Raw genomic sequence first — 55,871 nt, 5'->3', positions numbered from 1 at the left:
GTCATTACGTGTTACTTCCCGGAGTCCTACTTGCCGAAGCCGAAGCCGCCCGAACCCTCGACCTTGGCGCGCAGCCGTTTGCCCTTCTCGGTGGCCTGGTCGTTGAGGTCCTGCTGGAAGTCACGCATCCGGCCCAGCAGGTCCTCGTCGTGGACGGCCAGGATGCGGGCGGCCAGCAGGCCCGCGTTGCGGGCCCCGGCGACCGAGACCGTGGCGACCGGCACGCCGGCTGGCATCTGCACGATGGAGAGCAGGGAGTCCATGCCGTCGAGGTACTTCAGCGGGACCGGGACGCCGATGACCGGCAGCGGCGTGACCGAGGCCAGCATGCCCGGGAGGTGGGCCGCGCCCCCGGCGCCCGCGATGATCACCTTCAGGCCGCGCTCGGCCGCCTGCTCGCCGTACGTGACCATCTCGCGCGGCATCCGGTGCGCCGAGACGACATCGACCTCATACTCGATCTCGAACTCGTCCAGGGCCTCGGCGGCGGCCTCCATGACGGGCCAGTCGGAGTCGGAACCCATGACGATGCCTACAACGGGGCTCATTCGGTGATCGTGCCTCTCAGGTAGCCGGCAGCGTGACGTGCGCGCTCGAGAACGTCGTCCAGGTCGTCGCCGTAGGTGTTGACGTGGCCGACCTTGCGGCCGGGCTTCACGTCCTTGCCGTACATGTGGATCTTCAGTCTGGGGTCGCGGGCCATGCAGTGCAGGTAGGCGGAGTACATGTCGGGGTAGTCGCCGCCCAGGACGTTGACCATGACCGTCCACCTGGCGCGCGGGCGCGGGTCGCCGAGGGGCAGGTCGAGGACCGCGCGGACGTGGTTGGCGAACTGGCTGGTGATCGCGCCGTCCTGGCTCCAGTGGCCGGAGTTGTGCGGCCGCATCGCCAGCTCGTTGACGAGGATGCGGCCGTCGCGGGTCTGGAACAGCTCGACGGCCAGGTGGCCGACCACGCCCAGTTCCTTGGCGATCCGCAGGGCCATCTCCTCGGCCTGCAGCGCGAGCGTCTCGTCCAGGTCGGGTGCGGGCGCGATGACGGTGTCACAGACGCCGTTGACCTGCTGGGACTCGACCACCGGGTAGGCGACGGCCTGGCCGTGCGGGGAGCGGACGACGTTGGCGGCGAGCTCGCGGACGTAGTCGACCTTCTCCTCGGCGAGAACCGGCACGCCGGCCCGGAACGGGTCGGTGGCCTCCTCGGCGGTCTCCACGACCCACACGCCCTTGCCGTCGTAGCCGCCGCGCACGGTCTTCAGGACGACGGGGAAACCGTCGCCCTCCGCCGCGAACCGGACCACGTCCTCCGGGTCGGTCACGATGCGGTGGCGCGGGCAGGGGATGCCGATCGCGTCGAGCTTCGCCCGCATCACGCCCTTGTCCTGTGCGTGCACCAGAGCGTCGGGGCCGGGGCGCACGGGGATGCCGTCCGCCTCCAGGGCCCGCAGGTGCTCGGTCGGCACGTGCTCGTGATCGAAGGTGATCACATCGCAGCCGCGCGCGAACGCGCGCAGCGTCTCCAGGTCGCGGTAGTCGCCGACGACGACATCGCTCACCACCTGGGCCGCGGAATCCTGAGGGGTGTCGCTGAGAAGCTTGAACCTGATGCCCAGCGGGATGCCCGCCTCGTGCGTCATACGCGCGAGCTGCCCCCCGCCGATCATGCCGACTACCGGGAATGTCACGCCCCTAGGGTATCGGCCGCGCCAGGGTGGCCGGTTTCCGCGTCCCGGAGCAGGGCTCTTACCCGGCGCTTCGCCGCCTCTTGCCCCGCTTTTCCCGCGGCTTTCCGGTGTTCTTTCCAAGCCGTTCCCGACCTGTGTCGCCATCCACAGGCGCCGGAGATACTGGGTCGTTAGAGTGGCTGGGTCGCAATACCTACGGACGGGAGCCCGCACAACCATGGAACGTCGTTCCTCGGGGCTGCAACGGCTCGTACGCGAGGTCGCCAAATTCGGCGCGGTCGGCGGTGCCGGCATTCTCGTCAATCTGGGCGTCTTCAACCTGGTCCGGCACGTCACGGACCTGCCGGTGGTGCGGGCGAGCGTCATAGCGACGGTCGTCGCCATCGTCTTCAACTACCTGGGCTTCCGTTACTGGACGTACCGGGACCGCGACAAGCACGGCCGCACCAAGGAACTCACCCTGTTCCTGCTGTTCAGCGCCGTCGGCCTGGTGATCGAGAACGGTCTGCTGTACCTGGCCACCTACGGCTTCGGCTGGGACAGCCCGCTGCAGAGCAACGTCTTCAAGTTCGTCGGCATCGGCGTGGCGACACTGTTCCGCTTCTGGTCGTACCGCACGTGGGTGTTCAAGACGCTGCCGGCCCGTGAGACGGTCGCGGACGCGGAGGCCCTCCTGGAGCGGGCCGTCGACACCGAGAAGCCCAGGCAGCGGGTGCTTTAGGGCGCGCCGGGTCCCAGGGCCTGCCGCGAAAGTGCCGTCTGCCGCGCGACGCGCGGCACGCCCTCTCGCCGCACCGCGCGAAAGCCCGAGTCCGCCCAGTACGAGGGCCTCCGGACGGCACTCCCCCAGCCTTCGGCCGGGGACCCCCAGAGCGCGCACCGGACGCCGCGCGGCCGCGCTTCGGGCGACGACGCCACTTTCGCAACAGGTCCTAGCGGACCGTGGGCCGGTCGTCGTCCGGCTTGTGCGGTGGCGGGGTGCGGGACAGGAACAGGCCGAACACCGGCGGCTGGGCCTGGAGCAGCTCCAGGCGGCCCCCGTCGGCCTCCGCGAGATCACGCGCGACGGCCAGCCCGATCCCGGTGGAGTTACGGCCGCTGATGGTCCGCTCGAAGATGCGGTTGCCCAGGTCGGCGGGGACCCCGGCGCCCTCGTCGGTCACCTCGACCACCGCCTGGTTGCCGGTCACCCTGGTGCGCAGAGCGACCGTGCCGCCCCCGTGCATCAGGGAGTTCTCGATCAGCGCGGCCAGCACCTGCGCCACCGCGCCCGGCGTGCCGACCGCCCGCAGATGCCGTTTGCCGGAGCTGACGATCGCCCGGCCCGCACTGCGGTAGGCGGGCCGCCACTCGGCGAGCTGCTGCTGGATGACCTCGTCCAGGTCGAAGGAGACGGCGGAGCCGGTGCGCGGGTCCCTGGAGTTCGTCAGCAGCCGCTCGACGACGTCCGTCAGCCGCTCCACCTGCGTCAGCGCCACGTTCGCCTCCTCCTTCACGATGTCCGGATCGTCGGTGAGGGTGATCTCCTCAAGCCGCATGGACAGCGCGGTCAGGGGCGTGCGCAGCTGGTGGGAGGCGTCGGCGGCCAGCCGCCGCTCGGCGGTGAGCATCCGCCCGATCCGCTCGGCGGAGGAGTCCAGCACATCGGCGACCCGGTCCAGCTCCGGGACGCCGTACCGCTTGTGCCGGGGCCGCGGGTCGCCCGAGCCGAGCCGCTCCGCGGTCTCCGCGAGGTCGGTCAGCGGGGAGGCCAGCCGGTTGGCCTGCCGGATGGCGAGCAGCACGGCGGCGATCACGGCGAGCAGCGCGACGGCACCGATGATCAGCAGCGTACGGCCGACCTCCCGGGTCACGGTCGACCGCGGCTCCTGAACGGTGACCGTCTCGCCTTCCTCACCGTCGGCCGTGTAGTGGATGACATCGCCCTCGGGCTTCACACCCAGCTCGATCGGCACCTTGCCCGGCATCCGGATGACGGCGTACTGGTCCTTGCCGACCTGGCTGCGCAGTATCTCGGCGGTGATGTCCTCGTCCCCGAGGATCCGGCTGTCCACGATGCTGGCGAGGCGGAGCGCCTCGGAGTCGACGCGTTCCTGGGCGCTGTTGCTGATGGTCCGTGATTCGACGATGACGAGAGAGACGCCGAAGACGGCGATGACGACCAGTACGACGGCGAGGGTGGACTGGATCAGACGACGACGCACGTCAGCGCCCCTTCGGAGGCGCGGGGCGCGGACATGTGCGGCGCCGCCGCGCGGGCGCGATCAGCCCACCACGACGGTCAGTCGCGCACTTGCCCGTACCACCCACGGCGAATCGCACTCAGCTCTTCTCGAACCGGAACCCGACACCACGCACGGTAGCGATGTACCGGGGGTTCGCCGCGTCGTCGCCGAGCTTCTTGCGCAGCCACGAGATGTGCATGTCGAGCGTCTTGGTCGACGACCACCAGGTCGTGTCCCAGACCTCCCGCATCAGCTGGTCCCGCGTGACGACCCGCCCGGCGTCCCGCACCAGCACCCGCAGCAGATCGAATTCCTTCGCCGTGAGCTGGAGTTCCTCGTCGCCCATCCACGCCCGGTGCGACTCGACGTCGATCCGTACCCCGTGCGTGGCCGGCGGCTGCGCCGGCTCGGCGGCACCGCGCCGCAGCAGCGCCCGCACCCGGGCGAGCAGTTCGGCGAGGCGGAACGGCTTGGTCACGTAGTCGTCGGCGCCCGCGTCCAGGCCGACGACGGTGTCCACCTCGTCGGCCCGCGCGGTCAGGATGAGGATCGGCACGGCGTGGCCCTCGGCACGCAGCCGACGAGCCACCTCCAGGCCGTCCATGCCGGGCAGCCCGAGGTCCAGCACGACCAGATCGACGCCGCCCTGCATTCCGGCGTCGAGCGCGGTGGGTCCGTCCTCGCGCACCTCGACCTCGTAACCTTCCCGGCGCAGTGCGCGGGCCAGCGGCTCCGAGATGGACGCGTCGTCCTCGGCGAGCAGTACACGGGTCATGAGGTGATGGTAGTCCGATTACGCGCAGTGCTGGGGTGTGATCGGCACGCCGGATTCTTACCTTGGGGCACAGTGGTGCGAACCTGCGAGCGAAGGGTGAGACCGGAGGACAGACCTTCGAATCCAGCGTGCGGTTCCCCCGACACCTGTGATCCGTGTCTCAAGTCCTTCCATATCAGGCAGTGTCATGACGTAGAGTGATGTGCACGCCTGTAGTACACCCGGGGACCTTTGGTGGGCATCGCGACACTGAAGGTCTCTTTTGTGTGCGGGCTGGCCTGCCAGCTTTGAAAGGAACGACCTCTGGCCGGGCTCCGGACGCGACGCAGCGTCACGGGGCGTGGATCCCGGTGGTCGCCCTCCACCGCTCCGCGATCCGGAGCGGAATCCCCGTGGGCGTGGGGTGGATGGGTGGACGCGCCGGTGCCGGCCGCTCCCCCCACGGGCGCGCAAAGCCCCACCGCGCGCTCCGACAGCAAGGAACGACCATGGCGTCCAGCCTGACGAAGGACTCGGTCCGACCGGGCACCCCCGGTACCGGGAAGACCTTCTTCGGCCACCCCCGCGGACTGGCCACCCTCTTCATGACCGAGATGTGGGAGCGATTCTCCTACTACGGCATGAAGGCCCTGCTCCCGCTGTACCTGGTCGCTCCCGGCGGCCTGCACATGAGCGCGGCCGCGGCGACGGCGATCTACTCGGTGTACCTGTCGCTCGTGTACCTGCTCGCCCTGCCGGGCGGCTGGTTCGCCGACCGGGTCCTCGGCCCCCGCAGGACGGTCGCCGTCGCGGGCACGGTCATCATGCTCGGCCACCTGACGCTGGCGCTGCCCAGCGCCGGCACCTTCTTCGCCGGCCTCGGCCTGGTCGCGGTCGGTTCCGGTCTGCTGAAGGCCAACATCTCCACGATGGTCGGCCACCTGTACGACGGCCCGGACGACCCGCGCCGTGACGGTGGCTTCACGCTCTTCTACATCGGCATCAACCTGGGCGCGTTCGCCGCGCCGCTGGTCATCGGCACGGTCGGCGAGAACTACAACTGGCACCTGGGCTTCGCGCTGGCCGCGGTCGGCATGGCGCTGGGTCTCGCCCAGTTCCTGCTCGGCACCCGCCACCTGAGCTCGCGCTCGGACATCGTCCCGACCCCGCTGTCCGCCGCGGAGAAGAAGGCGACGCTGACGAAGGCCGGCTTCTGGGCCGCCGTCGCCGCGGTCTTCTACGTCGTCGTCGGTGTCTCCGGCGTCTACACGCTGAACTGGCTGCTGGTGCCGATCACCGTCGCCGGTCTGCTGATCCCGGTCGTCGTCATCGCCCGCATCAAGCGGGACAAGGACCTGGACCGCGCGGAGCAGTCCAAGATGAGCGCGTACATCTGGTTCTTCGTGGCCGCCGCGGTCTTCTGGATGATCTACGACCAGGGTGGCTCGACCGTCTCCCTGTTCGCCGACGCGTCCGCCAGGAACACCGTCTTCGGCTGGAACTTCCCGGTCTCCTGGTACCAGTCCGTCAACCCGGTCATGATCATGGCGTTCGCGCCGGTCTTCGCCTGGGCGTGGCTGGCGATGGCCCGGCGCGGCAAGGAGCCGAGCACGGCCGTGAAGTTCGCCGGCGGCCTGGTGCTGATCGGCGCGTCGTTCTTCCTGTTCCTCGCGCCGCTGTCGATCGCCGAGGGTGGGCACAAGGCCGCGGCGATGTGGCTGGTCGGGATCTACTTCGTGCAGACCGTGGGTGAGCTGATGCTGTCCCCGGTCGGTCTGTCCGTGACGACCAAGATGGCGCCGGCGAAGTACGCGTCCCAGATGATGGGTGTGTGGTTCCTGGCGGTCACCGCGGGTGACGCGACGACCGGTCTGCTGTCCATCGCGGGCGTCGACCTGAACAAGACGGGGATCGTGGCGTTCCAGGCGGCGCTGGCGGTGCTCGCCGGTGCGGCTGTGTGGGTGTACCGGAAGAAGGTCCGGGAGCTCATGGGAGACGTTCACTGACGTCTTCGACGGAGGGCCACCGCATTCTGGTGAATGGGGTGGCCCTCCTGCGTCTTCGGCTGTCCGCCGGATGCGGCCGGTCGCGCCCACGCGGCGGAGCCGCACCTCAGATACGGCCCCGCGCCCCTGAAAGCAGGGACGTCACCTCGTCCTCCTCCGAGGCATGAAGGTGAACACGGCGCCGCCCAGGAGGATCGCGGTGCCCGCCACCAGGCCCAGCGCCTTCAGCGCGCCGTTGCTGTTGTCACCGGTCTGCGCCAGGCCACCGCTGCCGCTGCCCGAACCGCTCGGCGAACCGCCCGAGGTCGACGAACCCGACGCCCCGCTCGCCTGCTCGGTCGTGTCCAGCGTCAGGGAGACCTCGCTCTTCGTCGGTGTGCACGTGGTCGTCGTACCGAGCGCCTTGACCGTCAGGACGCCCGGGGACAGGGTCGACGTACCGCTCGCCCCCGGCTTGTAGGTACCGGTCAGGTCGGGAATCTCGATCGGGTCACCGGACTTGATCGCGGAGGAGTTGGTCGGGCCCTCCACATGGACCGTGCCCTTGTCGGAGCCGCCCAGGACCACCTCCATCGACGGTTTCACCGAGTCGGCCGGGATGTCGGCGGGGCTGTCCATCACCGACTTCTTGAACTGCACGGTGAGATCGAAACTCCCGCCGTCCTTCTTGGCGTTGATCTGCACCGGCGAGGTGGCGTTCTTGTCGCCGATGGGGGTCTTGCAGGCGTAGGGGACCTCGACCTCCTTGCCCGTGAAGTCGGTCTGGCCGCTGCCCGTGCCGTCGGAGGGGGAAGCCGAGGCGGACGCGGAGGCCGACGCCGACGTGGAGCCGGAGGGCGACGGCGAGGCCGATGTGCTGTCCGACGGGCTCGCCGACGCGCTCGAACCGCTGCCGGTGACTTCGATCGTCGCCGCCTTCGGGACCGTCCCCTTCGGCGTGCACACGGTGTCCGTCGAGAAGGCGTTGACCGTGTACGCGTCCGGCGTGAGCGTCACCTCGCCGGGCGACGTCAGCTTCAGCGTGCCCGTCATGTCGGACAGCACCATGTCGCCGCCCTTGGGGATCGCCGGGTTCTCGCGCGGCCCCTGCATGGCGATGCCGGCGGTCTGGGCGCCGGCCGCCTTCAGCGTGCCGGACGGCTGGACCGTGTTCGCGGGCAGGTCGATGATGTCCGGGTTCTTGGAAGCCGCCTGCACGAACTTCCAGGTGATGTCGACGGTGTCGCCGACCTTCGCCGTGGCGGGCGCGGTGATCGCGACCTTGGTGGTCCCGTCGATCGGGTCGGCGACCCCGGCGGGCGGTACGCAGTGGGTGGCGTACGACACCTCGGCCGCCTGGGCGGTCCCCGCCGCCGCGCCGAGCAGGGCGCCCGCCGCGGCGAGGACCAGCGCGGCCGCCGCCGCGCCCGCTCTGGCCGGTACCGGTGTCACTCTCCTTCGCATGATCACGTCGGTCCTTTCGTGGTCGGAGTCGGAGGACTCGTGGAGCTGTCGTCGTGCGGTGCGGAGAGCCGGCCGGCCGTCGCGCCCGGATCTGAGCCCGGGGTGAACCACGGCAGGGTCGAGGTGGTGGCGGTCGTCGAGGGCGCGGGCTCCGCGGCGCGCAGACGCGGCACCCGGAGGACCGGGCGGGGCATTCCCCGGTGGCGGATGCCGCCGGCGCGGGGCGGCCGTACCCGGTCCACCACCGCCATGCCGATGCGGAAGACGGCCGCCGGTACGACCACGCCGAGCAGGATCCAGAAGAGGGTCACCCCCCAGGGACGGCCGACGCCCCAGGGCTCCTCGGCCAGGACCTTGCCGTCGTACTTGAGAGAGACGGTGTAGTCGCCGTGCGCCCCGGCGGAGAGTTCGACGGGCAGTTGGACCTGGGCCTTCTTGCCGGGCGCGAGGGTGCCCTGCCACTGCTGCTCGTCCCACTGGGGTGCGAACACGCCGTGTGCGGTGCCGACTTGGAAGACCGGATCCTTGAGGGTGCTCGATCCCGCGTTGCCGATGGTGAAGACGAGGGTGCGGGTGGGGGGCGCGCCGAACCAGGTCAGCAGGCCGGAGGAGCCGTCGAGGCGGGTGTCGGTGAGCATCGACAGCGTGCCGCCGGTGGACTCGGCGGGCAGCGCCTTGACGGGGTGTCCGGCGACCTGGAAGGCGGCGTCCGCGTCGGCGCTGGTGCCGGTCACGGTGGCCACGTGCACCACGCAGGGGCAGGGGACCGGCGGTTCGGCGACCGGGAGCTGCTTGCTGAAGGCGCCGTCCGCGTCGGTGGTGACGGCCCGCCCGTCGGCGTTGGCACAGGAGTTGGTACCGCCGATCACGCCCCGGGACGGGCTGGCCTGGCCGCAGATCAGCATCATCAGCAGGGTGTGCGGGCGCCAGCCGGTGCCGCTGACGGTGACCGAACCACCGGTGCCCGCCTGGGACTTGGCCACCTTGACGGCCGGCCCGTCGGCGGCCGCCGCCATGGGCACGAGGAGCAGCGAGAACAACGCCGCCAGCGACGTCAGTACCGCCAGTACCGGGACCGGACGCACTCTCACCTCGCTGCTCCTGTCAACTCGACTTCCTCGGCCAGGGGTTCGGCCGGGCGATCGCCACGGCTCCGGCGCCCGCGCAGTCGTACGGCCGTCACGGCGGCCCCCGCCGCCAGCGCGCCCCCGGCCCCCGCGACCGCGCCCCAGGGCACGAACCGGGCCGCGGTGTCCGCCGTGTCGTGGGCGCCGCCCGCCGCCGTCGCCGTCAGCCGGACGTCGACCGCGTCCAGGGCGGGGCGGCCGGGCCAGGGCTCGCTGAGTTCGGTGCGGGTGCCCGGGGCGAGGCGGACCGGGAGGGTGCGCGGTGCCCGGTCCAGCAGGACGCGGCCGAAGAGGCCGTGGGCGCGCACCGCCAGCCTCGGCGCGAGTACGGTCGTACCCCGGTTGACCAGCTCGTACGTGATGCGGTCACCGTGGACGGCGAGGTGTTCGACGGTCAGTGCGGACAGGGCGGGGCCGCCGACGCGCAGGTGGATGCGGGCGGTGGCGGTACGGCCGTCGGTGTCCTTCGCGACAAGGGCGGCGGGGCGGTCGCCGGGGGTCGCGCCGGCCGGGACGGTCATGGTGAAGGGGACGTCGGCGCGGGTGCGGGCGGGGACCCGGACCGTCGGCTCGGCGAGGACGACGGGGACGCCGGCGCCGGCCAGCCGTACCGTGACCGGGTGCCCGCCGGGGTTGGTCACCGACACGGTGTCCTGGAGGACCGCCCCGGGGGCGCCCTCGGCGTAGAAGGAGGGGCGGCCGCCGCCCGCGGGCGCGAGGGACCAGCCCTCGGCGGCCGACGCGCGCGGGGCGGTGGCGAGCAGGACCAGCGCGGTGAGGCCGATGCCCCGGGCGGCGGACCGGGTTGCGCGGGCGGCGGACTGGGCGGACGGCATGGGCGGCTCCAGCGGTCGGACCCGGAGGTCAGCGGCGTACGGTCTGGTTCCGCCGGGTCAGCCAGAGCGTGCCGGCCGCGCCCGCGAGCAGCACGGTGCCGCCGAGGGTGCCGAGGGCGACGAACGAGTCCTCGGGCCCGGTCTTCGGGAGGGTGCCTCCGGAGTCGGTGCTGGTGCTGCCGGACGACGACGAGCCGGAACCGCCCGACCCGCCGCCGGCCGCGGTCACGTCCAAGGTCAGGGACGGCCCGGGGTTGTTGGCGGGGGTGCAGGTGGTCGTCGTACCGAGCGCCTTGATGGTGAGCGTGCCCGCGGTGAACGTCACCTTGCCGGACTTCTCCGGGGTGTAGGTGCCGCTCAAGTCGTTGATCTTGATGGGGGTGTTGGCGGGAATCGCGGCCTGGTTGGCGGCGCCGGTGACGTTCAGGGTGCCGCTGTCGGCGCCGCCCACCTTGATGACGGCGCTCGGGTTCACGGCGCCCTTGCCGAGTTCGACGGGGCTGGAGGAGACGCCCTTCTGCCAGGACATCGTGATCTTGTAGCCGCTGCCGCTCTTGACGCCCTTGATGTCGATCGGGGAGACAGCGCTCTTCGGGCCGATCGGCGTCTGGCACTTGTAGTTGACGTTGACCACGGTGGCGTGCGCCGCGGGGGCGGCGAGCAGCACCGCCGATCCGGCCAGGGCGGCGGCGGACGCGAGCACGGCGGTACGTTTCGGGTACGACGACACGGTCGGCCACCCCATTCGTTACTGACGAGGTATCAGATTCGGCCGTCAAGGTACGCCGGGGCCCATGAGGAGGGAAGAGAAAGGGCGTGGCGGAAGTGTGGGGATGCCAAAGCGGCCCGTAGGCCGAGGCGACCCATCAGGGGCGCGGGACTGTCTTTGATGTGCGGCTGCCGCCGCGAGGGCGCGACCAGCCCACTCGCCGCAAGCCGCAAAACAACCCAAGACGGCGCCCCCTTTACGCGGGTGCCCCCAGCTCCGCCCAGACCGTCTTCCCGGCCGCCCCCGCCGTCCGGACAACTCCCCAGTCCAGACAGAGCCGTTGGACGATGAACATCCCGTGGCCCCCGGGCCGTCCCGCCCGGTGCGGGGTCCGCGGCGCCGGCTGCCCGGTCCCCCGGTCCGACACCTCCACCCGGATCACCTTCTTGTCGCAGGCCAGGAACAGCTCGTCCGGACCCTCCGCATGCAGGCACGCGTTCGTCACGAGTTCGGAGACGACGAGCAGCACGTCCTCGGCGGCGGCCCGGTGGTCGGCGGTCGCGGCCGGCAGCCACCCCCACGCGTGCAGCGCCTGGCGGGTGAAATCGCGCGCGAGCGGTACGACCCCGCTCTCGCCGTCAAGGCGCAGCCTGCGGACCTGACGACCCCCCGTCGAGGCGGACTGCGCATCGGACGCCGCCTCCTCGGACACCCCCGAAGCGCCGCTGGGCTCCGGGCCGCGGTCGCCCGGCGGGTAAGGCCGGGTGGTGCTCATCAGCGCTTCACCTCACCGATTCACCGGTTCACATGGAAAATTTCGCGTTGCTGCAGTTCGTACGGGCCTGGGGGGCGACCGGGTCGGACGGGGCCGGACCGGGCGGCGACAGATCCAGAATCTCTCCTGCCCGAGCGATCCACGGGAACACCCCCCGGTTCCGGACGCCGGACCGGGGGTCAGCCCTCGCCACCGGCCGTGTCGGCACCGCCGCCCCCGCCGTCGGCGCCCTCGTCGGCCAGCGCCGCCTCGACGGAGTCGTGGACGGTGAAGACGGCCTCGGCGCCCGTGATCTCGAAGACCCGGGCGACGACGGGCAGCATGCCGGCGAGGTGCACCCCGCCCCCGGCGGCCTCGGCCCGCAGGCGGGCGCCGAGCAGCACGTTCAGTCCGGTGGAGTCACAGAACTCAAGGCGTGAGCAGTCCACGACAAGGCGGGAGAAGCCCTTGTCGAGGAGATCGTCCAGCGGCTCGCGCAGCAGGTCGGCGGTGTGGTGATCGAGCTCACCCGCCGGAACCACCACGGCGCTGGAGCCTTCTTCCCGCACCTCCACCAGCAGCCGGCCCGACTGTGCGCTGCCGACCGTCCCGTGGTCCATTGCCGTCTCTCTCCCGAGGTCGTGACCGCTTTCGCCACCGTCTGACCGATGTCTGACGATGCCCACCGATGTCTGCCGAACGCCATGCCGACGCCCTCGAACATTACGCCTTCTGCACGCAACCCGACACCCGAACAACCGCGCAGAACGGGACAAACGATAATAGAACGGACTTGCGAGTGGCTCGACGGAGCGGGTAGGGCTAGTAGGGACACGTACAGGTAAGGACACGTCAACCGACACGGCCGGCTTTGGAGGCGCCGCACACCGCAGTGCACGCACGGCTCCGGCAGCCTTATTGCCGAGAACGATGGAGGACACCATGTCACCCCGGCTCGACGCCTCGCGCCCCCTGACGGCGACGTCGACTCCCCCACCGGAAACACTGGATGCCATCGAGGGATTCTTCGCCGGACTCGGCCTCCCGGAGATCCCCCCGTACGACGAGGTCGACGCGGTCGACGCGCGCGCGTTGTCCAAGACCCTCTTCGAGCGGCTGGAGTCGCTGGAGGAAGGCACGCGCGAGTATTCGTACGTCCGCAACACCCTCGTCGAACTGAACCTCGCTCTGGTCAAGTTCGCCGCCTCCCGCTTCCGCTCGCGCAGCGAGCCGATGGAGGACATCATCCAGGTCGGCACCATCGGCCTGATCAAGGCGATCGACCGCTTCGAGCTCTCCCGGGGCGTCGAGTTCCCCACCTTCGCGATGCCGACCATCGTCGGCGAGATCAAGCGTTTCTTCCGCGACACGTCGTGGTCGGTACGGGTCCCGCGCCGCCTCCAGGAGCTCCGCCTGGACCTCGCCAAGGCGGGCGACGAACTGGCCCAGAAACTGGACCGTGCCCCCACGGTCGCGGAGCTCGCGGAACGTCTCGGCCTCTCCAACGAGGAGGTCGTCGAGGGCATGGCGGCCTCCAACGCGTATACGGCCTCCTCCCTGGACGCGCAACCCGAGGAGGACGAGTCCGAGGGCGCCCTGGCGGACCGCATCGGCTACGAGGACCACGGCCTGGAGGGCATCGAGTACATCGAGTCCCTCAAGCCCCTCATCGCGGAACTCCCGTCCAGGGACCGCACCATCCTCTCCCTCCGCTTCGTCGCGGGCATGACCCAGTCGGAGATCGGCGACGAACTCGGGATCTCCCAGATGCACGTGTCCCGCCTGTTGTCCCGCACCCTCGTGCGGCTGCGCAGGGCACTCACCCTGGACGAATAGCCCCGGCGGGCGGGGGCGAGCCGGCTCAGCCGGCGACCCGTACGCCCCGCCGCCACACCTCGCTGACCAGCGGCACCCCCGGCCGGTAGGCCAGGTGGACGTGGCTCGGGGCGTCCAGCAGGAGCAGGTCGGCGTAGGCGCCCGGGGTCAGGCGGCCGATGTCGTCCCGGCGCAGGGCTGCCGCGCCGCCCGCCGTGGCCGACCAGACCGCCTCGTCGGGGGTCATCCCCATGTCGCGGACGGCCAGGGCGACGCAGAAGGGGACGGAGGACGTGAAGGACGAGCCGGGGTTGCAGTCGGTGGAGAGGGCGACCGTCGCGCCGGCGTCGAGGAGGCGGCGGGCGTCGGGCCACTGGGCGCGGGTGGAGAACTCGGCGCCGGGCAGGAGGGTGGCCACCGTCCGGCTGTTGGCGAGGGCGTCCACGTCCTCGGGCGTCAGGTGGGTGCAGTGGTCGGCGCTGGCCGCGTCGAGTTCCACGGCGAGCTGGACACCGGGGCCGTAGGAGAGCTGGTTGGCGTGGATGCGCGGGGTCAGGCCCCTGGCCCTGCCCGCGGTGAGGATCGTCCGGGCCTGGTCGCCGTCGAAGGCGCCCTTCTCGCAGAAGACGTCGATCCAACGGGCGTACGGCGCGCAGGCGTCCAGCATCTCGCCGGTGACGAGGGCGACGTACGCGGCCGGGTCGTCGGCGTGGTCGGGCGAGACGATGTGGGCGCCCAGGTACGTCACCTCGTCGGTGTGCCGGGCCGCGATGCGCAGGGCGCGGGACTCGTCGGCGACCGTCAGGCCGTAGCCCGACTTCGTCTCGAAGGTGGTGGTGCCCTGGCGGAGAGCCTCGGTGAGGTAACGGGTGAGGTTCTGCTCCAGTTCCTCGTCCGACGCGGCCCGGGTCGCGGCCACCGTCGTGCGGATGCCGCCCGCCGTGTACGAACGGCCGGACATGCGGGCGTTGAACTCCTCGGTGCGGTCGCCCGCGAAGAGCAGGTGGGAGTGGGAGTCCACGAAGCCCGGCAGCACCGCCCGGCCGGCCGCGTCGACCCGGTTGTCAGTGGCGGGTGCTTTGCTGGATTCACCGGTCCACACGACACGGTCGCCGTCGATGACGACGGCCGCGTCCTGGATCAGACCGAGAGGGGAGTTGTCACCGAGGGAGGGGTCGTTGGTGACCAGCGTGGCGATGTTGGTGATGACGGTGCTGCTGCTCATGGTGACCTCGTCGGAGTCCTTGAGTGGGTCGGTCGTCAGGCGCGAAGGGCTTCGACGGCCCGCGCGAGGGCCTGCGGCACATCGGGTACGAGGGTGTGCGCGCCGTCTCGTACGACGTGCCGGCCCCCGACGACCGTGTGCCGTACGTCCGCCGCGGTCGCGGCGAATACGGCCGTCTCGGCGCCGAGGCGTGGCAGCGGCCCTGCCGTTCTGACCGAGTCCAGCGCGATCGTGGTGAGGTCGGCGAACATGCCGGTCCCGATGGTGCCGGCGTCGTCCCAGCCGAGGGCGGCGTGGCCGTCGGCACTGGCGGCGCGCAGCAGGGCGGCGGCCGTCCAGTGGCCCCGGGTGCGGGTGCGCAGCCGCTCGTCGAGCTCCATCGCGCGCGCCTCTTCGAGCAGGTCGATGACGGCGTGGCTGTCGGAGCCGAGGGAGAGCGGCGAGCCCTGCTTCTGGAGTGCGACGGCGGGGCCGATGCCGTCGGCCAGGTCGCGCTCGGTGGTCGGGCACATGCAGGTGCCGGTGCCGGAGCCGCCGATCAGCGCGATGTCCTCGTCGGTGAGATGGGTGTTGTGGACGCCGGTGGTGCGCGGGCCGAGGACGCCGTGGTCGGCGAGCAGGCGGGCGGGGGTGCAGCCGTGGGCGGCCCGGCAGGCGTCGTTCTCCGCCGTCTGCTCGGACAGGTGCACATGGAGCGGGGCCCGCCGCTCGTCGGCCCACTGCGCCACGGTCGCCAACTGCCCGGCGGGCACCGCCCGTACGGAGTGGATCGCCGCCCCGATCCGTGCGTGATCCCGTTCCTTGAGAACTGCACAGCGTTCGGCCCAGGCCTCCGCGCTGCCGTCGGAGAAGCGCCGCTGATGGGCGTCGGGCGGCTCACCGAAGCCCGCGGAGAGGTAGGCGGTGTCGAGGAGGGTGATCCGGATGCCGGCGTCGGCGGCCGCCGCGATCAGCGCCTCGCCCATGGCGTTGGGGTCGGCGTACGGGGTGCCGTCGGGAGCGTGGTGGACGTAGTGGAACTCGCCGACGCAGGCGACACCCGCCAGGGCCATCTCGGCGTACACCGCGCGGGCGAGCGCGTGGTAGGTCTCCGGGGTCAGTTGGCCGGCGAAGCCGTACATCACGTCACGCCAGGTCCAGAAGGTCCCGGAGCCCACCTGGACGGTGCCGCGCAGCGCGCGGTGGAAGGCGTGCGAGTGGGCGTTCGCCAGGCCGGGGAGGGTGAGGCCGCGCAGCACCTCGGCCCCGGGCGGCGGCGCGGGCACCTCGGTGCGCACCGCCGTGATCCGGCCGCCGGCCACCTCGACGGCGACGCCCGCCTGGACGTGCGGGTCCAGCCAGGCGTACTCCAACCAGTACGTCGTCCGTGTCGTCACCCGCGGGCCAGCCCTTCCAGTACGTCGGCGAGCGCGCTCACCCCGGCCACGCAGTCGTCCTCGGCCGCGAACTCGGCCGGGGAGTGCGAGACGCCGGTGGGGTTGCGCACGAACAGCATGGCCGTCGGGACGCTCCCGGAGAGGATCCCGGCGTCGTGTCCGGCCCCGGTACCGAGGACGGGCACGGTGAGACCGGTGTCCTTGCCGAGGATCCGGCCGAGTTCGTCCCGCAGGGCGTGGTCGAACTCCACGACCGGCGTGAACGACTCGCGGACCACGTCCAGGTCGATGCCGTGCGCCTGCGCGTACTCCCGGGCCGCCTTCTCGATGCCGCCGACGACGGTGTCGAGGGTGGCCTGGTCGGCGGCGCGGGAGTCGAGCCAGCCGCGCACCAGGGAGGGGATGGCGTTGACGCCGTTCGGCTCGACGGCGATCTTGCCGAAGGTGGCGACGGCACCGGCGAGTTCGGCCTCGCGGCGGGCGGCGAGCACGGTCTCGGCGTACGACAGCATGGGGTCGTGCCGGTCCGCAAGCCGGGTGGTGCCGGCGTGGTTGGCCTCGCCCCGGAAGTCGAACCGCCAGCGGCCGTGCGGCCAGATGGCGCTGGCGATGCCGACCCGGTCGCCGGAGAGGTCCAGCGCCCGGCCCTGTTCGACATGCAGTTCGACGAAGGCACCGATGCGGGCGAGCCGCTCGGGGTCGGGGCCGATGGCGTCGGGGTCGTAGCCGGCGGCCGCCATGGCCTGCGGCAGGGTGATGCCGTCGCCGTCGGTGAGCCGGTGGGCCTGCTCGACGGTCAGGTGCCCCGCGGTCAGCCGGGACCCGACACAGGCGAGCCCGAACCGGGCGCCCTCCTCGTCTCCGAAGTTCACGATGGCGAGGGGGCGTGCGAACTCGGTCCCCCGCCGCCGGAGTTCGTCCAGCGCGGCGAAGGAGGACACGACCCCGAGGGGCCCGTCGAAGGCCCCGCCGTCCGGCACGGAGTCCAGATGCGACCCGGTGACGACAGCGTCCCCGGCATCCGGATCCCCGAGCCAGGCCCACTGGTTCCCGTTCCGGTCGACCTCGTACCTCAGCCCCCGTCCCTCGGCCTGCTCCCTGAACCAGTCCCGGCACTCGGCATCGGCTCCGGTCCAGGCGAACCGCCGATACCCGTGGGAGTCGGCGCGCCGACCGACGGGAAGCAACTCCCGCCACATGGCGTGGAAGGAGGCAGCGCTGTCGGCCGACGTGGCACCAGGCCGCGGTCCCTCGGCCCGCGCAGCCCGTACAGGCTGCGGGCCCTCGGCCCCTACAGGCTGTGGGCAGTCGTTCCGCAGGGCGGTGGGGGTCCCCCCGCTCGAACGAAGTTGAGAGTGGGGGAGGGTGGGCACAGCCGCACCCGCGCCCGGCGACGAGAGCTCGGCCCCCACCGGAGACTCGCCGCTCGTCACGCCGACTCGCCCTCACGCATCGGCACGCGCACGCCCCGCTCCTCGGCGACCGACTCCGCGATGTCGTACCCGGCGTCCACATGCCGGATGACACCCATGCCGGGGTCGTTGGTGAGAACCCGCCGGATCTTCTCCCCGCCCAGCTTCGTGCCGTCGGCGACCGTCACCTGCCCCGCGTGGATCGACCGCCCCATGCCGACCCCGCCGCCATGGTGGATGGAGACCCAGGACGCACCCGACGCCACGTTGACCATCGCGTTCAGCAGCGGCCAGTCGGCGATCGCGTCGGAGCCGTCCAGCATGGCCTCCGTCTCGCGGTAGGGAGAGGCCACGGAGCCGCAGTCGAGGTGGTCACGGCCGATCGCCAGCGGCGCGGCCAGCTCGCCGCTCGCCACCATGTCGTTGAACCGCTCGCCGGCCTTGTCCCGCTCGCCGTAGCCGAGCCAGCAGATGCGCGCGGGCAGCCCCTGGAAGTGGACCCGCTCCTCGGCCATCTTGATCCAGCGGGCGAGGGACTCGTTCTCCGGGAAGAGGTCGAGGATGGCCCGGTCGGTCTTGGCGATGTCGGCGGGGTCGCCGGACAGGGCCGCCCACCGGAAGGGGCCCTTGCCCTCGCAGAAGAGCGGGCGGATGTAGGCGGGGACGAAGCCGGGGAAGGCGAACGCCCGCTCGTATCCGGCCAGTCGCGCCTCGCCGCGGATGGAGTTGCCGTAGTCGAAGACCTCGGCGCCGGCGTCCATGAAGCCGACCATGGCCTCGACGTGCCGGGCCATGGACTCGCGGGCGCGGGTGGTGAAGCCTGCCGGGTCCTTGGCGGCCGCGTCGGCCATGTCCTCGAAGGCGACGCCGACCGGCAGGTACGACAGCGGGTCGTGGGCCGAGGTCTGGTCGGTGACGATGTCGATGGGCGCGTTCATCGCGAGCAGTTGCGGCACCAGTTCGGCCGCGTTGCCGAGGACGCCGATGGACAGCGGGCGGCGGGCGTCGCGGGCCTCGGTCGCCAGCTGGAGGGCGTGGTCGAGGCTGTCGGCCTTGACGTCGAGGTAACGGTGCTCGATGCGGCGCTCGATGGCGCGCGGGTCGCAGTCGACACAGATCGCGACGCCGTCGTTCATGGTGACCGCGAGGGGCTGGGCGCCGCCCATGCCGCCGAGGCCGGCCGTCAGGGTGATGGTCCCGGCGAGGGTGCCGCCGAACTTCTTGGCGGCGACGGCGGCGAAGGTCTCGTAGGTGCCCTGGAGGATGCCCTGGGTGCCGATGTAGATCCAGGAGCCGGCGGTCATCTGGCCGTACATGGTCAGGCCGAGGGCCTCCAGGCGGCGGAACTCCTCCCAGTTGGCCCAGTCCCCGACGAGGTTGGAGTTGGCGATGAGGACGCGCGGGGCCCACTCGTGGGTCTGCATCACGCCGACCGGGCGGCCGGACTGGACCAGCATGGTCTCGTCCTGCTTGAGGGTGCGAAGGGTGCGCACCATGGCGTCGAAGGAGCGCCAGTCGCGGGCGGCCTTGCCGGTGCCGCCGTAGACGACGAGCTTGTCGGGGTGTTCGGCGACCTCGGGGTCCAGGTTGTTCTGCAGCATCCGCAGGGCGGCTTCCTGCTGCCATCCCAGGGCGCTCAGTTCCGTACCGCGCGGCGCTCGTACTCCACCAGGGGGCGGCCCGTAGGGCCTCGTTTGAGGGTGGTGGCGGGAGACGGGCGGGAGGGGTCCTGACATGGTCTGCCTCCTGGCGGATCCGGGATCAGCGGCCGGCGAAGTATTCCTGCGGTTATTCACATCCTGGCTTGCTGAATAGAACTAGTCAATACATGGGTCCGGCAGCGCGGCCGCATCCCGGATGTTTGGCTGGACTTATGGGCCTCAAGGGTGTGGACGACGACATGTCGGGGGACGTCGTGGACGGACACGGGGACGATGAGGAGCGGGCCGGGCGGCGGGACGGCGCCGTGCGGGCGGCGGTGGAGCAGGGACTGCTGGGGCCGGACGCGCCGATCGTGGGCCTGCTGGACGTACGGGGCATCCGCGCGTCGGCCGCGGCGCTGCGCCGGGCGTTCGAGGCGGTCGCCGCGCCCGGCACCGCGATCCTGCACGCCTTCGCGGTGAAGGCGAATCCGCTGGTCCCGGTCCTGCGACTGCTGGCCGAGGCCGGCCTGGGCGCCGAGGTGGCCAGCGCGGGCGAGCTGGCGCTGGCGCGAGCGGCCGGGATGCCGGCGGAGCTGATGGTGTTCGACGCGCCCGCGAAGACCGAGGCGGAGCTGCGCGAGGCACTGGCGCTGGGCGTGGCCGTGAACGCCGACAACCCGCAGGAGCTCACCAGGATCGACGCGCTCCGGCACCCCGGCCGTACCCGATCGCCGCTCGGGATCCGGGTGAACCCACAGATCGGGGCCGGGACGATCGGGGCCACCTCCACCGCGACCGCGACCTCGAAGTTCGGGGTGGGGCTGCGGGACGAGGGGGCCCGGGAGTGGGTCGTACAGGCGTTCGCGGAGCGGCCGTGGCTGACGCGGCTGCACGCGCACGTCGGGTCGCAGGGGATCTCGCTGTCGCTGCTGGCGCGGGGCGTGGCGGAGACGTACGCGCTGGCCGAGGAGATCAACGCGCGCGCCGGACGGCGGCAGGTGGACACCCTCGACATCGGGGGCGGGCTTTCGGTCAACTTCGCCTCGGAGGCGACGGAGCCCACGTACGCGCAGTACGCGCGGCTGCTGGCCCAGGCGGTGCCGGGCCTGTTCGACGGGCGGTACGGGCTGGTGACGGAGTTCGGGCGGTCGCTGCTGGCCCGGCACGGCACGGTGGTGGCCCGGGTGGAGTACGCGAAGAGCTCCGGCGGGCGGCGGATCGCGGTGACGCACGCGGGGGTGCAGGTGGCGCCGCGGACGGTGTACGTGCCGGGGGCGTGGCCGCTCAGGATCGCCGCGTACGACGCGAAGGGGCGGCCGAAGGAGGGGGCGCCGGTGGTGCAGGACGTGGCGGGGCCGGCCTGTTTCTCGGGCGACCTGCTCGCCGAGGGGCGCGCGCTGCCGCCGCTGGACCAGGGGGACTTCGCGGCCGCGCTGGACACCGGGGCGTACTACTTCGGCACCCACTACTCCTACAACTCCCTCGCCCGGCCCGGGGTTTACGGCTTCGTGCCGGACGGTGACGGGGGCGTGGCGTTCGCCGTCGTACGGGAGCCGCAGACGGTCGCCGAGGTGGTGGCCGAATCCGGAGGGGCGCATGCCGACGCGCTCACCACCCTGCGCGCAACCGGAAGCCGTTGAGACGCCTCGGACAGCAGCGATCAACTGGTGTGAAAAGCAGTCCAGTCGACCAACACTAGTGTGCCGGACGCATGTTCCACCGGAAAATGCCAAACACCTGCTCCCCTCCCGCACACGGTGCGTAGTGTCTGCGTCACTCAACCGGAGAGCCACGCGGCAGGAGGGGAGCCACGGTGCCCGGAATCGACGAGTGCTTACTGGAAGCGATGCGCCTGCCCGGTGCCCGGGGCGCCGCGTTGGTCGACTGGACCAGCGGACTGGCCCTGGGCACGGTCGGGGAGGCGCCCGGCGGTGACCACGAGACCACCGCCGCGGAGGCCGCCGAACTGGCCCGGCTGGCCGCCGAGCACGGGGCGTTCAGCACGGCGGACGACACCGAGGTGACTCCTCCGGTGGAGGACCTGATCGTCAGCAACCGCGACAGCTATCACCTGCTGCGGTTCGTGGTCACGTCGTTCGACGCCACCGTGTTCCTGCATCTGTGGCTGGCCCGCGAGGACGGCAATCTCGCCCTCGCCCGGATCCGGCTCGGCGAGATGGCCGAGCGGCTGGTGCTGGGATGACCGTGGTCGACATACCGCCGCCGCTGCCGGTCCGGGACCGGACGGCCCTGCACGAGAGAGCGCCCGGCGCGCTCTCACCGATGCTGACACGCCTCGCCGAGGAGCGGGCCACCGGTGTCCTGGTCCGCGAGCACGGCACCCTGCACCTGGCCGAGGGCCGCGTGGTGCATGCCGAGAGCCCCCTTGCCCCCGGCCTCGACGTGCTCCTCACCGCCCGCGGCACTCTCGACGCGGCGGCCTGGCCGTGGACCGACGACATACCCGCCGCCACCCATCGGCTGCTCGTCGCCGGTCTGCTCCCGAGAGGCGCTCTGGAGCTGTGCCGGCTGGGCGCCCTGTACGACGCCGGATACTTCGCGCTGGCGCCCAGCAGCACCCCGGGCCGGTTCCGCTACGGCACCACGGCCGCCGCCGGCCCGCCGGGCGCGGTCCGCCCGCTGCGCGCGGTCCCCGTCACCGCCCTGGAGCGCGAGACCCTGCGCCGCCGCGAGTTGCTGCACCGCATCTGGCCGGACCCGTCGGCGGACGGCGCCCCGCTGATCCGCGCCGACCCCGTCGCGCCACCACCGGTCACCCCCCGGCAGCGGGCGGTCCTGGACCGGGTGGACGGCGTCCGCACGGCCCCGCAGATCGCCCGGGAGCTGGGCAGGCCGGCCTTCCACACGCTGGTGGACGTACGGCGGCTGGCGGCGGCCGGACTCCTCGTCCCGAGGAACACCGTGCCCCCGCCGCCACCGCTTCCCCCGGTCACCGACCCCGACATCGCGCTGCTGAAGAGGCTCAGGGATGCGCTGGAGGCCCTTTGAACGGCACCGCCCCGCCGAGAGGAGACAGCTGATGGCGGCAGAACCCGGCAGCTCCGGCAGAGAGGCAGTTCTGGACGAACTGCGTCGGCTGCGCACCCGGATGCCCCAGCTCACCGGCGCCCTCGCGGCCGGTGTCGACGGCCTGGTCGTCGCCCACGACTGCCCGGGCGTCGATCCGGAGGGCCTCGCCGCGCTCACCGCGGCCGAGCTCGGCGTCGCCGTCCGGGTCTCCGACGCCACCGGCAAGGGCGAACTCAAGGAGCTGCTGGTACGCGGCGAGGGCGGCTATGTCGCCACCTATGCCGCCGGCCGCAGCGCCGCGCTCACCCTGCTCGCCGAGGACCGGGTGAACGTCGGCCGGCTCCACCTGGAGGGCCGCCGGGCCGCCGCCCGGATCGGCGAGCTGGTCGACGCCGCCGAGGCCGCCGCGCAGGCCGCCGCCAAGGCCCTGCGCCCGGCCCGCAGCGCGGCCACACGGACCAGAACCACGCGCACACGCCCCAGCACCAGCGGCGAGGCGCGCACCGCAACCGACAGTTGAAAGGAACCAGAAAGTCATGGCCAACACCGAAACCGCCCTGAAAGAGTGCCTCACCTCCATCGAGGGCGCGACGGGTGTCGCGCTCGTCGACTACACCAGCGGGATGGCGCTGGGCACCATGGGCGGCAGCAAGTCCTTCGACCTGAACGTGGCCGCGGCCGGCAACACCGACGTGATCCGCGCCAAGATGCGCACCATGGAGCACCTCGGTCTCAAGGGCGAGATCGAGGACATCCTGATCACGCTCTCCAACCAGTACCACCTGATCCGGCTGCTCAAGGGCCGGGGCGGCAACGGCCTCTTCCTCTACCTGGTGCTCGACCAGTCGCGCGCCAACCTGGCGATGGCCCGGCACCAGCTGAAGAGGGTCGAGGAGGACTTGGAGGTCTGAGCGGGCCTCACACCAGCGCCGCGGTGCGGCGGCGGGCCCCGCCCGGGGCCGCGTCGCCCGCCGCGACGCCGGTGCCGCGGTAGGCCTTGACGGCCTTGCCGGCCGGGCGGCCGCCGCGCTTGTCGAGCCAGTCGACGCGCAGCCACACCAGTTGCTCGCCGGCCTTCTCCAGGCGGCCCAGCCAGGCCGCCTTCAGGCGCAGCCCGGTACCGGTCCCGGCGAGCAGCATGCCGCCCGCCGCGGGCAGCGCGAAGGAGCTGCCGAGGGCGGCGGCGAACGCCAGCAGCAGCCACCAGCGGTGTCCCCGGCGCCAGTTCCGCACGGTCACCGCCCGGTCCTGGAGGACGTCGTGCTTGCCGGCCCGGGCCGCGCCGCGCGCCAGCGCGGTGTACCTCTTGCGGCGGGTGAGCGCCACGGCGGCGGCGCCGACGACGAACAGCGCGGCCCCGGCCAGCACGCCGATCCGCCGCCCGGTGATCCCGGGGGGCAGCACGCCGACGCCCGCCGCGAACACCCCGGACCACCACAACGGCGCGGCCCCGGCCCGTACGACCACGGCCACCCGGGCAAGTCCCTGCCCTCCTCGTGTCCCTCGTCCCGCACGTGCCATGTCCGCAGCCTCCCCGCCGCTCTCGGTCCAGTCCGTACGGCGGAACGCTAACCAGCGAACGTGAGACGAGTCTTAAAGCCCTACTCGACGAAGAGACCGCGTGCCGCCGCCCGTGTGTCGAACTCCTCCAGGCGGGCCTGCGCGTCCGGCAGGCCGTCGCACATCGCCTCCAGGAGCACCCGGCCGAGCAGCATCGGCGCACAGGCCGTGTCGAAGGCGAGCCCGGTGCCGACGGCGGCCGGCAGCAGCAGGTCGGAGACCTTGGCGACGGGCGCGAAGGCGGAGTCGGCGACGGTCACGACGGTCAGCCCGGCCTCCCTGGCGTAGCCCAGGGTGTCCACGACCTCGCGCGGATGCCGGGGCAGCGCGAAGCACAGCAGTGCCGAGGCGCCGGCGAGGACGGCGGCGTCCACCCGGTCGTGGATCATCGTGCCGCCCTCGTTGAGCAGCCGTACGTCCGGGTGCACCTTGGCGGCGAAGTAGGCGAAGCCGTAGGCCTGGGAGGCGGCGGCGCGCAGGCCGAGGACCGGGAGCGGCCGGGAGGCGGCCAACAGCCGGCCGGCCTGCTGCACCGGGCGCGGGTCGGCGAGTATCTCGGCGAGGTGCCGGAGGTTCTCGATCTCGGCCTCGACGGCCTGCTGGTACTCGTTGTACGACCCGGAGCCGGGCGCGTGTTCGGCGGGGACCACCTCGCGCAGGTGCTTGCGCAGCGCCGGGTAGCCGTCGAAGCCGAGGGCGACCGCGAAGCGGGTGACGGAGGGCTGGCTGACCCCGGCCAGTTCGGCCAGCTCCACGCTGGACAGGAAGGGCACGTCGCCGGCGCGCCGCACCATGCTGTGCGCGATGCGCCGCTGGGTCGGCGTGAGCCGGTGCCCCTCGAAGAGCGCCTGCAACCGAGTCGCAGGGCTGTCGGTCACGTTCATGACGTGCTCCCCCTCCAGATGTCCGTGAACCGGTCGAGCAGCCCGGCCGCCGCGGTGACGTCGTCCGTGAGCGGCCGGTCGGCCGGGTCCGCCTCCAGCGCCGCCTCGGCGAGCTCCAGTGCCCGCCCGGCCCCGAGCCCGGGGTCGGGACGCAGCTCGCGCTGGCGCAGTGCCCGTACGGCGGCGACGAGTTCGCAGCCGACCACCAGACGGTACGCGCGGCAGGCGCGCAGCGTTTGACGGGCGGCGAGCGAGGCGAAACTGGCCTGTTCCTCGACGCCTCGGGAGAGTACAGCGTGCCCCAGGGAGGCGGGCGCGGAGAAGGCGCGCAGGTCGCCGAGGGCGGCGCCGGCGGCGTACTCCAGGATCATCACGCCGGAGGAGGCGGGTTCATGGTCGGCGAGGAAGGGGCGCAGCCGGGTGTAGGCGGGTTCGTTGAGGGTGGAGAGCCGGGAGGTGGACAGGCGCGCAACCTGCGTGACGGCGAGCCGGAAGTGGTCCAGGGCGAGCGCGAGTTGGGCCTCGTAGAAGCCGCCATGGTGGTAGGCGGCCAGGTCCTCGGGGGAGATGAGGGGGTTCTCGGCGGCCGCGTTGATCTCGATCGCCAGTACGCCCTCCAGGGCGTCGGCCGCGTCGTGGGCCGGGCCGTGGATCTGGGGCAGGCAGCGGAAGCCGTAGGGGTCCTGGATCCGGCCGAGCGGCGGGGTCGGCCGGTCGGCGGCGCCGATCAGCTCCCGCATCCGCCGGGCGACCTCGACGCTGCCCCGGTGCGGACGGGCCGCGTGCACGGGCGCCGCGAACGCCTCGTGGGAGCCGTCGACGGCGAGCAGTGACAGGGCCGCCACCACCTGGGTGGCCTCGATCAGCCCGCGCAGCTCGTGCAGGGCGAGCGCCGACTGGCCGAGGGTGAGGGCGTTGCTGCTGATGAGGGCGAGGGCGTCGTTGTTGTCCAGCGGCTGGGGTTCCGGCGCGCCGATGCCCCGCCAGGGGTGCTCCCCCGCCAGCGCGAGGCCTGTCTGCGCCAGCGCCGCGATGTCCCCGGTGCCGACCGAGCCGAACTCGTTGACGACCGGGTACGCGCCCGACTCCAGCGCCTCGCACAGCGCCGTCACGACACTGGGCCTCAGGCCCGCGCCGCCCGCCAGCAGCTGGTTGGCCCGTACCGCGAGCATCGCGCGCACCTGCCGGGCGGGCAGTTCCTCGCCGATCGCCCCGGCGTGGCTGCGCAGCAGCCGCAGTCCGTGACCGGCGGCCGCCTCGGTGGGCACGTCCTCGTTCCGGTTGGCGCCGACGCCGGTGGAGCGGCCGTAGACGCGGCCGGTCGCGGCGATCCGCCGGGCGGCGTTCCAGGACTCCTCCGCGCGGCGCATCGCCTCGGTGCCCGGGACCGGGCGGGCGGTGCCGTCGGCGAGGCGTACGACGTCCCCGACGCCCATGCCGACGCCGTCGAGGACCACCAGGCCGGAATGATCAATTCCGGGAGCGTCCACGGTACGAGACGACATCGTGCCCAACCTTGCCTTCCGGTCACCTGTCGACCGGCGCCAGGCCGGCCGGCAGGCTATTCACATACCGAGAACTCTGCATGACGTCATACAGCCGGGCAAGAGACTTCCGGTGATCCGGTGCAACCGGTGGACCACCCGCCGCGGGTGCACACCCGCGAGTCACCGGTGTCCGCGGCGTGAGATACGGGCACGTCGCTGTGGGAGATGGCCCGCACGGCGATCGCGGCCACCGCGCCGACGCTCAGCCGCGGCAACGTCTGGACGCCGCCGGCGGCTCCCCCGTTCCCGCGGCAGCCGGGCGCACGGACACCAGCAGCGGGAGACCGCGCCCAGCCGCCCGGCGGGCCACGGGAGGACCGCCCGGTGAACGTCCGTCCGAACAGCAGCCGCTCCGCCTGATCCCGGCGGACCTGCCCGTACACGTGTGCCGCGCCTTCCGGACGACCGGGCCGCCCCGCACCGACCAGGCGCGGGGCGGCGGACGTTCCGGTCGGCGGCGGCCGCCGCGATCGGTATCGCACGGGCGATGATCCGGCCAAGAGCCGTTAAACCAACACTGAACGTAACCGTTCCGACGCGTACAGTAATGAGATCCATCAGCGCCAGCACCTGAGGAAGCGTCATGGTCCGCAACCCCCCGGCCCTTCCGACGGCCACCGCCGTCGGCGCGCCGGCCGTAGCCCTCCCGTCGGCGGCCGTCGTCCCCGCCTCGGCGAGCGCGGCCCTCGACGAACTGCTCCAAGGCAACCGGCGGTACGCCACCGGCCGCTCCCGCCCGCGCCGGCCCGCCGCACCGAGCCCGCTCGCGGCGGTGCTCGGCTGCGTGGACTCCCCAGCCGCCCCGGAACTGGTCTTCGACCAGAGCCTCGGCGACCTGCTGAGCATGCGGACGGCAGGCCAGGTGCTGGACGAGGCGGTCCTCGGTTCCCTCCAGTACGGCGTACAGGAACTGCGCGTCCCGCTCGTCGTCGTCCTCGGCCACGACGGCTGCGCGGCCGTCGCCGCCACCCTCGCCCGGCTGCGCACCGGCGCGCCCGTCCCCGGTCACCTGGAACTCCTCGCCGACCAGATCGCGCCGGCCGCCCTGCGCACCAGGTCGCTGCCCGGCGACTGGGCCGAGCACACCATGCGGGCCCAGACGGTGTGGGCGCGGGACGCGATCCGCGCGGACTGCGGGTTCGCGGGGGCGTCGGTGATGGCGGCCCGGTTCGACTCCGGCAGCCAACTGGTGTCGCTGCTGCCCTGAGGGCGGACCCCCTCCCGGATGCGGGGGATTTCCCCAGTGCGGCCGGGGGCCCTGGGTCCCTAGCGTGAGCACCATGGCGGACGCGCGAGACACCGACCTGAAGAAGGAACTCGACGCCACCCTGCACGCCCGCAGGGAGCTCGGGCCCGAGTACGAGTCGGAACTGGCCGACTCCTTCCTGGAGAAGATCGACCAGCGCATCGACGGCGCGGTCGAGCGCCGGCTGCGCAGGACCCTCGCCGAGCAGCAGATGCAGGTGGCCCGCGGGACGCGGGGCGCCAGGAGCGGCACCGACTCGTGGGGCGAGCGCTTCGGCTTCGGGATCGTCTCGCTGGTCCTGGCGATACCGCTGTCGGCGATCGGCGGCGCCCTGGCGCATCTGCCGGGTCTGCTGGTCACGTGGTTCGGCGTCGTGGGGGTCAACGTGGCCCAGGCCGTCCGCCTCAACCCCGGCATGTTCCTCCGGCGCGACCGTGGCCATGAGGACTGACCGGGGCCGGAGCCGGACCGGGTCGCACAGGAGGGCCGGCCGACGCCGGCAACAGCCGCGAAAGGTTGTGCGCGGGGACCGCCGCACCCCCTAGAAGGGGGGCGGGACGACGGCGGTCCCCGCGAGGGACGCGGACCGGGTCAGGGCCGGGTCTCACGTCCGGGCGTCCATGGAGGTCCGGGAGCCGCTCCGGAGGTCCTTGGACGTTCGGTGCCGGCCGGGGCGGGGAGCCGCTCCCGCCCTGCCGACGCCCACTAATCTGCCGGACCCGTGTTAAGCGTGTGCTGCGCGCACGTGACACGCTCGTACCACTTCCGCGAAGTCCACCACTCGGACGCGGAACAGCAAGTTCCGCTGTGTCACGGGCCGTTCACCGGACGTTCGCTACTGCTTGCCGCCCTTGGCGAGAAAGGCCAGCAGGTCCTGCCGGCTGATCACACCGGTGGGCTTGCCCTCGACGAGGACGATCGCGGCGTCGGCCGCGCCCAGCACCGACATCAGGTCCGCGACCGGCTCACCGGAGCCGACCTGGGGCAGCGGGGCGCACATGTGCTTCTCCAGCGGGTCCTCCAGGGAGGCCCGCTTGCTGAACAGCGCGTCGAGCAGTTCGCGTTCGACGACCGAGCCGACGACCTCGGCGGCCATCACGTCCGGGTGACCGGCGCCCGGCTTGACGACGGGCATCTGCGAGACGCCGTACTCGCGCAGCACCTCGATGGCCTGCCCGACGGTTTCGTCCGGGTGCATGTGGACGAGGGAGGGGATGGAGCCGCCGGCCTTGTCGCTGAGCACGTCGCCGACGCGGGCGCTCGGGCCCTCGTCCTCCAGGAAGCCGTAGTCGGCCATCCACTCGTCGTTGAAGATCTTGCTCAGGTACCCGCGGCCGCTGTCCGGCAGCAGGACCACCACGACGTCGTCCGGGCCGAGCCGCTCGGCCACCCGCAGCGCCGCGACGACGGCCATCCCGCAGGAGCCGCCGACCAGCAGCCCCTCCTCCTTGGCCAGCCGGCGGGTCATCTGGAAGGAGTCCTTGTCCGACACGGCGATGATCTCGTCCGCGACGGTCCGGTCATAGGCGGTCGGCCAGAAGTCCTCGCCCACCCCCTCGACGAGGTACGGCCGCCCCGATCCGCCGGAGTACACGGACCCCTCGGGGTCGGCGCCGATCACCTGGACGCGCCCGTCACTGACGTCCTTCAGATACCGGCCGGTGCCGGAGATGGTCCCCCCGGTCCCCACCCCCGCCACGAAATGGGTGATCTTCCCCTCCGTCTGCTCCCAGAGTTCGGGGCCGGTCGAGTGATAGTGCGAAAGCGGGTTGTTGGGGTTGGAGTACTGGTCCGGCTTCCAGGCATCGGGCGTCTCGCGGACCAGCCGGTCGGAGACGTTGTAGTACGAGTCCGGGTGCTCCGGGTCGACCGCGGTCGGGCAGACCACGACCTCGGCGCCGTACGCCCGCAGCACGTTGATCTTGTCGGTGCTCACCTTGTCGGGGCACACGAAGATGCACTTGTACCCCTTCTGCTGGGCCACGATCGCCAGCCCCACCCCGGTGTTCCCGCTGGTCGGCTCGACGATGGTGCCGCCCGGCCGGAGCTCCCCGCTCTTCTCGGCGGCCTCGATCATCCGCAGCGCGATGCGGTCCTTCACGGAGCCGCCCGGGTTGAAGTACTCGACCTTGGCGAGCACGGTGGCCTGGATGCCCTGGGTGACGCTGTTGAGTCTCACCAGCGGGGTGTTGCCGACGAGGCTGATCATCGAGTCGTGGTATCGCACCGTTGTCTCCGGTTGCTTGCAAAAAGATGTGGTCCTAGTGGTGCCGCCAGCCTAGGGCCTGACCGGCGGATCAGGTCGCAGGAAGGTAACGGCACTCATCAGCGCAGGTGAGCGGGGTGACGGGGTGCCTCCCGTGCGGGCCCGTGCGAGCGTGGGGGAAGCGTGCGGCCGCGAGGCGGAGGCGCGGGCCGACGCCGTGGGGCCCGCCCGGGCGGGTGCGCGCCGCACTCCGCGTCCGCGGACGGGTCCGCCGGACAGGCTCTGAGGCCCGCGTCGGAGGTTCACTCCCCGTTGAGATTGGCGCACGGGCGGTACGGGGCAAGGAGTGGATGAGCGGCAACGAGGAGGTGGCGGCGGCGCATGACGAACATGTCGAGGGCACGGGTGGCCCGGCGGATCGCGGCCGGGGCGGCGTACGGCGGCGGCGGGGTCGGGCTGGTCGGCGCGGCCGCGGTGGGCCTGGTGCTGGCCGAGGTGCGGATGGCCAGGACGGCGGTGCACAACGGCAACAGCGGCGGCCGGGTGCCGACGGCGGACGGCCGTTATGGGTGGGGGTCCCCCCACTCGAGCGAAGCCGAGAGTGGGGGAGGGTACGGCGCCGGCGCCTTGGGTGAGCCGCCCATCCGCCTGACGATACTCGGCGACTCCACGGCGGCCGGGCAGGGTGTGCACCGGGCCGCCCAGACGCCGGGCGCGCTGCTGGCATCGGGGCTCGCGGCGGTGGCCGAACGCCCGGTCGAGCTGAGCAACGTGGCGCTGCCCGGCGCCCAGTCGGACGACCTGGACCGTCAGGTGTCGCTGGTCCTGGGCACGGCCTCGCCGGTCCCCGACGTCTGCGTGATCATGATCGGCGCGAACGACGTCACGCATCGCATGCCGCCGACCCGCTCGGTCCGGCACCTCTCCTCGGCGGTGCGCCGGCTGCGCACGGCGGGCGCGGAGGTGGTGGTCGGCACCTGTCCCGACCTGGGCACGATCGAGCCGGTACGACAGCCGCTGCGCTGGCTGGCCCGGCGGGCGTCCCGGCAGCTGGCGGCCGCCCAGACGATCGGCACGGTGGAACAGGGCGGCCGCACGGTGTCGCTGGGCGACCTGCTGGGCCCGGAGTTCGCGGCCAACCCCCGCGAGCTGTTCGGCCCCGACAACTACCACCCCTCGGCGGAGGGCTACGCCACAGCGGCGATGGCGGTGCTGCCGACGGTCTGCGCCGCCCTCGGCCTGTGGCCGGAGGAGGAACGCCCCGACGTCACCCGCCGCGAGGGCTTCCTGCCGGTCGCCCGGGCCGCGGCGGAGGCGGCGGCCGAGGCCGGCACGGAGGTCACGGCGGCGATGCCGACGGGGCCGCGGGGACCGTGGGCCCTGCTGAAACGCCGCCGGCGCCGGCAAGTGGAGCCGCCCGCCGCCCCACCCGACCCGGCTTCCGAGGAGGCGAGGTCGAGGGCCGGGACGACCGAGTAGGGGCGCGGGGCGGGGGGGGCGCGCTCACCGGGCGCCGGCAGTGTGCCTCCCCCGGAGGGGGTGCCCCCAGCGCCCACCCTCCCCCACTCTCGGCCTCGCTCGAGCGGGGGGACCCCCATCGCCCCGCGGCACGCCTGTCCGTGGCTGAGCAGCCGGAAAGGAGCGGCTGGGCAGCGCCCCATAAGGGGCGCGGGGCTGTTCGACGGGCGGCTCCGCCGCGTGGGTGCGACCGGCCCCCACCGGCCCGCGGCCGAGAGAGTGGCAAAGCAAGCGCTTAGAAAGTGCGGCCAGTGTCACACTCCGACACCGGTGACCGATGACATACGTACGGGTAACTTCCCAATCACCCCTGCCAGTCCCCCGCATGCCCACCCGTCGCCCGACCGCCACCCCTCAACGAGGCGCTACGCGCCGCCCCTCACCTCTATGGAGCCGTGATGCCCGAAGCCGTCATCGTTTCGACCGCCCGTTCCCCGATCGGCCGCGCCGTCAAGGGCTCCCTGAAGGATCTGCGCCCCGACGACCTCGCCGCGACGATCATCCAGGCCGCCCTCGCCAAGGTCCCCGAGCTGGACCCGAAGGACATCGACGACCTGATGCTCGGCTGCGGTCTGCCCGGCGGCGAGCAGGGCTACAACCTCGGCCGTATCGTCGCCGTGCAGATGGGCATGGACCACCTGCCCGGCTGCACCATCACCCGGTACTGCTCCTCGTCGCTCCAGACCAGCCGCATGGCCCTGCACGCCATCAAGGCCGGTGAGGGCGACGTCTTCATCTCGGCCGGTGTCGAGATGGTCTCCCGCTTCGCCAAGGGCAGCTCGGACGGCCTGCCGGACACCATGAACCCGATCTTCGCCGAGGCCCAGGCCCGTACCGCCGCGACCGCCGCGTCGACCGGCTCCACCTGGCACGACCCGCGCGAGGACGGCCTGCTCCCCGACCCCTACATCGCGATGGGCCAGACCGCCGAGAACCTGGCCCGCATCAAGAGCGTCACCCGTCAGGACATGGACGAGTTCGGCGTCCGCTCCCAGAACCTCGCCGAGGAAGCCATCAAGAACGGCTTCTGGGAGCGCGAGATCACCCCCGTCACCCTCCCCGACGGCACGGTCGTCAGCAAGGACGACGGCCCGCGCGCCGGCGTCACCCTGGAGGGCGTCGCGGGCCTGAAGCCGGTCTTCCGCCCCGACGGCATGGTCACCGCCGGCAACTGCTGCCCGCTGAACGACGGCGCCGCCGCGGTCGTCATCATGTCCGACACCAAGGCGCGCGAGCTCGGCCTCACCCCGCTCGCCCGCATCGTGTCGACCGGCGTCTCCGGCCTCTCCCCCGAGATCATGGGCCTCGGCCCGGTCGAGGCGAGCAAGCAGGCCCTGGGCCGCGCCGGTCTCACCATCGGCGACATCGACCTGGTCGAGATCAACGAGGCGTTCGCCGCCCAGGTGATCCCCTCCTACCGCGACCTGGGCATCCCGCTGGAGAAGCTGAACGTGAACGGCGGCGCCATCGCCGTCGGCCACCCCTTCGGCATGACCGGCGCCCGCATCACCGGCACGCTCATCAACTCCCTCCAGTTCCACGACAAGCAGTTCGGCCTGGAGACGATGTGCGTCGGCGGCGGCCAGGGCATGGCGATGGTCATCGAGCGCCTCAGCTGACCCCCACCGCACCACCCCCGGTCATCCCTGAGTGACCGTCACGGAACCCACCGTGACACCACGGCCCGGTGTTCGAGAAAACCCCGAACACCGGGCCGATTTGTGATCCAATCTCCCCCAGGATGTGACCTATCTCCCTCCCGGGAGGTATCACCGCAGGTCAGCATGGCTGTGCAAGCAAACCCCAGAGCCGAAGTCCTGTCCGTTTTGTGACGTTACGCACTGACAGCTTGATAGTCCACCCTTCAAGCTGATGTAGGAAGTCGGGGGTCGACTTTGAACCGGGAGTACGTCAGTGAGCGCCATGCCGATCGCTTTGCTGCTCACCACGGCCGCCACGGGCGCCGTGGGCGTCGCTGTCCTGCGCACCGTTCTGAAGCTGCGCCGTCAGGTCGCCGAGCTGCACACCCAGCTCGCCCAGAACCAGGCCGCGACCCTGCGCGCGCTCATGCCGGCGGCCCGCAGCCACGCGGACGCCGAGGAGATACGCGCCGCGGTGGCGGAGGCGCTGGCCGAGGAGCGGGAGCGGGAGCTCGCCGAGGCACGGGCCTTCTGGGCCGCGCAGGAGGCGCGTGACGTCTCCGACGCGCCGTCGCTGCTGTGGCTGGCGGACGGCGAGCCGTTCCTGCCCCGGCAGACGGACTTCGTGGGTCTGGAGCCGGTCGCCGAGCCGGCGGCGGAGACGGACGAGTTCACCGGGGAGTCGCCGGAACTGGCGGCCGCTCGCCGGCGGCACCCGTCCCACCCCGACTTCGTGCCGGTGCAGTCGCCGGTGGTGAACGACCACGAGCGTACGGTCGCGGCGCTGGAGCAGCTGGCCGAGTCCCAGGTCGGACTCTCCGACGTCCGCCCCGGGCCGCTGGGCACGCTGGACGTCTACGTCTTCGCCGACGGCACGACCCTGTGCATGACGCCGGGGCACCGCGAGACGGCGGAACGGCTGGCCGCCGCGCTGGCCGCCGGGGAGACGCCGTACCTGCTGGGCGGGTCGGGGATCTCCGGCGCGTACACGCTGACGTTCGCCTGCGGAGAAGAGAACGTGTACATCCTGGCGGACAGGGTCATAGCGTCGCTCTGAGGTTCTGAGGTTGCGTTGTCGGGTGCGGATGCGTCGTGGCTGGTCGCGCAGTTCCCCGCGCCCCTTCTTTTGCTTTTAGGGGCGCGGGGAACTGCGCGAGAAGCCCCACACACCCGCACCCGACAACGCACGGCCTCACACCCCCGCCCTCTTCTGCGCCTCCTCCACCAACCGCACCGCGTCCCCCACCTCGGCCTCGTTCTTCAGCACCACCGCCAAGTCGTTCCCGGCCACGGTGATCTGGTCGGCCACCGCGAACATCCCCGCGTCCGGCATCTCCCGGCTCGCGGTGCCCGGCTCCTCCACCGCCTGTGCCCACCGGGCCAACTCCCTCGCCAGCCCCAGCGCCTCCGCGGCGGCCCCCCGCTGCAACCGGCTCTGCGGTGCCGCCCTCAGCTTGTCGGCGAAATGCTCCACTGCACGGGTAAGAGGCGTCGTATCAACCACGCCGCGAGCGTAACGCCTCCCGCCGGCTCTCCCGGCAGGACCCGGCTGTCCTGTCAGGACTGTTGCCAACACGCCAACACTCAGGCACGGTGACGTGAAGGACCGGCTACAACGCCCTTTGCGCACCGGAGGCGCCGATGTCCCAAGTCTTCTCCGAAGAGACCCATCGCAACATGCTCGCCCGCATCCCGCACTGCACCGGTCGTGAGGTGTCCGACTGGCTGCGCACCGTCGACGAAGGCCCGGCCCTCTTCCGCTTCGAGGAAAAGGTCAGCTGGCTCCGCCACGAATACGACCTCGCTTACGGCCACGCGAAGGCCTTGATCCACGAGTACGACCTGAGGAGGGCCGCGCGCAAACTTCTCTAGGCGCGCACACACGGACGACGAAGGGCCCCGGGGCGGTGACCCCGGGGCCCTTCTCGGCTCACGTGTGGGAGCTCGCCGTCGCGCTAGTCGTTGCTGCTGAAGATCGCCACCAGGCGCAGCATCTCGACGTAGATCCACACCAGCGTCAGGGTGAGACCGAACGCGGCCAGCCAGGCCTCGTTCTTCGGGGCGCCGTAGGCGATGCCGTCCTCGATCTGCTTGAAGTCGAGGGTCAGGAAGAACGCGCCGAGCAGGATCGCGATGATGCCGACGATCGCGCCGAGCGGGCCGAAGCTGCGCAGTCCGCCGTTGTCGGCGACGCCGAACGCGACCAGCAGCAGGTTGACCGCCATGACCAGGACGAAGGCGATGGCGATGGACATGCCGATGCGGGCGTAGCGGGCGGTGACGCGGATCCAGCCGGCCTTGTAGACCAGCAGGGTCGCGGCCGTGACCGCCATGGTGCCGAGCACCGCCTGGAACGGCGCGCCGCTCCACTGGCTGTTGTACATCTCGCTGATGACGCCGAGGAAGACGCCCTCGAAGGCGGCGTATCCCAGGATCAGCGCGGGCACCGGGGTGCGCTTGAAGCTCTGGATCAGGGCGAGGACCATCGCCACGATCGCCGAGCCGAACGCCAGGCCGAAGCTGGTGCTGGAGATCGGGAGCAGGGCCCAGGCGAGAACCGCGCCGACGGCGACCGTGCCGAGCGTCATCGCGGAGCGCGTGACGACGTCGTCCATGGTCATCCGGCCGGTGGTGGCCGGGGCCTGCGGCGGGGCGCCCTGCTGGAGGTCCTGCTGGGCGTAGGGGTTGTTCGCGTACGGGTTGCCGCTCTGGGCGTACGGGTTGCCCTGTGCGTACCCGGCCTGCGGCGCGGTGTTGAAGCCCGCGTAGCCGTTGTCGCGGCTGAACCCCCGTCGCGAGAAGACCGGGTTGCTGCTCCTCATTTCACTCCTCCATGGCCACGCTGCGCGGCCTTGGCGTCAAGAGTAACGGATTGGCAAAGGATTGACCCTACTACCTGCGGAGGATCTTTCCCTCACCCTGCTGCGCAACACGCTACGCGGAGCCCTGATTCCCGGCCATGGAGGGCTTCATTCCATGACGAAGCCGGAACACGACCGGAACCGGCCAGAGATCCCTCAGACGTCCAGCGGGAAGCCGGTGTAGGCCTCCGCCAGGTCGGTCTCGGCGGCCCGGCAGGAGGCGATCCGGCCGAGCCGGGCCAGCTGGAGGCGGGCGTCGAAGGCGGTGTCGTCGGGGCCGGGGTGGAGCATGCTCGTCATGTCGTACGAGAACCGCTCGGCCTGCCAGACGCGGCGCAGGCAGGTCGCCGAGTAGGCCTCCAGGAGCTCGGGCGATCCGGTCTCCCGCTGGTGGACCAGGGCGCGGGCGAAGGTCACGACGTCGCCGACCGCCAGGTTCAGCCCCTTGGCGCCGGTCGGGGGCACGATGTGGGCGGCGTCCCCGGCGAGGAAGAGCCGGCCGTGCCGCATGGGCTCGTGGACGTACGACCGCATGGGTGTCACCGACTTCTGGGTGATGGGGCCGCGCTCCAGGCGCCAGTCGTCGTCGGTCTCGAAGCGCCGCTCCAGCTCGTCCCAGATCGCCTCGTCGGTCCACTCCTCGGCGTCCGTGCCGGCCGGGACCTGGAGGTAGAGGCGGGAGACGGACGGGGAGCGCATGGAGAGCAGGGCGAACCCCCGGTCGTGGCGGGCGTAGACCAGTTCGTCGTGGGAGGGGGCGACGTCGGCGAGGATGCCCAGCCAGGAGTACGGGTACGTCCGCTCGAAGACCTGGGAGAGGGCGGCGGGGAACGCCTGGCGGGCGACGCCCCAGAAGCCGTCGCAGCCGGCCACGTAGTCGCACTCCAGGACCTCCTCGCGGCCCTCGTGCCGGAACCGGATCCGCGGCCGCTCGCCCTCGGCGCCCTCCACCGCCAGCGCCTCCGCCTCGAAGAGCAGCGGGCGGCCGTCCTTGAGCTGGAGGGCGATGAGGTCCTTGCAGACCTCGGTCTGGGCGTAGACCATCACGGACCGGCCGCCGGCGAGGCCGGGGAAGTCGACGCGGTGGCGCCGCTTCGCGAACCGCAGTTCGATGCCGTCGTGGCGCAGGCCCTCGCGGTCCATGCGTTCCCCGGCACCGGCCGCGCGCAGCACGTCCACCGTGCCCTGCTCCAGGATCCCGGCGCGCTGGCGGTGCTCGACGTAGGAGCGGTCCCGGCTCTCCAGGACGACCGAGTCGATGCCCGCGTTGTGCAGCAGCCGCGCGAGGAGGAGGCCCGCGGGTCCGGCTCCGATGATGCCGACGGTGGTGCGCATCGGTCGTTCCCTTCCGTGGACGGGCGTCGTCGCCCTGAGTTCCGAGAGTAGGCTGCGAGTCTGTTCGCCTGGTGAAATTTCCTTCACCAACTTCCCCAGAGTCTCCGTCCGGTCGTAGTCCCTGTCAATGGCGCCGGGCCGGCGCATCTGGCAGGCCGCCGGGCCCGCGGGAGGCGGTCGCGGGCCCGGCGGCCGGGGCGTGCGGGAGGGGTCAGCGGCCCGGCCAGCCGTCCAGGTGGCGGTGGAGGGTGACGTCCTTCTGCGGATCGCCCTTCGGGGCGTTCGCGACCGCGTCGTGCAGGACGGTGGTGACCTCGGCGGCGAGCCCGTCGGCCTGCGAGCGCAGCCGGTCGGCCGGCAGGGTGGAGCGGGTCAGCTCGTCGAGCCGGCGGTGGATGTCGGCGAGCTTGTCCTGGGTGGCCTGGTCGAAGCGCAGCGCGGTGGGCGTGGACACCACGAACTGGTACGCCCCGGCGAGGGTCTGGCAGCCCGTGCACTCCTTGTTGGCGGCGTCGCTGAGGTTCACGGCGTTCAGGTGGGTGCGCTCCCCGGCGATCGTGACGATCTGGAAGGAGAGGGCCACCGAGCGGCAGTGGTCGTCCGCCGAGCAGCCGGCCGATACGGCGTTGGCCTGGTTGCGTGCGGCGGCGGCGTTCACCGTGCCGAACTGGCGGACCGTGAAGGAGTCCCTGACCTGGGTGTGGTGCCCGCGGTCGGCGTGGCTGAAGACGTGGTCGGAGACGACCGCGGCGTGCGGCGCGAAGGTGGCCGCCTGCGCGGGCACGGCGGTGGCCGCCCCGGCGACCCCGGCGGCGAACAGGCCGATCCGGACGGCCCGCCGGGTGAGCGGACCTGTGCTGGTGCGTGGTTTTCGGTGACTGCTCATGGAGTGCTCCTGTGCTTCTGTGCTGCTGCGGTAGGTGGTTCGATGCCGTCCGTCATGGGGCGGCCGGCACGCCCGTCAGGACGCGGCCGGGGCCGGGCTCGGCGAGTCACTGGCCGGCGGCGGGGACGGGCTGGAGGCCGGGGACGCCGGGACGCTCTCCGAGGGGGTGGGCGTCGGGGACGCCGGCACGCTCTCCGGCGCCGAGGACACCGGTTCGGTGACCGGTCCTCCGCCGGCCGGCGCCGTCGTCCTGGTCGCGCCCTGCCCGGAGTCGCCCGGTACCGAGGCGGAGGGCGACGCCGAGGCCGACGCGCCGTGCGACGGCTTCCCGGCCACGGGCCCGGCGCTCGTCCCGGCCGGGCCGGACGGCCCGCCGGGCGCCGTGCCCGAGACGGCACCGGAGTCCTGAGGCCGGTCCGGGGTCGAGGCCCGCCGGGCCGGCGGCGGTTCCTCGGTCGGCACCCCCGGCTGCAGGATCGGCGCGATCGGCGGCTGCTTGGGCAGCGGCTTCGGGGTCACCCCGGACGCCCAGGCGTAGCTGAGTCCGGTGAGTCCGGCGAGGGCGAGGGCGCAGATCGCGAGTCTCAGTCGCGGCCGGTCCGCCGTGGCGCGGCTGACGGCCCGGACGATCCGGCCGCCGATCTTCACGGACAGGTAGACGACACCGGCCATCGGGCACAGCAGCATCACGCAGCCGATCGTCCCGACCAGCCCCTCGACGACCTTCCCGGCCACGAACGCCGAGCCGGTGCCGAGGAGTTGCCCGGTCAGCGAGCGGATCATCGTGGTGAGGATGCGCGGCAGGTTCCACAGCGCGTAGCCGAGTTCGCCGATGATCAGCGGGACCATCGTCAGCACCCAGGTGGCGACGACGGCCCGGGCCGACTTCTTCAGTCCGGCGACCTCCTGGCGGGCCCGGTCCCCCCTCGGTCCCGGCACCAGGCCCAGCAGGATCGGCTTGATCTTGCCGTACAGGTCCGGGACCCCGGCCAGGTCGCCGAGGATGTAGTAGCCGTCCAGCCGTACGGCCGGCATCAGCTGCTCCATGATCTCGAAGTGCCCGAGGTACACCGCGGCCAGGAAGAACTGGGCCCCGGTGGCGAAGTAGGCACCGGCCATGGCCAGCATGAAGACGACGTTGAAGTAGACGCCGCCCAGGTCGGTGCGGAGCCGGCCGGCCCGCCCGATCCGGTAGACGTCGGTGACGTCGGTGTACATCGAGGGCCAGATGAGGAAGAGCCCGCACCCGATGCAGCCCGGGCGGGCTCCTCCGTATCTGCACGCGGAGGCGTGTCCGAACTCGTGGAAGACGAGGGAGGCCACGGTGAGCACGAAGACGACGAGGATCAGGACCGGCTGGTCGAGCACCTCCAGGACGGGCTCGATCGCCCCGAAGAACCCGAACAGCCAGACGTCCATGGCGACGGCCGAGCCCAGCACCAGCGCGACCACGGCCGGCCGGTGCAGCCACGCCAGCGCACGTGCGATCTTCGCCGTACGCCGCTCGTCGAAGATCACCCGGTGGCCCTTGAGGGCGAGCAGCAGGTCGGAGCGCGGGGCCTCGACCTCGTCGTCCTCCTGGCCCTCCGGGACCGTCACACCCAGCGGCTCGAGCTTCTTCTCGACGAGGTAGCGGATGTTCTCCCCGCTGACCTCGCGTCCGAAGCGGGCGCTGACCCGGTGGGCGATGGCCTCGGCATCGCGGACGCCGTCGACGGACGACGCCACCAGGTACAGCAGCCTGGACAGCTGCACGACCTGCCCGTCCCCCCGACGGGCGATGTACTTGGGCTCGGTGAAACCCGACCCCTGGTACTCACCGTGCAGCCGCAGCCCCGCGCTCAGCCTCGGCACCGGCGACGGCGGGTCGACGACCGGCAGGTTGCCCGTCGCCACCTGCTCGTAGGTCACCGGCCAGCCGCCGGGTCCGGGCACCGGGCCCGTGTCGTACAGTGCGGCGGCCCCGTCCCCGAGCACCGTCATGTGTGGTCTCCCCCCGGATCCCCATGGTGTTCCCCCCCGAATGACCGGGAGCGCCACCGCCGGGGGCGACGGCGGTGGCGCTCCTGGGAACTACTGGGTGACGGTGATCGTCTGCGCGGCCGACGACTCGGCGGCCGACCAGGCGGAGTGGTCGTTCAGCGCGGCGGACTGGTTGGACGCCTCGATGTTGGCGATGTGCTTGGTGACGTTGACCGTCTTGCCGAAGCTGAACTTCAGGCGGCCCAGGGCCTCGCGGCCCGGCAGCAGCTCGGCGGACTCGTTCTCCAGCTCGTTCATGTCCATGCTCATGACGGATGTCCCTTCGTTTCGTGTGCGGTGAGGTTGGCGACGATCGCGGTGCCGGCGCCGTGCGCCAGGGCGGTGTTACTGGGTGACGCTGATGGTCTGAGCGGCGCCGGAGTCCGCCACCGACCACACCGAGTGGTCGTTCAGCGCGGCCGACTGGTTGGACGCCTCGATGTTCGCGATGTGCTTGGTCACGTTGACCGTCTTGCCGAAGCCGAACTTCAGCCGGCCCAGGGCCTCGCGGCCCGGCAGCAGCTCCGCGGACTCGGCCTCGAGCTCGTGGGTGTCCATCATGATCTTTTCCCCCTCAGGGATAGACATTTCCGATCGGACCGAGTCAGGTTCCCCCCGGACTCTGTCCAATTTGGTCGGACGAACCGTCCAACGAGATTGGACACTAGGGCCTCGGGAACCCGCCGCGCAACCCCTTCGGAAAATCACCCTCTCGGCCGATCGCCTACCCGACCGTAGAATCGGCCGGGACATGGCGGTCCCCGCCGGCGGCGAGCAGGAAGTGACGGTCAGTGGCCAACGCACTGCAGCAGTTGATCCGTGAGCACCTCGACCGCAAGGGCTGGTCCTACGGTGACGTGGCGCGGCGCGGCGGCATCCCCCGCTCCACCGTCCACCACCTGGCCACCACCGACCGCGTGGTCCGCATGCCCCAGGCGAGCACCCTGGAAGGCCTGGCCAAGGGGCTGGAGATCCCCCTGGAGGCGGTGCGCCGCGCCGCCGCCGAGGCCTGCGGGATCCACGTGTACGACACCGCGCCGGCCGCCGACCCGAACGGCACCGCGGGCACCGGCCCCGCCGACCCCGAGGTCGCGCTGCTCATCGCGAGTGTCCAGAAACTGTCGGCCGACGACCGCCGGCACGTCACCGCGCTCGTCGAGTCCCTGCTGGACCGCTCCCCGCGGCCCGCCGAGGAGAAGTGACCGGGACCGGACCGCTCCGGGACGTTCTTCCGTCAAGTCGGAAAAAGAATCCAACTCCGCACGAAAGCGCCGAGATCCCCGGCTAGTCTCTCGTCCTGCCCGGGACGCGAGAGCCGCACGACCACGGGCTCTCAGGGGGAAGTTGTGTTGTTCGTGCACGGCGGACCGGCGACGGCCGTGGTCCGCAAACCCGGCGGCGAGTCCGTCGTCCTGCTGTCCGGGGAACTGCCCGAGGTGCTCACCGACGCGTCGGTCACCGAACTCCTGGACCTGGCCGCCGCCATCCTGGACCCGGGCGAACTCGCCCTCTTCGAGGAATGCCTGCGCACTCTGCGCCGCAACGGCATGCGCGCGGGCCGCCGAGTCGAGGTCGACGGCGCCGTCCTGACCGTCTACGAAGGGTGACACCGCGCCGAGGGTGAGCGGGCGCCGAGGGTGGGTCGGCGCCACCTACGAGAGGTGCGGGAAGTGCCCGGAACCGGACTTGAACCGGTACGCCCGCGAGGGGCAGCGAGGTTTAAGCTCGCCGTGTCTGCATTCCACCATCCGGGCAGGCCATGGGCTCCGCTACGAGGACCCGACCCTATCGGGAGGCGTCCCCCGAACAGCGGACGGGCGACCCGATGTTGTCTTATTTTATTGACGTCTGAGGGAGCATCAGCCCCCGGAACGAGCCATCCGCACTTGCCAATAGCGTTACGCGCGGTGGGTGCGCGCGTACACGGAATGACGGAATTTCACCGTCCGAACAAGGGGGCTCCACCTGTTCTCGACGACCGGAAGTACCTGGTTCGGGGTTCGGGGTCCCGGAGTCCGGTGTCATCCCCAGGTATGACCCGGCGCCCGCCCGGTCCCCCCTCGGTCGCCCCCCGGAACCGGAACTGCGGCTGACTACACGGGCCCGTCCACCGGAGACGATGGTTCGGCCGTACGAACACGCCGCCGTCCCGAACAGGAGCGCCCTTCCGTGCCCACCACACCCTCCCCCGAACTTCATCCGGGGGTGCCCCCAGCCGACCGGCGGGCCACCTCCGTGGCCGCACGCGCCACGGACCTCTCGAAGATCTACGGCCAGGGCGAGACCCAGGTGGTCGCCCTGGACCGGGTCTCCGTCGAGTTCCGGCAGGCCGAGTTCACCGCGATCATGGGCCCGTCCGGCTCCGGGAAGTCCACGCTGATGCACTGCGTGGCCGGCCTCGACACCTTCTCCTCCGGTTCCGTGCGCATCGGTGACACCGAGCTGGGCTCCCTGAAGGACAAGCAGCTGACCAAGCTGCGCCGGGACAAGATCGGGTTCATCTTCCAGGCGTTCAACCTGCTGCCGACGCTGACCGCACTGGAGAACATCACCCTGCCGATGGACATCGCGGGGCGGAAGCCGGACAAGCAGTGGCTGGACTCCGTGATCGAGATGGTCGGTCTGCGGGACCGGCTCGGCCACCGCCCCTCGCAGCTCTCCGGCGGCCAGCAGCAGCGCGTCGCCGTGGCCCGCGCGCTCGCCTCCCGTCCGGAGATCATCTTCGGTGACGAGCCGACCGGGAACCTCGACTCCCGCTCCGGCGCCGAGGTGCTGGGCTTCCTGCGCAACTCGGTGCGGGAGCTGGGCCAGACGGTCGTCATGGTCACCCACGACCCGGTGGCGGCGGCGTACGCGGACCGCGTGGTCTTCCTCGCCGACGGCCGGATCGTCGACGAGATGTACCGGCCGACGGCCGAAACGGTCCTCGACTTCATGCGCAGTTTTCCTGGGGGGACCCCCCAGACCCCCGAGTTCGACGCGAAGGGCCGTACCAGCTGATGTTGCGCACCGCGCTGCGCAACGTCCTCGCGCACAAGACCCGGCTGCTGATGACCGTGCTCGCCGTCATGCTCGGCGTCGCGTTCGTCTCCGGCACCCTCGTCTTCACGAACACCGTCTCCGATGCCTACCAGAACAGCTCCGCCAAGGGCTTCAAGGGCGTCGACGTGGCCGTCACCGCCAAGGGCCAGGAGGACAGGGGCAACACCATAGGCAAGACCCCGGACCTCACCCAGGCCCTCGTCGACCGGGCCGCGAAGGTCCGCGGGGCCGCCTCCGTCACCGGGGTCGTCTCCGGCTTCACCGCCATCGCGGACAAGGACGGCAAGCTGATCGGCGGCGGCTGGCAGTCCCAGGGCGGCAACTACTGGGGCACCAAGGACGCCCGCTACCCGCTGGTCAGCGGCCACGCGCCCAGGGGCGGGAACGAGGTGCTGATCGACTCCAGGACCGCCGAGCGGGCCGGCTACAAGGTCGGCGACACCGTGCGGATCTCGGTCGACGGCCCGGTCCTCGCCCCCACCGTCGCCGGCGTCTTCACCACCGACGACGGCAATGTCGCGGCCGGCGGCAGCCTCGCCCTGTTCGACACGGCGACCGCGCAGAAGCTGTTCGGCAAGAAGGGCGCGTACGACGAGATCGACGTGACCGCGAAGTCCGGCACCGGCCAGGCCGCCCTCAAGTCGCAGCTGGACCAGGCCCTGCCGGAGAAGCTCGTGGAGACCACCACCGGCCACAAGCTCGCCGACGACCAGGCGCGGGCCATCTCCAGCAGCATGAGCGGCCTGCGCCAGGGCCTGCTGGTCTTCGCCGGCATCGCCCTGTTCGTCGGCACGTTCATCATCGCCAACACCTTCACCATGCTGGTCGCCCAGCGCACCAGGGAACTGGCCCTGCTGCGGGCGGTCGGCGCCTCCCGCCGCCAGGTCACCCGCTCGGTGCTGGTCGAGGCGTTCGTGGTCGGCGCGGTGGCCGGGGTGACCGGTCTGGCCGCGGGCATCGGCATCGGCGCGGGACTGCGCTCGCTGCTCGGCGCGTTCGGCGCGACCGTCCCGGACGGCCCGCTGGTCGTCAGCGCGGGCACGGTCGTGGCCGCGCTCGCGGTCGGCACCGTCATCACCATGCTGGCCGCCTGGCTGCCCGGCCGCCGGGCAGCGAAGATCCCGCCGGTCGCCGCGATGAGCGCCCTGCACGCCGCCCCGACCACCAAGTCGCTGGTGCTGCGCAACACGATCGGCGCCCTGTTCTCGGCGGCGGGCGTGACGGTGGTCCTGGCGGCGACGACGATGAGCGGCGACGACGGCCAGGCCCCGATGGGCATCGGCGCAGTCCTCCTCATCATCGGCGTCTTCGTCCTGACCCCGCTCCTGTCCCGCCCGCTGATCGCGGCGGCGGCCCCGCTGCTGCGCGGGTTCGGCGTCTCCGGCAAGCTCGCCCGGCAGAACTCGCTGCGCAACCCGCGCCGTACCGCCGCCACCGCCTCCGCCCTGATGATCGGCCTGACCCTGATCACCGGTATGACGGTGATGGCGGGCAGCCTGCAGACGGCCATCGCCAAGATGGCGAGCGCGTCGATCCGCGCGGACTACATCGTCTCGATGGCCAACGGCAACGCGCTCTCCCCGGACGTGGCGAAGGAGATCGCGGCCACCGACGGCGTCACCGCCTCCAGCCCGCTGCGCAACGCGATCTCCCGGATCGACGGCAGGACCGAGTTCCTGACCGGTGTCAACGGTTCGGCGATCGGCAAGCTGACCGACCTGAAAGTGGACAGCGGCACCTTCAGGGTGCACGGCTCGGACGTCGTCGTGGACGACGACGAGGCCAAGTCGCAGGGCTGGAAGGCCGGTTCGACCCTCACCGTGCACTACGAGGACGGCGCGTCGCAGCGGCTGACGGTCGCCGGGGTCTACGAGGGCAACCAGGTGATCCGCGGGATCATGCTCGACAATGCCACCCTCACCCCGCACGTGGCCCACCCCGACGACATGCAGGTCATGGTCAAGACGGCGGACGGCGCGTCGAGCGCGACCAAGGACAGGCTGGCGAAGGCCCTCGGCTCCAACCCGGCGATCAAGGTCCAGGACAAGCAGGACCTGTCGGACTCCATCGCGAAGGCGTTCACGCTGATCCTGAACATGGTCTACGGCCTGCTCGCCATGGCGGTGGTCGTCGCCGTCCTCGGGGTCATCAACACCCTGGCCATGTCGGTGTTCGAACGCTCCCAGGAGATCGGCATGCTCCGCGCGATCGGCCTGGACCGCAAGGCGGTCAAGCGGATGGTCCGTCTGGAGTCCCTGGTCATCTCCGTCTTCGGCGGGGTGCTGGGCATCGGCCTTGGGGTGTTCTTCGGCTGGGCGGCCGGTCAGCTGATCGGCTCGCGGATGCCGACGTACGAACTGGTGCTGCCCTGGGCCAGGATGGCGGTCTTCCTGCTGCTGGCCGGCACGGTCGGCGTGCTGGCGGCCCTGTGGCCGGCCCGGCGCGCGGCGAGGCTGAACGTGCTGGCGGCGATCAAGGCCGAGTAGCGGGCGGCGGCAGGCACGGCGAAGGGGCCCCGCGCTCGCCGCGGGGCCCCTTTCGGGTGCCGTCAGTTCCAGGTGCGGGTGCGCAGCGGCAGCCCGGAGACACCCGACTCCGGGGTCCGGACGGCCAGCACCTGGTTGACGCCGATGCGGTTGTGTTCGAAGGCGAGGGCGGAGGCGGCCATGTAGAGCCGCCAGACGCGGGCCCGGCCGGGGCTGGTCAGCCGCATGGCGCGCGGCCAGTCGGCCTCCAGGTTGACCACCCACCGGCGCAGGGTGCGGGCGTAGTGCTCGCGGATCGGCTCCACGTCCCGCACCTCGAACCCGGCCCGCTCCAGCTGGGTGACGGTGGTGCCGATCGGGGCGAGTTCGCCGTCCGGGAAGACGTAGGCGTCGATGAACGCGTCGACGTTGTACGTCGACTCGTCGCGCTGCGGCCGCCGGGCGATCTGGTGGTTGAGCAGCCGCCCGCCTGGCTTCAGGAGCCCGTACAGTTCCCGCGCGTACTGCAGGTACCGGTCGGACCCGACGTGCTCGGCCATCCCGATCGACGAGATCGCGTCGTACGGCCCGTCCCGGACGTCCCGGTAGTCCTGGACCCTGATCTCCACCCGGTCCGCCAGACCCTCGTCCGCGACCCGTTTACGGGCGTACGCGGCCTGCTCCTGGGAGAGGGTGACCCCGACGACGCTCACACCGTGCTCCCGGGCCGCGTGGATCGCCATGGAGCCCCAGCCGCAGCCGACGTCGAGCAGCCGCTGACCGGGGGTCAGGCCGAGCTTCGCGCTGACGAGTTCGAGCTTGTCGCGCTGCGCGCTCTCCAGCGTCTCTGCGTTTTCGATGGCCCCCCAGTACGCGCACGAGTAGACCATCGACGGCCCGAGGACGAGTTCGTAGAAGTCGTTGCCCACGTCGTAGTGGTGGCTGATGGCCCGCCTGTCGCTGTGGCGGGTGTGCAGATGGCGGGGCCGCCGGACCTCCTCGCGGGGCGGGGCGGGCGGGATGGGCGGTCCGGCGAGTCTGAGCAGGTCCCGGACGGCGGACCGGACCGCGGGATCGCGCAGCGCCTCAAGGACCGTACGGCCGTCCTCCCCGCGCTCCCAGATCAGACCGGAGATCTCCGCGAGGGCGCCGTAGAGGTCCCCCTCGATGTCCAGGTCGCCGGCGACCCAGGCGCGGGCGAGGCCCAGTTCGCCCGGCTTGAACAGTATGTGACGCAGAGCTCGGCGATTGCGGATCACGAGCACCGGTGCGCCCGGCGGTCCGGCCTGTGACCCGTCCCAGGCCCGCAACCGCACCGGGAGCGGAACCCCCAGCACCTGCTCGGCAACTCTCCTCAGCCGCGACGCGGCGTCGGCCATGGCGCACACCTCCAAGACGACGATCCCGGATGCCGGTTACCACGTAAACACCGTGACGGCGGCAGCGCAGTCCTGCAAAGGAGTTACGACTGGGCAAAACAGATGTAGCCAACATGTAGTCAGGTCGGCGCCCGGAGACGCCGAAGGACCTCCCGCACCACGGATGGCGGGAGGTCCTTCGGTCCGTTCAGTGACCGATGTCCGAGGTCAGGAGGCCTTGGCCTTCTCCTCGGTCTTCTGGGCGGCGACCGGCGCGGGCTTGGCGGCCTCGTAGAACTCCTCGCGGGGGTTCTCCATGGCGCCCAGGGAGACGACCTCGCGCTTGAGGAACATGCCGAGCGTCCAGTCGGCGAAGATGCGGATCTTGCGGTTCCAGGTCGGCATGGCCAGACCGTGGTAGCCACGGTGCATGTACCAGGCGAGACGGCCCTTGAGCTTGATCTTCGTCTTGCCCAGGACGATCATCGCGACACCCTTGTGCAGCCCCAGACCGGCGACCGCGCCCTTGTTGGTGTGGCTGTACTCCTTCTGCGGGAAGCCCCGCATGCCGGAGACCACGTTGTCGCCGAGGACCCTGGCCTGCCGCAGCGCGTGCTGCGCGTTCGGCGGGCACCAGGCGTTCTCGACCCCGGCCTTGCGGGCGGCGACGTCCGGCACCTGGGCGTTGTCGCCCGCGGCCCAGATGTAGTCGGTGCCCTGCACCTGGAGGGTGGGCGCGGTGTCGACGTGACCGCGGGGGCCGAGCGGCAGGCCGAAGCGGGCCAGCGCCGGGTTCGGCTTGACGCCGGCCGTCCACACGATCGTGTTGGAGTCGACCTCCAGGCCGTTCTTCAGCACCACGTGACCGCCGACGCAGGAGTCCATCGAGGTGGAGAGGTAGATCTCCACACCGCGGCTCTCCAGGTGCTCCTTGCCGTACAGGCCGAGCTTGGGACCGACCTCGGGAAGGATCTTGTCGGCGGCGTCGACGAGGATGAAGCGCATGTCCTCACGGGACACGTTCTTGTAGTACTTGGCGGCGTCGCGGGCCATGTCCTCGACCTCGCCGATGGTCTCCGCGCCGGCGAAGCCGCCGCCGACGAAGACGAAGGTGAGCGCCTTGCGGCGGATGTCCTCGTCGGTCGTGGAGTCGGCCTTGTCCAGCTGCTCGAGGACGTGGTTGCGCAGACCGATGGACTCCTCGATGCCCTTCATGCCGATGCCCTGCTCGGCGAGGCCGGGGATCGGGAAGGTGCGGGAGACCGCGCCGAGTGCGATGACCAGGTAGTCGAAGGGCAGCTCGTACGCCTCGCCGACGAGCGGCGCGATCGTGGCGACCTTGCGGTCCTGGTCGATGGTGGTGACCCGGCCGGTGAGGACCTCCGCCTTCGGCAGCACGCGTCGCAGCGGGACGACGACGTGCCGAGGGGAGATGCTGCCGGCGGCGGCTTCGGGGAGGAAGGGCTGGTAGGTCATGTACGACCGGGGGTCGACGACCGTGACGGTCGCCTCGCCGTAGCGCATCTTCTTGAGGATGCGCCGAGCTGCGTACAGGCCTACGTACCCACCGCCTACTACGAGGATCCTGGGACGCTCCGTGGTGCTCATGGCATCGAGTATCCACCCGCTCAGAGGGGGCCGCTCGTGCGCCCCTTCACAAGCTTCCACCGGGGTTGTGCTACACTCCGCCGCCCACGTGACGCAGGTCATGGTGGCCGACGGGAACCCACTTCCGATACGACCCGTTGTCAATGCCGTGTGAGCTGCTTCTCCAGGCTTCCGGGGGCGCCGTGAGGGCGCCCGACGCCGCCCCACGAGCAGGCCCCGAATCACCCTCGAAACGCTCTCCTGAGCACGGGCCCGGGGCCGTTGAGCCCCCGAACGGCCGAAGAGTCCCCACCGGACCCCCCACCTGCACCGAATTCCTTGTGAAGAACTTCACGAACTTTCCCGCCGGGCCGCCGTGGCACGGCGTGTCATGGGCCGCACGGCGCGCTCACCCGACGTCTCACCTGCTCATCCGAGGCCGCCGAGCCGGGAACCGGCGGCGGCTCTAGGCGATGGACCAGGCGATCCCGTCGAGGATGTCGTGCTCGCTCACCACGACCTCCGTCGCGCCCACGCGCTCCATGACCGACTGGAGGACGAGGGCACCGGCGCCGATGACGTCGACGCGGCCGGGGTGCATGGAGGGGATCGCGGCCCGCTCGGCGTGGGTCGAGCGCAGCAGCCACTCGGTGATCTCCCGGACCCGGGCGTAGGGGATGCGGGAGTGGTGGATGGCCGCGGAGTCGTACTCCGGCAGGTCCTGGTGGATGGCGGCGAGGGTGGTGACGGAGCCGGCGAGACCGACCAGGGTGTGCGCCTCGCGCAGCGGCACGGTCTCCTCCGCGAGGTCGAGGGCGCGCTCGATGTCGGCCCACATGGCGGCGGTCTCGGCCTCGGTGGGCGGGTCGCTGACGTGCCCCTCGTGCACGAGGTGCCGCTCGGTCATCCGCACGCACCCCACGTCCACGGAGCGCGCGGCCCGCACGTGCTCGTCGCCCACGACGAACTCCGTCGAACCGCCGCCGATGTCCACGACCAGGAACGGCTTGGCGAGGTCGTCGCGGCCCGTCAGCTCCTTCGTCGCGCCCGTGAAGGAGAACTCGGCCTCCTGCTCGCCGCTGATGACCTCCGGCTCGACGCCGAGGACGTCCAGCACGCCGCGCACGAACTCGTCCCGGTTCTCGGCGTCACGGGACGCGGACGTGGCCACGAACCGCAGCCGCTCCGCGCCGTACTCCTTGATGACCGCCGCGTACTCCCGGCAGGCCGCGAACGTCCGCGCCAGCGCCTCGGGCGCGAGCCGCCCCGTCCGGTCCACCCCCTGCCCGAGCCGCACGATCACCATCCGCCGGTCCAGATCGACGAGCTCCCCCGTCTCGGGGTTCGCGTCGGCGACGAGCAGCCGGATGGAGTTGGTACCGCAATCGATGGCGGCGACGCGGGTCATGGCGATGGGTTCCTTGTCTGTTCGTGACTTCCCGGCCGGCCGGGCCGAGCCGGGGCGGCACCCGTTCGGCGGACCGAGCCGGGTGCGGGGTGGGCGAAGGCCTCGGAGGTCCAGCGGGCCGTCACTCGCCGGTGATCACGCAGGCGCCCTTGGCCCACCACTCGGGCAACATCGCGATCGCCTCGTCGCCGAGCGGGTTGACGCCCGGTCCCGCCGCCAGCGAGTGGGCCACCAGGACGTGCAGGCACTTCACCCGGTCCGGCATACCGCCGGCGCTGGGGAACCCCGTCAGCTCCTCGATCTCGTCCCGGCGCCGGATGTAGTCCTCGTGCGCGGCCCGGTACGCCGCGGCCAGCTCCGGATCGCTCTCCAGCCGCGCCGTCATCTCCTTCATCACGCCGTTGGCCTCAAGGGTGCCGATCGCCGAGGCGGCCTTGGGGCACGTCAGGTAGTACAGGGTCGGGAACGGCGTCCCGTCCGGCAGCCGCGGCGCGGTCTCCACGACGTCCGGCTGCCCGCACGGGCACCGGTGCGCGATCGCCCGCAGGCCGCGCGGCGGCCGCCCGAGCTGCTGCTTGAAGGCCTCGACGTCCGCGTCGGTCGGCTCGGTACGCGGAGTGGAGGGAGGAGCCGTTTCCATGCCTGTCTTTCTGCTCTGCTGCGCCACTGCTGTGTTGTCCTGCTGCTCACCGGTCGGACGCGTCGGACTTGTCGACGCCGTCCCAGACGTTCGCGTACCAGGGCCGGTCGGCCGCCCCGAGGTAGGCGTGCGCCCGCTTGGCGGCACCGGGGTCGATCACGACGTACCCCGTCTCCCCCGGCATCACGTAGTGCAGCCGCTCCCGGATCCGCTGCTCGGCGTACGCGTCGTCCTGCCACCGCGCCTTGAGGTCCCGCAGCTGTTCGACCCGCTGCCGGGCCTGCTGCCGCTGGCGTTCGAGGTCGGAGATCTCGGCGCGCTGGGAGACGTACTGCCGCATCGGGTAGGCGAGTGCCACGACCATCGTGCACAGCACGATCGCGAGCAGCGCGGCGCGGCCGGTGAGCCTGGAGCGGCGGGCCTGGCGCCGGGTCTGGGAGCGGTAGACCCGGGCCGCCGTCTGCTCGCCGAGCAGCTTGAGCCTGGTCGCGGTGGAGAACCGGTCCCGGTCCTTCACGGCCATGTCCCCGCCTCCCTGGTCGCCTTGATACGCGCGTACGTCCCCGGACACGGTACGGGACCGGGTACGGGGACGTACGTACGACTGGCTAGGCCTTACCCTCTACGGGCCGTACGGGCTCAGCCCTTGAAGCGGGGGAACGCGCTGCGGCCCGCGTACACCGCCGCGTCGTCGAGGATCTCCTCGATGCGCAGCAGCTGGTTGTACTTGGCGACGCGCTCGGAGCGGGCCGGGGCGCCGGTCTTGATCTGGCCGCAGTTGGTGGCGACGGCCAGGTCGGCGATGGTGACGTCCTCGGTCTCGCCGGAGCGGTGCGACATCATGCACTTGAAGCCGTTGCGCTGGGCGAGCTCGACGGCGTCCAGGGTCTCGGTCAGGGAACCGATCTGGTTCACCTTCACCAGCAGGGCGTTGGCGGTGCCCTCCTCGATACCGCGGGCGAGGCGCTCCGGGTTGGTGACGAACAGGTCGTCGCCGACGATCTGGACCTTGTCGCCCAGCTTGTCGGTGAGGACCTTCCAGCCGGCCCAGTCGTCCTCGAACAGCGGGTCCTCGATGGAGACCAGCGGGTAGGCGGCGACGAGCTCCTCGTAGTACTCGGTCATCTCGGCGGCCGAGCGGGACTTGCCCTCGAACTCGTACTTGCCGTCCTTGTAGAACTCGGACGCGGCGACGTCGAGCGCGAGCGCGATCTGCTCACCGGGGACGTAACCGGCCTGCTTGATGGCCTCCAGGATGAGGTCCAGCGCGGCGCGGTTGGACTCCAGGTTCGGGGCGAAGCCGCCCTCGTCGCCGAGGCCGGTGGCCAGGCCCTTGCCCTTCAGGACCTTCTTGAGGGTGTGGTAGACCTCGGCACCCCAGCGCAGCGCCTCGGAGAAGGACTCCGCGCCGATCGGTGCGATCATGAACTCCTGGATGTCGACGTTGGAGTCCGCGTGCGAGCCGCCGTTGAGGATGTTCATCATCGGCACCGGCAGCAGGTGCGCGTTCGGGCCGCCCAGGTAGCGGAAGAGGGGGAGGTCGGAGGCCTCGGAGGCGGCGTGCGCGACGGCGAGGGAGACGCCGAGGATGGCGTTGGCGCCGAGCGAGCCCTTGTTGTCGGTGGCGTCCAGGTCGAACATGGCCTGGTCGATCAGGCGCTGCTCGGTGGCGTCGTAGCCGACCAGCTCCGGGCCGATCTGCTCGATGACGGCGAGGACGGCCTTCTCGACGCCCTTGCCCTGGTAGCGGTTGGGGTCGCCGTCACGGAGCTCGATGGCCTCGAAGGCGCCGGTGGAGGCGCCGGACGGGACGGCGGCACGACCCGTGCTGCCGTCGTCGAGGCCGACCTCGACCTCGACCGTGGGGTTGCCTCGGGAGTCCAGGATTTCCCGGGCTACGACGACGTCGATGGACGGCACGAGCATCTCCTTCTTGGGATGTGACGCTGGTTGTGCGGGGCGCACGCGGGCCTCGTCGGCCCTTGCTCAGCCTTGCGACTAGAGCCTAACCGTCCCGGGCCCGTCGGCCGGCACGACCGACCGGCCCGTGGACACACAGACGGTACCCATTGTTCACCCACGGAACAAAGGGGGCCCCGGTGAAGAACGGAAGAAGAGCGGACCAAGAAGGGGGCGACAGGGCGGCGGCGAAGAGAAACCCCGCCCCGGCGCGTACGGGGGAAGACGCACCGGAGCGGGGGTTTGCGGGGGACGGGGGCGGCCCTCACGCGGTCTCCGCTGTGGGGACCGCGGCTGTGCGGGAGCTGTGGTCCGGCTGGGCGCCGCCCGGCACTCGCGGACGCGCGGCGCCACGCCCGCGCCCTTACCTCAGGTGGAGCTGCTGGCCCGGGTAGATGAGGTCGGCGTTCGCGACGATGTCCTTGTTCAGCTTGAACAGCGCCTGCCAGCCGCCCTTGACCTTGTGCTTCGCGGCGATGGAGCTGAGGGTGTCGCCCTTGACGACCTTGTACTCACCGTCGCCCTTCTTGACCTTCTTGCCGGTCGGGGTGGTGACGGTCTTCTTGGCGGCCGGGCGCTCGGCGGAGCGGGAGGCGGCCTGGGAGCCGGTCGAGCGGGTGCTGGTGCCGCCGCTCGACGAGCCGGCGGAGCCGCCGGTGTAGGCGGCGCCGGACAGGCCCGTGCCGCAGACCGGCCAGGCACCCTTGCCCTGGGCGGCGAGGACCTTCTCGGCGATCTGGATCTGCTGCGCCTTGGTGGCCCGGTTGGCCTGCGCGGCGTACTGCGTGCCGCCGTACGCGGCCCAGGTGGAGGCGGAGAACTGCAGACCGCCGTAGTAGCCGTTGCCGGTGTTGATGGCCCAGTTGCCGCCCGACTCGCACTGCGCGACGGCGTCCCACTGGGAGGCGGTGGCGGCGGAGGCGCCGCCGGCCGCCATCAGCGGCGCGGCCACGGCGACGCCGGTGACACCGGCGACAGCGATGGCGCGGACGGACTTGGACGGACGACGGTGCTTGCCCTTGCCGGAGAACAGCATGGAACGATCCCCTCACCGACGCCTGCGAGGTGAGCTGTCGGGTTCGGGCCGGTTGAGTCGCCCGGCCGCACACCCGTGTGTCGGTGCGCGGCTTCACCCCCAGCCGGATCGGCAGCCTCGGCTACCGGTCCCGGCACTTACCTTGGGTCCCCCGCTCCTGCCTACGGCGCTTGACGCGACGACTGTTCCCGGACGGCCGCTGGCAGGACTCGGCGTTGCGACAGCCGGGGCTCGTGGTGACGAGCGGCCTTGACCGTAAACAGGGCATCCGGCGAATTCCAAAGATGATCAGGGCTTCTGAGACTCATCCCACACTTTCACCAAACCGGACATTAGCCCCGAAGCTGGGCGTCAACTCCCGCTACTTCCCGTCCGGTTCGCTGCCGATTTTCAGGGTCTGACCGGGGGTGACGGCGTTCGGGTCGGCACCGATGTCGGCCTTGTTCACGGCATAGAGCGCGCGCCACCCGCCGTCGAGGTCAAGGGAGTCGGCGATGGAGGCGAGGGTGTCCCCCTCGCGGACGGTGTAGGTGCCGCCGTCGCGGGAGGCGTGACGACCGGAGGAGGTGGCACTCTGACTTTTTGTCACGTTTTCGTCCGCCGAGCCGCCGCGGTGCTTGCCGCCGCCACTGGCGGCCCCCGTGTCGACCAGACTCCAAGAGCCTCCGGTCTGCCACGAATTGTCCGAGTCGTCAGCCTCGGGAATGACGGGATTCCCGCTCGCCTTCGAGGCGCCGGATCCGGAGTCGGAGTCAGAAGATTCCGACTTGCCCTTCTTGGTGGATTTGCTGGGGGTGTCCGCCTTGGAGCCACCACCCGTGCTCGCGCTCGGAGAGGGAGTGGCGGATCCGCCGCCCGAGTCCGCGGCGCCCGAGGAGGAGCCGGAACCGGAACCGGAAGGGGACGACGAAGACGACGAGGACGCTGAGGACGACGAATCCGACAGCCCGGAGGACGAGTCCGACGAGTCGGAGGAACCAGACGAACCGGACGAACCATTCGATCCGCCGAGTCCCGTGTCGACGTTCACCGAGGCGTCGTCGGAGGAGAGCCCGGCGAGCAGGGCGCAGGTCCGCCAGGGCTTGGTGCCCTGGTCGGCGAGTATCTTCTCGGCGACCGCGATCTGCTGCGAACGGCTCGCCTGGTCCGGCGTCGCGGCGTACTCCGTGCCCCCGTACTTCGCCCAGTCGTCCAGGGACATCTGGAGGCCGCCGTAGTAGCCGTTGCCGCTGTCGGCGCTCCAGGAACCGCCGCTCTCGCACTCGGCCACCTGGTCCCAGGTGGAGCCGTCCGCCGCGTGGGCGCTCACCGCACCGAGGAGCGGGATGGCGATGGCGGAGCCGGTCACCCCGGCCGCGACGAGGAGGGCCGGAGCCTGACGGGGGCGACGGTGACGACCGTTCCCGGAGAGCATGCGGAAACCTTTCGAGCGACAGTGGTGACCGGCGCGGCGGGTCCCCCAGGGCGCCACGCTGATGCGGTGAACGTATCGGCAGACGATCACTCATCACAAGTTAATGCCGCGCAGATCACGTGAAGATCACAGAGTTGAGGGATTCTCATGTTCTGCTCGGCCTTCCAGTGATGCCCACGATGACCTCGAAGGGCGGAACGAGCGGCTCGCGTTGAACCGGCGCGCTGTCCCCCAGGAGGTTCAGATGGTGCACGAGGACTGGCCAGAAGCCCTTCTTGAACCATGTGTTCTGCCTGTCCTTGGCGAGTGTCCACGGCCCGTACCGCGTGGGCAGTTCTCGCCACAGGCACCCGGTTCGCAGCCTGTGGAGGATCCCGTTCACCTGAGTCCGGACGTCCACCGCCCCACGCGCGAACTGGCGGCATCGAAAGTGAGTGGCCATCAATTCCTCCACGGCAGGCCACACCGACTCGGTCACTTCCGCCGGAACTGGCGTCTCGGTCCGCACATGCCACTCGGTCACCTTGCATGCGACTCCGGATCGCTTCCGCACCTCGCCCAGCGGCCTCACCCTGATGTCCAGAAGGTCGATCACTTCACTCATCCGGTCCGCCGCCAAGCCCTGCAACTGCCCGGACCTGGCCATCAGAACGAGATCCGAGACGGTGACAGCCGCCCGGTCGGCCTTCTCTTGCTCCGCAAGAACCTCCCTCCCCCTGGCGAGCTGCGCCGCGGCATCCCGCACGTCCTCCGCGAGCTGCCGCAGGGCCGCTTCCCTCACCGTCCGGTCAAGGTCGCGGATACCTGCCAGCTCGTCCGCGGCGCGGGCAGCAACCGCTTCCTTCTCCCTGAGCCGGTTCTCGAAGGCGGTCACTCGTTCACGTTGCTTACGCATGTCTCCGGGGTAGACGTTTGGTTTGTTCTCGGGCAACCCGCCCGACCACTCGGGGTCGGAGAGAAACCCGATGACTTCGTTCCAGACGGCCGCCTCGACGTCGCCTGCGGTCAGACAGGGGTCGGCGCAATTCGTCTCCTTGCCGTTGTTCCCGCCCCCACACCGGTAGTACCGAGCCCCCTGAGAGTTGTGGTAGTTGCCGACGTAGCCATGTCCGCACCTGCCGAGGATCCGGCCGGTCAGTGGGTAGTGCTCAGCGGCCGCACGTGAGGAGTGCCCCGTCTCCTTGATTGCCTTCGCGAGCGCTGTCGCCCTCTCTTCGG

Annotated in this window: 53 protein-coding genes, 1 tRNA gene and 1 riboswitch (2 of these 55 only partly in view); of the genes, 18 read left to right on the top strand and 36 right to left on the bottom strand. The window is 71.4% G+C overall.

Annotated features, from left to right (window positions below; all coding sequences use genetic code 11):
• The 3 genes in view from LQ326_RS06385 to LQ326_RS06375 are tightly spaced (at most 21 nt apart) and all read right to left on the bottom strand, a layout consistent with a single transcriptional unit that may run on beyond the window.
• Positions 1-5 carry the 5' portion of a dipeptidase gene (locus LQ326_RS06385; RefSeq protein ID WP_234533532.1) on the bottom strand. 1,174 nt of this gene lie to the left of the window's left edge, so the window shows 5 of its 1,179 coding nt (coding positions 1-5); it begins with the start codon at positions 3-5; the stop codon falls past the left edge of the window.
• Between the two features lie 21 nt (positions 6-26).
• Entirely contained in the window at positions 27-524 is a 498-nt protein-coding gene (purE, locus tag LQ326_RS06380) for a 5-(carboxyamino)imidazole ribonucleotide mutase (RefSeq protein WP_234533633.1), read from the bottom strand.
• A gap of 20 nt (positions 525-544) precedes the next feature.
• The gene (locus LQ326_RS06375) at positions 545-1,684 is read right to left on the bottom strand and encodes a 5-(carboxyamino)imidazole ribonucleotide synthase (RefSeq protein ID WP_234533530.1); all 1,140 of its coding nucleotides are present in this window, start codon (positions 1,682-1,684) and stop codon (positions 545-547) included.
• Between the two features lie 217 nt (positions 1,685-1,901).
• Between LQ326_RS06375 and LQ326_RS06370 the strand changes: the two genes are divergently transcribed.
• Entirely contained in the window at positions 1,902-2,405 is a 504-nt protein-coding gene (locus LQ326_RS06370; RefSeq protein ID WP_234533527.1) for a GtrA family protein, read from the top strand.
• Positions 2,406-2,616: 211 nt separating this feature from the next.
• Here the strand turns inward: LQ326_RS06370 and LQ326_RS06365 are convergent, their stop codons facing one another.
• Both LQ326_RS06365 and LQ326_RS06360 read right to left on the bottom strand, forming a co-directional pair.
• Positions 2,617-3,888 carry an ATP-binding protein gene (locus LQ326_RS06365; RefSeq protein WP_234533525.1) on the bottom strand — a complete coding sequence of 424 codons (1,272 nt, stop codon included), beginning with the start codon at positions 3,886-3,888 and terminating at the stop codon, positions 2,617-2,619.
• A 118-nt stretch (positions 3,889-4,006) separates the two neighbouring features.
• Positions 4,007-4,684 (bottom strand): response regulator transcription factor, encoded by a 678-nt coding sequence (locus LQ326_RS06360; RefSeq protein WP_016436346.1) that lies wholly within the window; start codon positions 4,682-4,684, stop codon positions 4,007-4,009.
• 488 nt (positions 4,685-5,172) lie between these two features.
• Between LQ326_RS06360 and LQ326_RS06355 the strand changes: the two genes are divergently transcribed.
• Positions 5,173-6,669, top strand: coding sequence for an oligopeptide:H+ symporter (locus LQ326_RS06355; RefSeq protein WP_234533523.1), 1,497 nt, complete (start codon positions 5,173-5,175; stop codon positions 6,667-6,669).
• Positions 6,670-6,810: 141 nt separating this feature from the next.
• Here the strand turns inward: LQ326_RS06355 and LQ326_RS06350 are convergent, their stop codons facing one another.
• The 6 genes from LQ326_RS06350 to LQ326_RS06325 all read right to left on the bottom strand — a co-directional run bounded on the left by LQ326_RS06350 (position 6,811) and on the right by LQ326_RS06325 (position 12,158).
• Entirely contained in the window at positions 6,811-8,112 is a 1,302-nt protein-coding gene (locus LQ326_RS06350) for a hypothetical protein (RefSeq protein ID WP_234533520.1), read from the bottom strand.
• 2 nt (positions 8,113-8,114) lie between these two features.
• The gene (locus LQ326_RS06345; RefSeq protein ID WP_234533630.1) at positions 8,115-9,128 is read right to left on the bottom strand and encodes a neocarzinostatin apoprotein domain-containing protein; all 1,014 of its coding nucleotides are present in this window, start codon (positions 9,126-9,128) and stop codon (positions 8,115-8,117) included.
• Positions 9,129-9,199: 71 nt separating this feature from the next.
• Positions 9,200-10,075, bottom strand: a complete 876-nt coding sequence (locus LQ326_RS06340) for a COG1470 family protein (protein ID WP_234533518.1) — start codon at positions 10,073-10,075, stop codon at positions 9,200-9,202.
• A 28-nt stretch (positions 10,076-10,103) separates the two neighbouring features.
• The gene (locus tag LQ326_RS06335; protein ID WP_234533516.1) at positions 10,104-10,805 is read right to left on the bottom strand and encodes an LPXTG cell wall anchor domain-containing protein; all 702 of its coding nucleotides are present in this window, start codon (positions 10,803-10,805) and stop codon (positions 10,104-10,106) included.
• Between the two features lie 235 nt (positions 10,806-11,040).
• Positions 11,041-11,559 carry an ATP-binding protein gene (locus tag LQ326_RS06330; protein ID WP_234533514.1) on the bottom strand — a complete coding sequence of 173 codons (519 nt, stop codon included), beginning with the start codon at positions 11,557-11,559 and terminating at the stop codon, positions 11,041-11,043.
• A 179-nt stretch (positions 11,560-11,738) separates the two neighbouring features.
• Entirely contained in the window at positions 11,739-12,158 is a 420-nt protein-coding gene (locus LQ326_RS06325) for an STAS domain-containing protein (RefSeq protein ID WP_234533513.1), read from the bottom strand.
• A 322-nt stretch (positions 12,159-12,480) separates the two neighbouring features.
• Between LQ326_RS06325 and LQ326_RS06320 the strand changes: the two genes are divergently transcribed.
• Positions 12,481-13,374 carry an RNA polymerase sigma factor SigF gene (locus LQ326_RS06320; protein WP_234533511.1) on the top strand — a complete coding sequence of 298 codons (894 nt, stop codon included), beginning with the start codon at positions 12,481-12,483 and terminating at the stop codon, positions 13,372-13,374.
• Between the two features lie 25 nt (positions 13,375-13,399).
• Here the strand turns inward: LQ326_RS06320 and hutI are convergent, their stop codons facing one another.
• From hutI to hutU, 4 genes are all read right to left on the bottom strand, one after another.
• Positions 13,400-14,578, bottom strand: coding sequence for an imidazolonepropionase (hutI, locus tag LQ326_RS06315; protein WP_234533509.1), 1,179 nt, complete (start codon positions 14,576-14,578; stop codon positions 13,400-13,402).
• A gap of 35 nt (positions 14,579-14,613) precedes the next feature.
• Positions 14,614-15,954, bottom strand: a complete 1,341-nt coding sequence (locus tag LQ326_RS06310; protein WP_234533508.1) for a formimidoylglutamate deiminase — start codon at positions 15,952-15,954, stop codon at positions 14,614-14,616.
• Positions 15,951-17,273 (bottom strand): allantoate amidohydrolase, encoded by a 1,323-nt coding sequence (locus LQ326_RS06305; protein ID WP_268206740.1) that lies wholly within the window; start codon positions 17,271-17,273, stop codon positions 15,951-15,953. Before LQ326_RS06305 ends, LQ326_RS06310 begins: the two co-directional genes overlap by 4 nt.
• Before the next feature lie 110 nt (positions 17,274-17,383).
• A complete protein-coding gene (hutU, locus tag LQ326_RS06300; protein ID WP_234533505.1) occupies positions 17,384-19,102 on the bottom strand; it encodes a urocanate hydratase in 1,719 nt (572 codons plus the stop codon).
• Positions 19,103-19,266: 164 nt separating this feature from the next.
• Here hutU and LQ326_RS06295 point away from each other — a divergent pair, with 164 nt between their 5' ends.
• The 5 genes from LQ326_RS06295 (at position 19,267) to LQ326_RS06275 (ending at position 22,950) form a co-directional block, all read left to right on the top strand.
• The gene (locus LQ326_RS06295; protein WP_234533628.1) at positions 19,267-20,649 is read left to right on the top strand and encodes a type III PLP-dependent enzyme domain-containing protein; all 1,383 of its coding nucleotides are present in this window, start codon (positions 19,267-19,269) and stop codon (positions 20,647-20,649) included.
• 173 nt (positions 20,650-20,822) lie between these two features.
• Entirely contained in the window at positions 20,823-21,212 is a 390-nt protein-coding gene (locus tag LQ326_RS06290) for a hypothetical protein (RefSeq protein WP_234533504.1), read from the top strand.
• Positions 21,209-22,018, top strand: coding sequence for a transcriptional regulator (locus LQ326_RS06285; protein WP_234533502.1), 810 nt, complete (start codon positions 21,209-21,211; stop codon positions 22,016-22,018). The genes LQ326_RS06290 and LQ326_RS06285 overlap by 4 nt, the downstream gene beginning before the upstream one ends.
• A gap of 31 nt (positions 22,019-22,049) precedes the next feature.
• Complete coding sequence (locus LQ326_RS06280; RefSeq protein ID WP_234533501.1) at positions 22,050-22,559, top strand: roadblock/LC7 domain-containing protein; 510 nt, start codon at positions 22,050-22,052, stop codon at positions 22,557-22,559.
• Between the two features lie 16 nt (positions 22,560-22,575).
• Positions 22,576-22,950, top strand: coding sequence for a roadblock/LC7 domain-containing protein (locus LQ326_RS06275; protein ID WP_234533499.1), 375 nt, complete (start codon positions 22,576-22,578; stop codon positions 22,948-22,950).
• Between the two features lie 7 nt (positions 22,951-22,957).
• Here LQ326_RS06275 and LQ326_RS06270 read toward each other — a convergent pair whose 3' ends face one another.
• The 3 genes from LQ326_RS06270 to LQ326_RS06260 form a co-directional block, all read right to left on the bottom strand.
• Complete coding sequence (locus tag LQ326_RS06270) at positions 22,958-23,560, bottom strand: hypothetical protein (protein ID WP_234533497.1); 603 nt, start codon at positions 23,558-23,560, stop codon at positions 22,958-22,960.
• A gap of 80 nt (positions 23,561-23,640) precedes the next feature.
• A complete protein-coding gene (locus LQ326_RS06265; RefSeq protein ID WP_234533495.1) occupies positions 23,641-24,483 on the bottom strand; it encodes a MurR/RpiR family transcriptional regulator in 843 nt (280 codons plus the stop codon).
• The gene (locus LQ326_RS06260) at positions 24,480-25,988 is read right to left on the bottom strand and encodes an aromatic amino acid ammonia-lyase (RefSeq protein ID WP_234533493.1); all 1,509 of its coding nucleotides are present in this window, start codon (positions 25,986-25,988) and stop codon (positions 24,480-24,482) included. The genes LQ326_RS06265 and LQ326_RS06260 overlap by 4 nt, the downstream gene beginning before the upstream one ends.
• Before the next feature lie 625 nt (positions 25,989-26,613).
• Here LQ326_RS06260 and LQ326_RS06255 point away from each other — a divergent pair.
• Both LQ326_RS06255 and LQ326_RS06250 read left to right on the top strand, forming a co-directional pair.
• Complete coding sequence (locus LQ326_RS06255) at positions 26,614-27,237, top strand: carbonic anhydrase (protein WP_234533491.1); 624 nt, start codon at positions 26,614-26,616, stop codon at positions 27,235-27,237.
• Positions 27,238-27,310: 73 nt separating this feature from the next.
• The gene (locus LQ326_RS06250; RefSeq protein WP_234533489.1) at positions 27,311-27,727 is read left to right on the top strand and encodes a hypothetical protein; all 417 of its coding nucleotides are present in this window, start codon (positions 27,311-27,313) and stop codon (positions 27,725-27,727) included.
• A 384-nt stretch (positions 27,728-28,111) separates the two neighbouring features.
• Here LQ326_RS06250 and LQ326_RS06245 read toward each other — a convergent pair whose 3' ends face one another.
• The gene (locus tag LQ326_RS06245; RefSeq protein ID WP_234533487.1) at positions 28,112-29,503 is read right to left on the bottom strand and encodes a cystathionine beta-synthase; all 1,392 of its coding nucleotides are present in this window, start codon (positions 29,501-29,503) and stop codon (positions 28,112-28,114) included.
• 360 nt (positions 29,504-29,863) lie between these two features.
• Between LQ326_RS06245 and LQ326_RS06240 the strand changes: the two genes are divergently transcribed.
• From LQ326_RS06240 to LQ326_RS06230, 3 genes are all read left to right on the top strand, one after another.
• Complete coding sequence (locus tag LQ326_RS06240) at positions 29,864-30,961, top strand: SGNH/GDSL hydrolase family protein (RefSeq protein WP_234533485.1); 1,098 nt, start codon at positions 29,864-29,866, stop codon at positions 30,959-30,961.
• A gap of 437 nt (positions 30,962-31,398) precedes the next feature.
• The gene (locus LQ326_RS06235; protein ID WP_234533483.1) at positions 31,399-32,619 is read left to right on the top strand and encodes an acetyl-CoA C-acetyltransferase; all 1,221 of its coding nucleotides are present in this window, start codon (positions 31,399-31,401) and stop codon (positions 32,617-32,619) included.
• Between the two features lie 304 nt (positions 32,620-32,923).
• Complete coding sequence (locus tag LQ326_RS06230) at positions 32,924-33,697, top strand: hypothetical protein (protein ID WP_234533481.1); 774 nt, start codon at positions 32,924-32,926, stop codon at positions 33,695-33,697.
• A gap of 135 nt (positions 33,698-33,832) precedes the next feature.
• Here LQ326_RS06230 and LQ326_RS06225 read toward each other — a convergent pair whose 3' ends face one another.
• Positions 33,833-34,144 (bottom strand): hypothetical protein, encoded by a 312-nt coding sequence (locus LQ326_RS06225; protein WP_234533480.1) that lies wholly within the window; start codon positions 34,142-34,144, stop codon positions 33,833-33,835.
• Between the two features lie 137 nt (positions 34,145-34,281).
• Between LQ326_RS06225 and LQ326_RS06220 the strand changes: the two genes are divergently transcribed.
• Positions 34,282-34,512, top strand: a complete 231-nt coding sequence (locus LQ326_RS06220) for a DUF4287 domain-containing protein (protein ID WP_181807199.1) — start codon at positions 34,282-34,284, stop codon at positions 34,510-34,512.
• An 83-nt stretch (positions 34,513-34,595) separates the two neighbouring features.
• On the opposite strand, the gene LQ326_RS06215 is transcribed toward LQ326_RS06220, so the two are convergent.
• The 6 genes from LQ326_RS06215 to LQ326_RS06190 all read right to left on the bottom strand — a co-directional run bounded on the left by LQ326_RS06215 (position 34,596) and on the right by LQ326_RS06190 (position 40,305).
• Positions 34,596-35,462, bottom strand: coding sequence for a Bax inhibitor-1/YccA family protein (locus tag LQ326_RS06215; RefSeq protein WP_234533478.1), 867 nt, complete (start codon positions 35,460-35,462; stop codon positions 34,596-34,598).
• Positions 35,463-35,657: 195 nt separating this feature from the next.
• A complete protein-coding gene (locus tag LQ326_RS06210) occupies positions 35,658-36,836 on the bottom strand; it encodes a 4-hydroxybenzoate 3-monooxygenase (protein WP_234533476.1) in 1,179 nt (392 codons plus the stop codon).
• 211 nt (positions 36,837-37,047) lie between these two features.
• A complete protein-coding gene (locus LQ326_RS06205; protein WP_234533474.1) occupies positions 37,048-37,722 on the bottom strand; it encodes a hypothetical protein in 675 nt (224 codons plus the stop codon).
• Between the two features lie 75 nt (positions 37,723-37,797).
• Positions 37,798-39,705 (bottom strand): zinc metalloprotease, encoded by a 1,908-nt coding sequence (locus LQ326_RS06200; RefSeq protein WP_234533472.1) that lies wholly within the window; start codon positions 39,703-39,705, stop codon positions 37,798-37,800.
• Between the two features lie 90 nt (positions 39,706-39,795).
• Positions 39,796-40,014: a hypothetical protein gene (locus tag LQ326_RS06195; RefSeq protein ID WP_181803105.1), complete on the bottom strand. Its 219-nt coding sequence runs from the start codon at positions 40,012-40,014 to the stop codon at positions 39,796-39,798.
• Between the two features lie 75 nt (positions 40,015-40,089).
• Entirely contained in the window at positions 40,090-40,305 is a 216-nt protein-coding gene (locus tag LQ326_RS06190; protein ID WP_234533470.1) for a hypothetical protein, read from the bottom strand.
• Between the two features lie 230 nt (positions 40,306-40,535).
• On the opposite strand from LQ326_RS06190, the gene LQ326_RS06185 reads away from it, so the two are divergent.
• Positions 40,536-40,946 (top strand): helix-turn-helix domain-containing protein, encoded by a 411-nt coding sequence (locus LQ326_RS06185; RefSeq protein ID WP_181803107.1) that lies wholly within the window; start codon positions 40,536-40,538, stop codon positions 40,944-40,946.
• 144 nt (positions 40,947-41,090) lie between these two features.
• Complete coding sequence (locus LQ326_RS06180; protein ID WP_234533468.1) at positions 41,091-41,351, top strand: hypothetical protein; 261 nt, start codon at positions 41,091-41,093, stop codon at positions 41,349-41,351.
• Positions 41,352-41,415: 64 nt separating this feature from the next.
• Here the strand turns inward: LQ326_RS06180 and LQ326_RS06175 are convergent.
• Positions 41,416-41,498: transfer RNA gene (locus LQ326_RS06175), tRNA-Leu, on the bottom strand.
• 451 nt (positions 41,499-41,949) lie between these two features.
• On the opposite strand from LQ326_RS06175, the gene LQ326_RS06170 reads away from it, so the two are divergent.
• A complete protein-coding gene (locus tag LQ326_RS06170; protein WP_234533626.1) occupies positions 41,950-42,744 on the top strand; it encodes an ABC transporter ATP-binding protein in 795 nt (264 codons plus the stop codon).
• A complete protein-coding gene (locus tag LQ326_RS06165) occupies positions 42,744-45,272 on the top strand; it encodes an ABC transporter permease (protein ID WP_234533466.1) in 2,529 nt (842 codons plus the stop codon). Before LQ326_RS06170 ends, LQ326_RS06165 begins: the two co-directional genes overlap by 1 nt.
• Positions 45,273-45,334: 62 nt before the next feature.
• On the opposite strand, the gene LQ326_RS06160 is transcribed toward LQ326_RS06165, so the two are convergent.
• The 9 genes from LQ326_RS06160 to LQ326_RS06120 form a co-directional block, all read right to left on the bottom strand.
• Positions 45,335-46,630 (bottom strand): SAM-dependent methyltransferase, encoded by a 1,296-nt coding sequence (locus LQ326_RS06160; protein ID WP_234533464.1) that lies wholly within the window; start codon positions 46,628-46,630, stop codon positions 45,335-45,337.
• 207 nt (positions 46,631-46,837) lie between these two features.
• Entirely contained in the window at positions 46,838-48,217 is a 1,380-nt protein-coding gene (locus LQ326_RS06155) for an NAD(P)/FAD-dependent oxidoreductase (RefSeq protein ID WP_234533462.1), read from the bottom strand.
• A gap of 445 nt (positions 48,218-48,662) precedes the next feature.
• Positions 48,663-49,604 carry a Ppx/GppA phosphatase family protein gene (locus LQ326_RS06150; protein ID WP_234533460.1) on the bottom strand — a complete coding sequence of 314 codons (942 nt, stop codon included), beginning with the start codon at positions 49,602-49,604 and terminating at the stop codon, positions 48,663-48,665.
• A 121-nt stretch (positions 49,605-49,725) separates the two neighbouring features.
• Positions 49,726-50,244 carry a DUF501 domain-containing protein gene (locus LQ326_RS06145; RefSeq protein WP_234533458.1) on the bottom strand — a complete coding sequence of 173 codons (519 nt, stop codon included), beginning with the start codon at positions 50,242-50,244 and terminating at the stop codon, positions 49,726-49,728.
• Between the two features lie 46 nt (positions 50,245-50,290).
• Positions 50,291-50,767 (bottom strand): FtsB family cell division protein, encoded by a 477-nt coding sequence (locus LQ326_RS06140; RefSeq protein WP_234533456.1) that lies wholly within the window; start codon positions 50,765-50,767, stop codon positions 50,291-50,293.
• A 116-nt stretch (positions 50,768-50,883) separates the two neighbouring features.
• A complete protein-coding gene (gene eno, locus LQ326_RS06135) occupies positions 50,884-52,170 on the bottom strand; it encodes a phosphopyruvate hydratase (RefSeq protein ID WP_133045929.1) in 1,287 nt (428 codons plus the stop codon).
• A gap of 397 nt (positions 52,171-52,567) precedes the next feature.
• Positions 52,568-53,239 carry a LysM peptidoglycan-binding domain-containing protein gene (locus tag LQ326_RS06130; protein ID WP_234533454.1) on the bottom strand — a complete coding sequence of 224 codons (672 nt, stop codon included), beginning with the start codon at positions 53,237-53,239 and terminating at the stop codon, positions 52,568-52,570.
• 4 nt (positions 53,240-53,243) lie between these two features.
• A riboswitch (cyclic di-AMP (ydaO/yuaA leader) is annotated at positions 53,244-53,418 on the bottom strand.
• A gap of 182 nt (positions 53,419-53,600) precedes the next feature.
• Complete coding sequence (locus LQ326_RS06125) at positions 53,601-54,653, bottom strand: LysM peptidoglycan-binding domain-containing protein (protein ID WP_234533452.1); 1,053 nt, start codon at positions 54,651-54,653, stop codon at positions 53,601-53,603.
• A gap of 145 nt (positions 54,654-54,798) precedes the next feature.
• Positions 54,799-55,871, bottom strand: partial view of a recombinase family protein gene (locus tag LQ326_RS06120; protein ID WP_234533450.1) — the 3' portion only. 802 nt of this gene lie beyond the right edge of the window; the window shows 1,073 of its 1,875 coding nt (coding positions 803-1,875); the start codon falls outside the window, past its right edge; the stop codon is at positions 54,799-54,801.

It is taken from the genome of Streptomyces shenzhenensis (assembly GCF_021462265.1).
Lineage (GTDB): Bacteria > Actinomycetota > Actinomycetes > Streptomycetales > Streptomycetaceae > Streptomyces > Streptomyces shenzhenensis.
This window is presented reverse-complemented; position numbering and strand designations above follow the sequence as displayed.

Bases quoted from the DNA above. Each gene is read 5' to 3' on its own strand.
- purE (WP_234533633.1), bottom strand. From the start codon at position 524: ATGGGTTCCGACTCCGACTGGCCCGTCATGGAGGCCGCCGCCGAGGCC.
- LQ326_RS06370 (WP_234533527.1), top strand. From the start codon at position 1,902: ATGGAACGTCGTTCCTCGGGGCTGCAACGGCTCGTACGCGAGGTCGCC.
- LQ326_RS06360 (WP_016436346.1), bottom strand. From the start codon at position 4,684: ATGACCCGTGTACTGCTCGCCGAGGACGACGCGTCCATCTCGGAGCCG.
- LQ326_RS06355 (WP_234533523.1), top strand. From the start codon at position 5,173: ATGGCGTCCAGCCTGACGAAGGACTCGGTCCGACCGGGCACCCCCGGT.
- LQ326_RS06350 (WP_234533520.1), bottom strand. From the start codon at position 8,112: ATGCGAAGGAGAGTGACACCGGTACCGGCCAGAGCGGGCGCGGCGGCG.
- LQ326_RS06345 (WP_234533630.1), bottom strand. From the start codon at position 9,128: ATGGCGGCGGCCGCCGACGGGCCGGCCGTCAAGGTGGCCAAGTCCCAG.
- LQ326_RS06340 (WP_234533518.1), bottom strand. From the start codon at position 10,075: ATGCCGTCCGCCCAGTCCGCCGCCCGCGCAACCCGGTCCGCCGCCCGG.
- LQ326_RS06330 (WP_234533514.1), bottom strand. From the start codon at position 11,559: ATGAGCACCACCCGGCCTTACCCGCCGGGCGACCGCGGCCCGGAGCCC.
- LQ326_RS06325 (WP_234533513.1), bottom strand. From the start codon at position 12,158: ATGGACCACGGGACGGTCGGCAGCGCACAGTCGGGCCGGCTGCTGGTG.
- LQ326_RS06320 (WP_234533511.1), top strand. From the start codon at position 12,481: ATGTCACCCCGGCTCGACGCCTCGCGCCCCCTGACGGCGACGTCGACT.
- hutI (WP_234533509.1), bottom strand. From the start codon at position 14,578: ATGAGCAGCAGCACCGTCATCACCAACATCGCCACGCTGGTCACCAAC.
- hutU (WP_234533505.1), bottom strand. From the start codon at position 19,102: ATGTCAGGACCCCTCCCGCCCGTCTCCCGCCACCACCCTCAAACGAGG.
- LQ326_RS06295 (WP_234533628.1), top strand. From the start codon at position 19,267: ATGTCGGGGGACGTCGTGGACGGACACGGGGACGATGAGGAGCGGGCC.
- LQ326_RS06285 (WP_234533502.1), top strand. From the start codon at position 21,209: ATGACCGTGGTCGACATACCGCCGCCGCTGCCGGTCCGGGACCGGACG.
- LQ326_RS06280 (WP_234533501.1), top strand. From the start codon at position 22,050: ATGGCGGCAGAACCCGGCAGCTCCGGCAGAGAGGCAGTTCTGGACGAA.
- LQ326_RS06275 (WP_234533499.1), top strand. From the start codon at position 22,576: ATGGCCAACACCGAAACCGCCCTGAAAGAGTGCCTCACCTCCATCGAG.
- LQ326_RS06270 (WP_234533497.1), bottom strand. From the start codon at position 23,560: ATGGCACGTGCGGGACGAGGGACACGAGGAGGGCAGGGACTTGCCCGG.
- LQ326_RS06265 (WP_234533495.1), bottom strand. From the start codon at position 24,483: ATGAACGTGACCGACAGCCCTGCGACTCGGTTGCAGGCGCTCTTCGAG.
- LQ326_RS06260 (WP_234533493.1), bottom strand. From the start codon at position 25,988: ATGTCGTCTCGTACCGTGGACGCTCCCGGAATTGATCATTCCGGCCTG.
- LQ326_RS06255 (WP_234533491.1), top strand. From the start codon at position 26,614: ATGGTCCGCAACCCCCCGGCCCTTCCGACGGCCACCGCCGTCGGCGCG.
- LQ326_RS06250 (WP_234533489.1), top strand. From the start codon at position 27,311: ATGGCGGACGCGCGAGACACCGACCTGAAGAAGGAACTCGACGCCACC.
- LQ326_RS06240 (WP_234533485.1), top strand. From the start codon at position 29,864: ATGACGAACATGTCGAGGGCACGGGTGGCCCGGCGGATCGCGGCCGGG.
- LQ326_RS06235 (WP_234533483.1), top strand. From the start codon at position 31,399: ATGCCCGAAGCCGTCATCGTTTCGACCGCCCGTTCCCCGATCGGCCGC.
- LQ326_RS06230 (WP_234533481.1), top strand. From the start codon at position 32,924: ATGCCGATCGCTTTGCTGCTCACCACGGCCGCCACGGGCGCCGTGGGC.
- LQ326_RS06220 (WP_181807199.1), top strand. From the start codon at position 34,282: ATGTCCCAAGTCTTCTCCGAAGAGACCCATCGCAACATGCTCGCCCGC.
- LQ326_RS06215 (WP_234533478.1), bottom strand. From the start codon at position 35,462: ATGAGGAGCAGCAACCCGGTCTTCTCGCGACGGGGGTTCAGCCGCGAC.
- LQ326_RS06210 (WP_234533476.1), bottom strand. From the start codon at position 36,836: ATGCGCACCACCGTCGGCATCATCGGAGCCGGACCCGCGGGCCTCCTC.
- LQ326_RS06205 (WP_234533474.1), bottom strand. From the start codon at position 37,722: ATGAGCAGTCACCGAAAACCACGCACCAGCACAGGTCCGCTCACCCGG.
- LQ326_RS06200 (WP_234533472.1), bottom strand. From the start codon at position 39,705: ATGACGGTGCTCGGGGACGGGGCCGCCGCACTGTACGACACGGGCCCG.
- LQ326_RS06195 (WP_181803105.1), bottom strand. From the start codon at position 40,014: ATGAGCATGGACATGAACGAGCTGGAGAACGAGTCCGCCGAGCTGCTG.
- LQ326_RS06190 (WP_234533470.1), bottom strand. From the start codon at position 40,305: ATGATGGACACCCACGAGCTCGAGGCCGAGTCCGCGGAGCTGCTGCCG.
- LQ326_RS06165 (WP_234533466.1), top strand. From the start codon at position 42,744: ATGTTGCGCACCGCGCTGCGCAACGTCCTCGCGCACAAGACCCGGCTG.
- LQ326_RS06160 (WP_234533464.1), bottom strand. From the start codon at position 46,630: ATGGCCGACGCCGCGTCGCGGCTGAGGAGAGTTGCCGAGCAGGTGCTG.
- LQ326_RS06155 (WP_234533462.1), bottom strand. From the start codon at position 48,217: ATGAGCACCACGGAGCGTCCCAGGATCCTCGTAGTAGGCGGTGGGTAC.
- LQ326_RS06150 (WP_234533460.1), bottom strand. From the start codon at position 49,604: ATGACCCGCGTCGCCGCCATCGATTGCGGTACCAACTCCATCCGGCTG.
- LQ326_RS06145 (WP_234533458.1), bottom strand. From the start codon at position 50,244: ATGGAAACGGCTCCTCCCTCCACTCCGCGTACCGAGCCGACCGACGCG.
- LQ326_RS06140 (WP_234533456.1), bottom strand. From the start codon at position 50,767: ATGGCCGTGAAGGACCGGGACCGGTTCTCCACCGCGACCAGGCTCAAG.
- eno (WP_133045929.1), bottom strand. From the start codon at position 52,170: ATGCTCGTGCCGTCCATCGACGTCGTCGTAGCCCGGGAAATCCTGGAC.
- LQ326_RS06130 (WP_234533454.1), bottom strand. From the start codon at position 53,239: ATGCTGTTCTCCGGCAAGGGCAAGCACCGTCGTCCGTCCAAGTCCGTC.
- LQ326_RS06125 (WP_234533452.1), bottom strand. From the start codon at position 54,653: ATGCTCTCCGGGAACGGTCGTCACCGTCGCCCCCGTCAGGCTCCGGCC.